Source organism: Dolichospermum sp. UHCC 0406, from assembly GCF_009712025.1.
Taxonomy (GTDB): Bacteria; Cyanobacteriota; Cyanobacteriia; order Cyanobacteriales; family Nostocaceae; genus Dolichospermum; species Dolichospermum lemmermannii.
The window spans coordinates 19,875-71,251 of record NZ_VILA01000004.1 but is presented as its reverse complement, the minus strand read 5'-3'; the positions used below and the strand labels follow the sequence as shown (position 1 = coordinate 71,251).

At 36.9% G+C, this 51,377-nt stretch carries 48 protein-coding genes and 1 pseudogene; 31 read left to right on the top strand and 18 right to left on the bottom strand.

The features are described 5' to 3' along the window. The 5 genes from ispF to FJR09_RS05125 form a co-directional block, all read left to right on the top strand. Positions 1 to 456: 2-C-methyl-D-erythritol 2,4-cyclodiphosphate synthase (ispF, locus tag FJR09_RS05145; RefSeq protein ID WP_256370241.1), on the top strand; the 456-nt coding region annotated here is incomplete at its 5' end. Between the two features lie 4 nt (positions 457 to 460). Next, positions 461 to 952: a type I restriction enzyme HsdR N-terminal domain-containing protein gene (locus tag FJR09_RS05140; RefSeq protein WP_015079842.1), complete on the top strand. Its 492-nt coding sequence runs from the start codon at positions 461 to 463 to the stop codon at positions 950 to 952. Further along, on the top strand, positions 933 to 1,553 hold the full coding sequence (locus tag FJR09_RS05135; RefSeq protein ID WP_015079841.1) for a PIN domain-containing protein: 621 nt from the start codon (positions 933 to 935) through the stop codon (positions 1,551 to 1,553). Before FJR09_RS05140 ends, FJR09_RS05135 begins: the two co-directional genes overlap by 20 nt. A gap of 27 nt (positions 1,554 to 1,580) precedes the next feature. Further along, entirely contained in the window at positions 1,581 to 3,365 is a 1,785-nt protein-coding gene (locus FJR09_RS05130) for an ABC transporter substrate-binding protein (protein WP_015079840.1), read from the top strand. Between the two features lie 98 nt (positions 3,366 to 3,463). Further along, on the top strand, positions 3,464 to 5,245 hold the full coding sequence (locus FJR09_RS05125) for an ABC transporter substrate-binding protein (protein ID WP_015079839.1): 1,782 nt from the start codon (positions 3,464 to 3,466) through the stop codon (positions 5,243 to 5,245). An 82-nt stretch (positions 5,246 to 5,327) separates the two neighbouring features. Here the strand turns inward: FJR09_RS05125 and FJR09_RS05120 are convergent, their stop codons facing one another. Both FJR09_RS05120 and FJR09_RS05115 read right to left on the bottom strand, forming a co-directional pair. Beyond that, positions 5,328 to 6,257, bottom strand: coding sequence for a mechanosensitive ion channel family protein (locus FJR09_RS05120; protein ID WP_015079838.1), 930 nt, complete (start codon positions 6,255 to 6,257; stop codon positions 5,328 to 5,330). A gap of 36 nt (positions 6,258 to 6,293) precedes the next feature. After that, positions 6,294 to 7,958, bottom strand: coding sequence for a mechanosensitive ion channel family protein (locus FJR09_RS05115; RefSeq protein WP_254433037.1), 1,665 nt, complete (start codon positions 7,956 to 7,958; stop codon positions 6,294 to 6,296). Between the two features lie 358 nt (positions 7,959 to 8,316). Between FJR09_RS05115 and larB the strand changes: the two genes are divergently transcribed. From larB to argH, 3 genes are all read left to right on the top strand, one after another. Further along, positions 8,317 to 9,105, top strand: coding sequence for a nickel pincer cofactor biosynthesis protein LarB (gene larB / locus FJR09_RS05110; RefSeq protein WP_015079836.1), 789 nt, complete (start codon positions 8,317 to 8,319; stop codon positions 9,103 to 9,105). Between the two features lie 3 nt (positions 9,106 to 9,108). Beyond that, positions 9,109 to 9,381, top strand: a complete 273-nt coding sequence (locus FJR09_RS05105; protein WP_015079835.1) for a hypothetical protein — start codon at positions 9,109 to 9,111, stop codon at positions 9,379 to 9,381. A gap of 442 nt (positions 9,382 to 9,823) precedes the next feature. After that, the gene (argH, locus tag FJR09_RS05100) at positions 9,824 to 11,212 is read left to right on the top strand and encodes an argininosuccinate lyase (RefSeq protein ID WP_168653407.1); all 1,389 of its coding nucleotides are present in this window, start codon (positions 9,824 to 9,826) and stop codon (positions 11,210 to 11,212) included. Here the strand turns inward: argH and FJR09_RS24985 are convergent. From FJR09_RS24985 to FJR09_RS05065, 9 genes are all read right to left on the bottom strand, one after another. Next, positions 11,199 to 11,345: a hypothetical protein gene (locus FJR09_RS24985; protein ID WP_168652175.1), complete on the bottom strand. Its 147-nt coding sequence runs from the start codon at positions 11,343 to 11,345 to the stop codon at positions 11,199 to 11,201. The two genes, argH and FJR09_RS24985, sit on opposite strands and share 14 nt — an antisense overlap. Further along, positions 11,335 to 11,493: a hypothetical protein gene (locus tag FJR09_RS24980; RefSeq protein WP_254433036.1), complete on the bottom strand. Its 159-nt coding sequence runs from the start codon at positions 11,491 to 11,493 to the stop codon at positions 11,335 to 11,337. Before FJR09_RS24980 ends, FJR09_RS24985 begins: the two co-directional genes overlap by 11 nt. Before the next feature lie 97 nt (positions 11,494 to 11,590). Further along, positions 11,591 to 11,761: a hypothetical protein gene (locus tag FJR09_RS24575; RefSeq protein WP_015079833.1), complete on the bottom strand. Its 171-nt coding sequence runs from the start codon at positions 11,759 to 11,761 to the stop codon at positions 11,591 to 11,593. 370 nt (positions 11,762 to 12,131) lie between these two features. Beyond that, positions 12,132 to 14,288, bottom strand: coding sequence for a polyribonucleotide nucleotidyltransferase (locus tag FJR09_RS05090; protein WP_015079832.1), 2,157 nt, complete (start codon positions 14,286 to 14,288; stop codon positions 12,132 to 12,134). 765 nt (positions 14,289 to 15,053) lie between these two features. Further along, positions 15,054 to 15,734: a Uma2 family endonuclease gene (locus FJR09_RS05085; protein ID WP_168652696.1), complete on the bottom strand. Its 681-nt coding sequence runs from the start codon at positions 15,732 to 15,734 to the stop codon at positions 15,054 to 15,056. Between the two features lie 215 nt (positions 15,735 to 15,949). After that, positions 15,950 to 16,213: a BrnA antitoxin family protein gene (locus tag FJR09_RS05080; protein WP_254433035.1), complete on the bottom strand. Its 264-nt coding sequence runs from the start codon at positions 16,211 to 16,213 to the stop codon at positions 15,950 to 15,952. Beyond that, a complete protein-coding gene (locus FJR09_RS05075) occupies positions 16,191 to 16,469 on the bottom strand; it encodes a BrnT family toxin (RefSeq protein ID WP_168652698.1) in 279 nt (92 codons plus the stop codon). Before FJR09_RS05075 ends, FJR09_RS05080 begins: the two co-directional genes overlap by 23 nt. Before the next feature lie 205 nt (positions 16,470 to 16,674). Next, positions 16,675 to 17,523 carry a WG repeat-containing protein gene (locus tag FJR09_RS05070; RefSeq protein WP_168652699.1) on the bottom strand — a complete coding sequence of 283 codons (849 nt, stop codon included), beginning with the start codon at positions 17,521 to 17,523 and terminating at the stop codon, positions 16,675 to 16,677. A gap of 56 nt (positions 17,524 to 17,579) precedes the next feature. Beyond that, the gene (locus tag FJR09_RS05065) at positions 17,580 to 19,478 is read right to left on the bottom strand and encodes a serine/threonine-protein kinase (protein ID WP_168652700.1); all 1,899 of its coding nucleotides are present in this window, start codon (positions 19,476 to 19,478) and stop codon (positions 17,580 to 17,582) included. Between the two features lie 367 nt (positions 19,479 to 19,845). On the opposite strand from FJR09_RS05065, the gene FJR09_RS05060 reads away from it, so the two are divergent. Genes FJR09_RS05060 through FJR09_RS05045 form a run of 4 tightly spaced genes read left to right on the top strand, consistent with a single transcriptional unit; the run spans position 19,846 to position 25,235 of the window. Further along, positions 19,846 to 23,037, top strand: a complete 3,192-nt coding sequence (locus FJR09_RS05060; RefSeq protein WP_168652701.1) for a DEAD/DEAH box helicase — start codon at positions 19,846 to 19,848, stop codon at positions 23,035 to 23,037. A 7-nt stretch (positions 23,038 to 23,044) separates the two neighbouring features. Then, positions 23,045 to 23,995: a DUF4351 domain-containing protein gene (locus FJR09_RS05055; RefSeq protein ID WP_015079827.1), complete on the top strand. Its 951-nt coding sequence runs from the start codon at positions 23,045 to 23,047 to the stop codon at positions 23,993 to 23,995. A gap of 3 nt (positions 23,996 to 23,998) precedes the next feature. After that, positions 23,999 to 24,832, top strand: a complete 834-nt coding sequence (locus FJR09_RS05050) for an SWIM zinc finger family protein (RefSeq protein WP_015079826.1) — start codon at positions 23,999 to 24,001, stop codon at positions 24,830 to 24,832. Continuing rightward, entirely contained in the window at positions 24,819 to 25,235 is a 417-nt protein-coding gene (locus FJR09_RS05045; RefSeq protein ID WP_015079825.1) for a type II toxin-antitoxin system VapC family toxin, read from the top strand. Before FJR09_RS05050 ends, FJR09_RS05045 begins: the two co-directional genes overlap by 14 nt. Before the next feature lie 2 nt (positions 25,236 to 25,237). Here the strand turns inward: FJR09_RS05045 and FJR09_RS05040 are convergent, their stop codons facing one another. Together FJR09_RS05040 and FJR09_RS05035 are read right to left on the bottom strand one after the other, a co-directional pair. Next, positions 25,238 to 25,915 (bottom strand): response regulator transcription factor, encoded by a 678-nt coding sequence (locus tag FJR09_RS05040; RefSeq protein WP_015079824.1) that lies wholly within the window; start codon positions 25,913 to 25,915, stop codon positions 25,238 to 25,240. A 10-nt stretch (positions 25,916 to 25,925) separates the two neighbouring features. Beyond that, positions 25,926 to 27,080 (bottom strand): sensor histidine kinase KdpD, encoded by a 1,155-nt coding sequence (locus tag FJR09_RS05035; protein ID WP_015079823.1) that lies wholly within the window; start codon positions 27,078 to 27,080, stop codon positions 25,926 to 25,928. A gap of 475 nt (positions 27,081 to 27,555) precedes the next feature. Here FJR09_RS05035 and kdpA point away from each other — a divergent pair, with 475 nt between their 5' ends. From kdpA to FJR09_RS24975, 13 genes and pseudogenes are all read left to right on the top strand, one after another. Further along, positions 27,556 to 29,250, top strand: coding sequence for a potassium-transporting ATPase subunit KdpA (gene kdpA, locus FJR09_RS05030; RefSeq protein ID WP_015079822.1), 1,695 nt, complete (start codon positions 27,556 to 27,558; stop codon positions 29,248 to 29,250). Between the two features lie 98 nt (positions 29,251 to 29,348). Continuing rightward, the gene (gene kdpB / locus FJR09_RS05025; protein ID WP_168652083.1) at positions 29,349 to 31,415 is read left to right on the top strand and encodes a potassium-transporting ATPase subunit KdpB; all 2,067 of its coding nucleotides are present in this window, start codon (positions 29,349 to 29,351) and stop codon (positions 31,413 to 31,415) included. A 3-nt stretch (positions 31,416 to 31,418) separates the two neighbouring features. Beyond that, positions 31,419 to 31,622 (top strand): K(+)-transporting ATPase subunit F, encoded by a 204-nt coding sequence (kdpF, locus tag FJR09_RS26080; RefSeq protein WP_015079820.1) that lies wholly within the window; start codon positions 31,419 to 31,421, stop codon positions 31,620 to 31,622. A 101-nt stretch (positions 31,623 to 31,723) separates the two neighbouring features. Next, on the top strand, positions 31,724 to 32,335 hold the full coding sequence (gene kdpC / locus FJR09_RS05015) for a K(+)-transporting ATPase subunit C (protein ID WP_015079819.1): 612 nt from the start codon (positions 31,724 to 31,726) through the stop codon (positions 32,333 to 32,335). A 14-nt stretch (positions 32,336 to 32,349) separates the two neighbouring features. After that, positions 32,350 to 33,471: a sensor protein KdpD gene (locus FJR09_RS05010; protein WP_015079818.1), complete on the top strand. Its 1,122-nt coding sequence runs from the start codon at positions 32,350 to 32,352 to the stop codon at positions 33,469 to 33,471. Positions 33,472 to 33,777: 306 nt separating this feature from the next. Then, a complete protein-coding gene (locus FJR09_RS05005) occupies positions 33,778 to 34,308 on the top strand; it encodes a universal stress protein (RefSeq protein ID WP_015079817.1) in 531 nt (176 codons plus the stop codon). A 188-nt stretch (positions 34,309 to 34,496) separates the two neighbouring features. Beyond that, on the top strand, positions 34,497 to 35,009 hold the full coding sequence (gene hoxE, locus FJR09_RS05000; protein ID WP_015079816.1) for a bidirectional hydrogenase complex protein HoxE: 513 nt from the start codon (positions 34,497 to 34,499) through the stop codon (positions 35,007 to 35,009). Continuing rightward, on the top strand, positions 34,996 to 36,600 hold the full coding sequence (locus FJR09_RS04995) for a NuoF family protein (RefSeq protein WP_015079815.1): 1,605 nt from the start codon (positions 34,996 to 34,998) through the stop codon (positions 36,598 to 36,600). Before hoxE ends, FJR09_RS04995 begins: the two co-directional genes overlap by 14 nt. 82 nt (positions 36,601 to 36,682) lie before the next feature. Continuing rightward, a complete protein-coding gene (gene hoxU, locus FJR09_RS04990; protein WP_015079814.1) occupies positions 36,683 to 37,399 on the top strand; it encodes a bidirectional hydrogenase complex protein HoxU in 717 nt (238 codons plus the stop codon). A gap of 70 nt (positions 37,400 to 37,469) precedes the next feature. Further along, positions 37,470 to 38,015 carry a hydrogenase subunit HoxY gene (locus FJR09_RS04985; protein WP_015079813.1) on the top strand — a complete coding sequence of 182 codons (546 nt, stop codon included), beginning with the start codon at positions 37,470 to 37,472 and terminating at the stop codon, positions 38,013 to 38,015. 83 nt (positions 38,016 to 38,098) lie between these two features. Next, entirely contained in the window at positions 38,099 to 38,713 is a 615-nt protein-coding gene (locus tag FJR09_RS04980) for a CP12 domain-containing protein (protein WP_015079812.1), read from the top strand. Positions 38,714 to 38,841: 128 nt separating this feature from the next. Then, positions 38,842 to 40,290 (top strand): Ni/Fe hydrogenase subunit alpha, encoded by a 1,449-nt coding sequence (locus FJR09_RS04975; RefSeq protein WP_168652702.1) that lies wholly within the window; start codon positions 38,842 to 38,844, stop codon positions 40,288 to 40,290. A 101-nt stretch (positions 40,291 to 40,391) separates the two neighbouring features. After that, positions 40,392 to 40,544, top strand: a pseudogene (locus FJR09_RS24975) (Uma2 family endonuclease); the annotation flags it as partial. A gap of 133 nt (positions 40,545 to 40,677) precedes the next feature. Here FJR09_RS24975 and FJR09_RS04965 read toward each other — a convergent pair. Next, positions 40,678 to 41,073 (bottom strand): pentapeptide repeat-containing protein, encoded by a 396-nt coding sequence (locus FJR09_RS04965; protein ID WP_015079810.1) that lies wholly within the window; start codon positions 41,071 to 41,073, stop codon positions 40,678 to 40,680. 72 nt (positions 41,074 to 41,145) lie between these two features. Here FJR09_RS04965 and FJR09_RS24570 point away from each other — a divergent pair, with 72 nt between their 5' ends. Then, positions 41,146 to 41,631: an SDR family oxidoreductase gene (locus tag FJR09_RS24570; protein ID WP_015079809.1), complete on the top strand. Its 486-nt coding sequence runs from the start codon at positions 41,146 to 41,148 to the stop codon at positions 41,629 to 41,631. A gap of 97 nt (positions 41,632 to 41,728) precedes the next feature. Beyond that, positions 41,729 to 42,175, top strand: a complete 447-nt coding sequence (locus FJR09_RS04955; RefSeq protein WP_015079808.1) for a hydrogenase maturation protease — start codon at positions 41,729 to 41,731, stop codon at positions 42,173 to 42,175. On the opposite strand, the gene FJR09_RS24565 is transcribed toward FJR09_RS04955, so the two are convergent. Beyond that, entirely contained in the window at positions 42,156 to 42,335 is a 180-nt protein-coding gene (locus FJR09_RS24565; protein WP_041457879.1) for a hypothetical protein, read from the bottom strand. The genes FJR09_RS04955 and FJR09_RS24565 overlap by 20 nt on opposite strands. 110 nt (positions 42,336 to 42,445) lie before the next feature. Between FJR09_RS24565 and FJR09_RS04950 the strand changes: the two genes are divergently transcribed. Both FJR09_RS04950 and FJR09_RS04945 read left to right on the top strand, forming a co-directional pair. Continuing rightward, positions 42,446 to 45,214: a bifunctional acetate--CoA ligase family protein/GNAT family N-acetyltransferase gene (locus tag FJR09_RS04950; RefSeq protein WP_168652703.1), complete on the top strand. Its 2,769-nt coding sequence runs from the start codon at positions 42,446 to 42,448 to the stop codon at positions 45,212 to 45,214. A 117-nt stretch (positions 45,215 to 45,331) separates the two neighbouring features. After that, the gene (locus tag FJR09_RS04945; protein ID WP_168652704.1) at positions 45,332 to 46,744 is read left to right on the top strand and encodes a glycosyltransferase family 2 protein; all 1,413 of its coding nucleotides are present in this window, start codon (positions 45,332 to 45,334) and stop codon (positions 46,742 to 46,744) included. Between the two features lie 85 nt (positions 46,745 to 46,829). Here FJR09_RS04945 and FJR09_RS04940 read toward each other — a convergent pair whose 3' ends face one another. Then, positions 46,830 to 47,591 (bottom strand): hypothetical protein, encoded by a 762-nt coding sequence (locus FJR09_RS04940; protein ID WP_168652705.1) that lies wholly within the window; start codon positions 47,589 to 47,591, stop codon positions 46,830 to 46,832. A gap of 2 nt (positions 47,592 to 47,593) precedes the next feature. Next, positions 47,594 to 50,005, bottom strand: a complete 2,412-nt coding sequence (locus FJR09_RS04935) for an N-6 DNA methylase (RefSeq protein ID WP_168652706.1) — start codon at positions 50,003 to 50,005, stop codon at positions 47,594 to 47,596. Between the two features lie 180 nt (positions 50,006 to 50,185). Between FJR09_RS04935 and FJR09_RS04930 the strand changes: the two genes are divergently transcribed. Then, entirely contained in the window at positions 50,186 to 50,410 is a 225-nt protein-coding gene (locus tag FJR09_RS04930) for an addiction module protein (protein WP_168652707.1), read from the top strand. Beyond that, on the top strand, positions 50,407 to 50,586 hold the full coding sequence (locus tag FJR09_RS24970) for a hypothetical protein (RefSeq protein WP_168652708.1): 180 nt from the start codon (positions 50,407 to 50,409) through the stop codon (positions 50,584 to 50,586). The genes FJR09_RS04930 and FJR09_RS24970 overlap by 4 nt, the downstream gene beginning before the upstream one ends. A 305-nt stretch (positions 50,587 to 50,891) precedes the next feature. Here FJR09_RS24970 and FJR09_RS04920 read toward each other — a convergent pair whose 3' ends face one another. Beyond that, positions 50,892 to 51,116, bottom strand: a complete 225-nt coding sequence (locus tag FJR09_RS04920) for a hypothetical protein (RefSeq protein ID WP_254433034.1) — start codon at positions 51,114 to 51,116, stop codon at positions 50,892 to 50,894. Between the last annotated feature and the right edge of the window lie 261 nt (positions 51,117 to 51,377).

Sequence of the window (51,377 nt, the reverse complement as noted above, 5' to 3'; positions counted from 1 at the left end):
ATACACAGATTGGTGAGCGATCGCAATTTAATTTTAGGCGGTATTCACATTCCCCATGAACTCGGCTTGTTAGGACACAGTGATGCTGATGTTCTTACCCATGCCATTATGGACGCGATGTTAGGAGCATTATCTTTAGGGGATATTGGTCATTATTTTCCCCCTACAGATCCAAAATGGAAAGGGGCTGATAGTCTTGTACTATTAGATCAAGTACATCAATTAATTCGTGACCAAGGTTGGAAAATTGGCAATATTGATTCTGTCGTTGTGGCTGAACGTCCCAAATTAAAACCCCATATTTCTAAAATGCGGGATAAATTAGCCGCAGTTTTAGAAGTAGAACCAAATCAAATTGGTGTCAAAGCTACAACTAATGAAAAACTTGGACCAACGGGAAGAGAAGAAGGGATTTGTGCTTATGCTGTAGTTTTGTTGGTGGCAGAGGACAATTAAAAATATGAACTTTATTAACTTTGCAGATCAGAAACAATATCGCCCTGATATTATGTTTACTAATAAAGATGATCAAATTATTTTATTAGTGGAAATCAAAGCTAAAAAACTAACAACAAGCTCGAAAGAAAATGCTATTTCTCAATTAAATAAATATTTACAGAATATCAGACTAGATATTTTGTTTGCTATGTTAGTTGATTTAGAAAAAATTAATATTTTTGCAGTTACAGATGATAAAAATATCCAAAATACACTTTTATCATTAAAAACTAATGACATACTAAGCAACTACGATCCAGAATTTAGCGAAAAAATGATCTTTGATTTTCATTTAGAAACACTTGTTAAATCTTGGCTGAGAGATTTATCATATCATTGGCATTCAGATACACCACCAGCATATAATCAATTAGCAAAAATTGGCTTATTACCATTATTAGAAGGTGGACATATTTATATTGAAGGAAATTTAGGTGCGGATACTTTATATTGAAACTAATTTTTTAATGGCAATTGCTAAAGGAAGAGACTTAGAAGCAGAAGAGTTACTGCGTAATCTACCATCGTCACTTCGTATAGCTATACCAGCTATTTGTTATCTCGAAGCTATTAATACATACAGAATAGATAAACAAAGTCAATTGAAATTCCGAGCAGAAATGGATAAACAGATTAATGAAGCAATGCGTGATAAAACTTCTAGTCATGCAAAAAATTTTTTATCACTTTTGGAAAAAGCATCTATTGAAAATACATACCTATTAAGTGATATACAAAATCGTTTATCCAAAACTATTAATTTATTAATTGCAAATTCAGAAACTATCAATTTTAATAACACCATAATTCAAGAAATTTCTGAACAGATTTTTATAGAAACAGAATCATTGCTAATCAAGAATGATCTCATGGATAACTTAATATTACAGTGTATTCTCAGTCATGCAAATCAGCATCCTACAGACGAGAAAATATTCATAAATGGTAACACTAAAGATTTTGGTAAACCAGAAGTAGAAAATATTTTAAATAATGCTGGAATAAAATACTTTAGTAATACTAAAAACTTTTTAGGTTGGCTACAGTCTCAATAATCATAAGTCCATTTTTGGTAATAAATTATGACATTAACAGAAAAATTATTCAATCTTACGAAACGCTTTTTCTTATTAATCACAATTATTGCTTTTACAGCAACAACAATTACCGCTTGTAACCCAATTCAATTAAAAACCAATGCGGCTCAAGTTTCGCAATTAGTCAGAAGTATTCTGAATGATCCAAAAACATTTAATGCGGCACTTGGTTCTGAATCACCAAATATTTTTGATCTTACTTATGAAGGATTATTAACGCAAAATCCTATTAACGGTAAAATAGAAGGAGCATTAGCTCAATCATGGGAAATATCACCTGATAAAACCAAAATTGCCTTTACCATGCGTGAGGGTTTAAAATGGTCAGACGGACAACCATTAACAGTTGATGATGTCGTATTTACCTACAATGATATTTATTTAAATGAAAAAATTCCCACAGATACTAGAGATGTTTTGAGAATTGGTAAAGATCGCAAATTACCAACTGTGAAAAAAATAGATAATAAAAGAGTAGAATTTAGTGTACCTGAACCATTTAGACCTTTTTTGCTAAATACAAGGGCATCTATTTTACCTGCTCATATTTTAGAAAAATCAGTGAAAACAAAAGATAAAGATAGTAAACTGGAATTTTTGAGTAAATGGAGTGTTGATACTCCCCCAGAAGAAATTATTGTTAATGGACCTTATAAAATTGAAAGATATGATACAAGTCAACGGATAATTTTTCGCCGTAATCCCTATTATTGGCGTAAAGATGCTCAAGGTAAATCACAACCTTATATTGAACGGATAATTTGGCAAATTGTGGAATCAACAGATGCTTCTTTACTCCAATTTCGTTCCGGTGATTTAGATTCTATTAGTGTTTCCCCTGATTATTTTTCGCTGTTAAAAGTTCAGGAAAAACAAGGAAATTTTACAATATATAATGGTGGTCAAAGTTCTAGCACTTTATTTCTTTCTTTCAACTTAAATAAAGGGAAAAGAAATAATAAACCATTAGTTGATCCTATTAAATCTCAATGGTTTAATAATGTCCAATTTCGCCAAGCGGTAGCTTATGCTATTGATAGACAAACCATGTTAAATAATACTTTTCGTGGTTTGGGTACTTTCCAAAATTCTTCTATTTCTGTTCTAAGTCCTTATTTTTTATCACCAGAAAAGGGACTAAAAGTTTATAAATATAATCCTGATAAAGCGAAGGAATTACTAATAAAAGCAGGATTCAAATATAATGACAAAAATCTTTTAGTGGATAATCAAGGTAACGAAGTCAGATTTAGTTTACTCACCAATGCTGGTAATAAAATTCGGGAATCAATGGGTTCGCAAATTAAACAAGATTTGAGTAAAATTGGCATTCAAGTTGATTTTACTCCCTTGGCATGGAATACTTTTATAGGTAAGATATCTAATACTTTAGATTGGGAGGCTGGTTTATTAGGTTTAATTGATGGATTAGAACCTAATGATGGTGCTAATGTTTGGTCACCTGACGGGGGATTACATATGTTTAATCAAAAACCCCAATCTGGACAAAAGCCCATAGAAGGGAGAGAAGTTGCACCTTGGGAAGTGAAAATTAATGAACTTTATATTCAGGGCGCACAGGAATTTGATGAGGTGAAAGTCAAGGAAATTTATGGGGAAAGTCAACAATTAACACAGGAGTATTTACCTTTTATTTATTTGGTAAATTCCTCTGCTATGTCAGCAATTAGAAATCGTTTTGAAGGTATCCAATTTTCTGTCCTTGGTGGTGCTTTTTGGAATATTCATGAAATTAAAGTTACGAAATAGGTAATAGTGAAGAAATTCTTACTAATTACCAATCACCAAAAACTTTCTAGGTTGGCTAGAGTCTAAATCATTCTCATATTAATATCTGGTAATAAACTATGACATTACAAAAAATACTCCATTCCACAAAACGCTTTTTCTTATTAATCACAATCATTGCTTTCACAGCAATGACAATTACCGCTTGTAACCCAACTAAATTAAAAACCAATGCGGCTCAAATACCCCAATTAGTAACGAGTATTCTCAGTGATCCAAAAACATTTAATGCTGCGCTAAGTTCCGAATCACCAAATATTTTCGGTTACACTTATGAAGGATTATTAACTCAAAATCCTATTGACGGAAAAATAGAAGGTGTGTTAGCCCAATCATGGGAAATATCACCAGATAAAACCAAAATTACCTTTACCATGCGCGAAGGTTTAAAATGGTCAGACGGACAACCATTAACAGTTGATGATGTTGTGTTTACCTATAATGATATTTATTTGAATGAAAATATCCCTACAGATACTAGAGATGTTTTAAGAGTCGGAAAAGATCGCAAATTACCAACTGTCAAAAAAATAGATAATAGAAGAGTAGAATTTAGTGTCCCTGAACCATTTAGACCTTTTTTACTAAATACAGGAGCATCTATTTTACCTGCTCATATTTTAGAAAAATCAGTTAAAACCAAAAATAAAGATGGGAAATTGGAATTTTTAAGTAAATGGGGTGTTGATACTCCTCCCCAAGAACTTATTGTTAATGGACCCTATAAACTGGAAAGATACGATACCAGTCAACGGGTAATTTTTCGCCGTAACCCCTATTATTGGCGTAAAGATGCTCAAGGTAAACCACAACCTTATATTGAACGGATAGTTTGGCAAATTGTGGAATCAACTGATACTTCTCTACTCCAATTTCGCTCTGGAGATTTAGATACTATTGGTGTTTCTCCTGATTATTTTTCTTTGTTAAAAGTCCAGGAAAAACAAGGTAATTTTAGAATATATAATGGTGGTCCGAGTTCTAGCACTTCCTTTATTTCCTTTAACTTAAATAAGGGAAAAAGGAAAAATCAACCATTAGTTGATCCTATTAAATCTAAATGGTTTAATAATGTGCAATTTCGCCAAGCGGTAGCCTATGCTATTGATAGACAAACCATGTTAAATAATACTTTTCGCGGTTTAGGTACACCTCAAAATTCTCCTATTTCTGTCCAAAGTCATTATTTTTTATCACCAGAACAGGGTTTAAAGGTTTATAAATACAATCCTGATAAAGCCAAAGAATTGCTACTAAAAGCGGGATTTAAATATAATGAAAAAAATCTCTTAGTAGATGATCAAGGTAATGAGGTGAGATTTGCATTGTTAACTAATGCTGGTAATAAAATTCGGGAGTCAATGGGTTCGCAAATTAAACAGGATTTAAGTAAAATTGGGATTCAAGTAGATTTTACACCATTGGCTTGGAATACCTTTATAGATAAACTTTCTAATACTTTAGATTGGGATGCTTGTTTAATAGGTTTAACAGGGGGTTTAGAACCAAATGATGGTGCAAATGTCTGGTCGCCTCAAGGGGGATTACATATGTTTAATCAAAAACCTCAAGCTGGACAAAAACCGATTGAAGGTTGGGAAGTTGCTGACTGGGAAAATAAAATTAATGAACTTTATATTCAAGGCGCACAGGAATTTGATGAGGTTAAATTAAAGGAAATTTATGGGGAAAGTCAACAATTAACGCAGGAGTATTTGCCTTTTATTTATTTGGTTAATTCCTATTCTCTCTCAGCAGTGCGAAATCGTTTTGAAGGTATTAAATTTTCTGCGCTTGGTGGTGCTTTTTGGAATATTCATGAAATTAAAATTACGAAGTAGGTAATTCGTCAGGCTTCGCCCCGCTTCGCTAACACGCAGAGGCGCAGAGGCTCAGAGAGTAAGAGTTTGAGCTATTGGTTTCTTATTGGGATATTTCATTTCTGTTGTCCACAAGTTTGACGTTAAATGCGGGTGTTTCTACTATATGAATGGTGGTGGACGCAATGCTTATACTTCCGTTTGTGTTGTCGAATTCGTCAAGAATCCGACTAAAGATGATATCTTTTTTGCCTCGACGTTGTTTGTAGTCCACTATATAACGCAGGGTAAATTCTAGCCAGTTGTCGTTAGCTGTTAGGGTGACAGCAGGTTCAATTTTGGCATCTTCAATTAAATATTTGTGTACCATGTGTTGCCATTGTGCCTTGGCTTGAGGCATATATTCCCCGACAACTTCGTTAGCTACCTGTTGCAGAATTTCTCTGGTTAAAGAGCGATCGCTCCCGTATTTTACTGGTACAGTAATTTCATCCCATACAAAGGGAAAATCTGCCGAATAATTAAATACGGGTTCTTTAAATACAAAACTATTAGCAATTCTCACAATACGACCATTATAAAGATCAGCTTTTACCCAAGCACCGCACTCCATTAAGGTAGTCCGCAAAATACTAATATCTATAACATCTCCCATTATCCCACCCAGTAATACTCTATCTCCTGGTTTGTAATATTGACCTAAGGAAATAGCTACCCAACCAGCAAAACTCCCAATTACTTCTTGTAATGCAAAGGCGACACCAGCACCAATTACCCCAAAAATTACTGTTAGTTTTCCCAGGCTATCACTAAATATCAAAACAATTAATAAAGCCATAATTGCATAGCCAATGAAGGTAATGGCTTTGCGGATATGATAGCGCAAATCACTGTCTTGAACTTGGCGCGGTAAAACTTGAGCTAAAATTCGGAAAACAATGGCAACTATAATAATTCCTGAAGTTACTTCAATCAATTTGACAACTATAGCATCCGCCAGTAAGTTTTGAATTGTCTTTGAAGCATTTTCCACAAGTTACTCCTTATTAAATAAAAAGTTAATTTACATTCATGAATCTGGTGTATTTTTACTGTTATCAGGGTTGAACAGATTATTTAAAGAAGATAGCCGAAATCCTGGTGATTTGTAATCTTGAGGCAAATAATTTTCTGGTATAGTCGTCTGATTACCGTCTCTGACAGCAGAGTAATGGGGAGACAGAATTTCAATTTCTGCTTCATTACATTTATCTTGAATGTTTTGGTGGAGTTCTGAATAAATACTTGCCATGAGTATAGGTTTATTGGTATAAGCATTTAATTCATAGCTGACATAAAAATCATCTAAACTGGTTTGGAATACAAAGGGAACAGGCTCGGCTAAAATATTATTTGTTGCTATTGCTGCATCAATTAAAACTTGATGAACTTTTCGCCAAGGCACATCATACCCCAGTGTGATTGTAGTATTTAATATTAGATAATAATTAGGGTCTTGTGATAGGGAACTATAGTTGATAATTTGGCTAGTTAATACAGTTCCATTAGGAATAGTAATGATCACATTTTTAATGGTACGAATGCGGGTAACTAGCAGGGTTTTTTCTACTATATCACCTATAGCGTCACCAATTTTAATGCGATCGCCCATTTGGAAAGCACGAGTATAAATAAGAATAGTTCCCGCGACAACGTTAGTAATAACAGCCGTTGAACCCAATGAAAATAAAACACCTAAGAATACTGATATACCCTGAAAAGCTGGTGAACCAAATCCTGGTAAATAAGGAAATGCTAAGACTAATGCTAGGGCGACTATAATTAAGAATACCAGTTTATAAGTTGGTTCTGCCCAGTCATTATAAAAGCCGGAAATGGATATATTTCCATTACCCAATTCTGTGAAAATATAGCGAATAAATTTAAGACTGTAGTGGGTAATGAAGAAAATTAATGCTAATGCAAATATATTAGGTAAATAATCGGCAAATGCTAACCAACTTTTATAAATTGCTCCTAGAAAATAACTAATAAGTCTAGAACTTATTTGTTTTGTCCAAGGAAAAAAACTTAAAACTAAAGAAATGTAGATATATAAAATACTAATTACTATAATTATGCAGATAATCTTAACTAGCCTAGTCACAATATTACTGACTCTAGCTGTGGGTAAAAGTTCTATATTTTGAATTCTTAACTCAGGAATTCTAATTCCTCTCCAATTTTGTAATTTAGTAATAATTCTGGGATAAACTTGATTAAACACTTTCAGGAACACGAATAAAATTACTGTTGAAATAAAAGTATAAAATAGCCCCTTCAAAATATTATATAAGCTACGTTCTTTTCTGTATTGATTGATGGCATTTCTAATTATTTCTATACATTTTTCTGCTAGTATTTGTCTTGTTTTATTTACAGCTTTAGCATCTTTGTCTGTGATGGTAAATAATGTTTTATCTCCTATCACAATATTAGTTGTATCTGAATCTTTTACAACTCGCAATTTATCCATAGATATTAATGGATCATTAGCAATTTTTTCTAGTCTATTGGTGACAGCTTGCGCTCGCTCTTGGTGAGAAAATGAACCGACATTTTTCTGAATTACAAATAGTGTTGTATTTCCTAATAACACAGGAGTTCCATCTATTTTATTCACAATTTCTGAATTTTGGGCAACAGGTATAGCTTTATCTTGAATAGTTACGGTTTTATCTTGAGAATAACCCATAGATATGTTGATTATAAAAATACAACATATCAGGCTAATCATGAATTTATTTAAAATATTTAGATACTTGTTTTTATTGGTGTATTTGTTCATGGTTTGATTAAATTTATGGACTTACTTAATCTACTTTTGATATGGTATCATTAAGGTTATAAACATAATCAACCTAAAAGCAAAGGCAATATTTTGAACAAATTTCGTACACAAGAAGCCGTGACAAGTAGGGGTTTAGCTTTTGCTTTACCCTTGCATAAATCAAACCGGATTCCTATAAAATAGATTTATAGTATAAATTGATGTTTGTGTATATCAAGCGCATATCAAGGATAATTATATTCACTTAAAATCTAAAATTGCTGTGACACAACCCGAAAATTTGCGATCGCTCTTAGAATCCGTCGCCAATGGTACAATTAGCCCAGAGATAGCCTTTGACTCCCTCAAAAACTTACAATATGAATCTGTAGGTGAGTTTGCTAAAATAGACAACCATCGTCAATTAAGAACAGGTTTCCCGGAAGTAATTTGGGGACCTGGTAAAACACCGGAACAAATTGCTCAAATTATGGAAGTCATGCGCCACCGCACTTCCGTAGTCATGGCTACCCGCATTGAGCCAAAAGTATATTCTGCATTGCAAAAAAAAGTTAGAGGTATCCAATATTACGAACAAGCCCGAATTTGTGCCATTGTTCCTCCGGTGATTGAAGTCAGATTTCCTGGACAAATCGGGATTCTCTCCGCTGGTACTGCTGATTTAGCCGTCGCCGAAGAAGCCGCTGTCACTGCGGAACTTTCGGGTTTTTCTGTACAGCGTCTTTGGGATGTGGGTGTAGCCGGAATTCACCGTTTATTAAGTAACCGTCACCTGCTAGAATCATCATCAGTATTAATTGTGGTAGCGGGCATGGAAGGGGCTTTACCCAGTGTGGTAGCAGGTTTGACGGATTGTCCAGTGATTGCTGTTCCTACCAGTATTGGTTATGGTGCAAGTTTTTCCGGTTTAGCACCTTTATTAACAATGCTCAATTCTTGCGCTGCTGGTATAGGTGTGGTCAATATAGATAATGGCTTTGGTGCAGCGGTTTTAGCGGGACAAATTTTAAGAACTTCAGAAAAATTACGCTTGGCAGCAGAAAAATATTAAAGTATGACCGTAAAAACTGCGTATAATTACGATATTTATCTCATGGAACACCTTAACGACTCACTATTTCTCATCTTGGGAAATTTGGACTTTCATATCAATTTTACTGTTAGTAATTACACAGACTACTTTATATATGGTCTTGTAAAAGAGACAGACATTTTGGGTCAAATCCAAGGTGCTTGGAATCACTTTGTCAAAACTGGGCAAATTTGGGCGATGGTTATTGGTTTTGTCATTGGCTATATGTTTAAAGGTTTAACCAGTTACAGTTAAATTTATGGTCAGGAACAAGGAATAGAGTTGAAAGTCTTTTGGTATCTGATTTTTTTTGATCAGTATCTGTTTTAAACTACTTGACAACTGCTATATTCTAGGTTTTAGATTTTGGATTAATCATGATTCAAAATCGGCGTTGCTGATTAAGAGTATGATTTTATTGGGCTTCGCCCCGCTTCGCTAACACGCAGAGGTGATCCAGTCTCAGAGAGTAAGAGTTTCATTTTTTTGATTTTTCAATTTCATACCTCAATTCAGCAACGCCCAAAATCAATACCTTGTCCATTTTCTGCTTTGTTGGGTTAAGCGACAGCGCAACCCAAGGCTCATGTTGGGTTTCATGTTTCAACCCAACCTACAAATCAAGGCTTTTTCCAATTTGGACAAGGTATTGAAAATCTAACATCTAAAAATAATTTCTGCCTCTCCCTTCAGATTTATGACCGAAAAACAAACTTGGAGTCAGCGGTTTGAGTCCGCGCTGCATCCGGCGATCGCTCGTTTCAATGCAAGTATCAGTTTTGACATTGAACTCATCGAATATGATATTACAGGTTCTCAAGCCCATGCCAAAATGTTGGCTCATACAGGGATAATTTCCTATACAGAAGGGGAAGCAGTGTTTAACGGTTTAGAACAAGTTCGTCAAGAATATCGTCAAGGGCAATTCCAACCCGGTGTTGATGCCGAAGATGTCCATTTTGCCGTAGAAAAGCGACTTACGGAAATTGTCGGAGATGTAGGTAAAAAACTTCACACCGCCCGTTCTCGCAATGACCAAGTAGGTACAGATACTCGATTATACCTCCGCGATCAAATTCAACAAATTCGCCAGCAATTACGGGACTTTCAGACAGTCTTAGTTGATATAGCCGAAAAAAATGTCGAAACTCTGATTCCTGGCTATACCCACCTACAACGCGCCCAACCAGTAAGTTTAGCGCACCATTTACTGGCATACTTCCAAATGGCACAACGGGATTGGGAACGCTTGGAAGACGTTTGTAAACGAGTGAATATCTCCCCCTTGGGTTGTGGTGCTTTAGCGGGAACAACTTTTCCTATTGACCGCCACTATACAGCCAATTTATTACATTTTGACAATGTTTATGCTAACAGCTTGGACGGAGTGAGCGATCGGGACTTTGCCATAGAATTCCTCTGTGCTGCTAGTATCATCATGGTTCACCTCAGCCGTCTTTCCGAAGAAATAATCCTGTGGGCATCAGAAGAATTTCGCTTCGTCACCCTCAAAGATAGCTGTGCCACAGGTTCTAGCATTATGCCCCAAAAGAAAAACCCCGACGTACCCGAATTAGTGCGCGGCAAAACCGGGCGAGTATTTGGTCATCTGCAAGCCATGTTAGTAATTATGAAGGGTTTACCCCTGGCTTATAACAAAGACCTCCAAGAAGACAAAGAAGGCATATTTGACAGCGTGAACACAGTCAAAGCCTGTTTAGAAGCAATGACAATTTTACTGCAAGAAGGTTTAGAATTTCGTTATCAGCGATTAGCAACAGCAGTTACAGAAGACTTTGCTAACGCTACCGATGTCGCAGATTATCTGGCAGCGCGGGGTGTACCCTTCCGCGAAGCTTATAACATTGTGGGCAAAGTCGTCAAAACCAGTATTGCCGCTGGTAAACTACTCAAAGATTTGCAGCTAGAAGAATGGCAACAAATCCATCCCGCATTTGCTGCTGATATTTATGAAGCCATAACCCCACGTCAAGTAGTTGCAGCCCGCAACAGCTACGGAGGCACAGGCTTTGTCCAAGTTAGACAAGCTCTTCTCAACGCCCGGACTCAACTCATTGTGAAATAATTTCTAAGTTAGGAAACAGGGAACAGGGAACAGGGGAGAAATTCAATTCTTTCTTCCAACTGACAACTGACAACTGTACGGGCGAAGCATTTGGAGAACTATTTTTGGCAATGACCGATAATTTATCTTCCAACTGACAACTGACAACTGTACGGGCGAAGCATTTGGAGAAGTATTTTTGGCAATGACCGATAATTTATCTTCCAACTGACAACTGACAACTGTACGGGCGAAGCATTTGGAGAACTATTTTTGGCAATGACCGATAATTTATCTTCCAAATGCTTCGCCCCTACTGACCACTGACAACAAATAAGGGTGTACTCGTGTACACCCTAAAAATTCAGAATATGAAAGAGTAAAATTTAACCAGACGTACTAATCAGCAGCGTCCATTGCTGCTGCGCCTGTGTCTTCCTCTTCACTCTTGGGCGGTCTTTGTTGGAATCTTCTGCCCATTCTACCTGTGGTGGTACGTTTACGAAACTTTCTGGCGTAGGCCTGGTTTCGTAGCGCCTTTTCTTTTTTCGGGTTACGGCGCTTTGCCATATTCACCTCATTAATAAACAACAAAAAATTGGCATCTAGGCATTACTTAGGCCATATTAGCTACCGATATTATTGATATACTTTTTTAGCCTAGTGCAGCAATCAATACACTTTAAATAGCATACCATTATATCGCACTAAAAAGTCTAATGTCAACCAGAATTTAGCGATCGCAAACTCCTAGGGGCGTAAGGACTGCGCCATCATATCATCAGGGTGAGGAGGAAAATTCTATTTTAACAACCCAATTAAATTTAATTTTTTATACTTAAATAATAAAGAATTCGACAGCGATGCCTACTAGCAAGGCATCGCGGATTTTAGATTTGCGATTCATCTGTAATCTAAAATCTAAAATCCAACCAGCGATTTAATGGTTTACGGCTGCTGCTTCCCGTGCTGCTGCTGCTTGATCTGGGTGAATACCCAAGCGTGTGAGGTTAATTCGTCCCTTATTGTCAATTTCTCGCACTTTGACAATCACCTCATCACCAACAGCTACTTCATCTTCAACCTTGCCAACGCGATAGTCAGCAAGCTGAGAAATGTGAATCATGCCTTCTTTACCGGGCAAGAACTCCACAAAAGCACCAATGGGTATAACTCGTGTCACACGACCGATGTAAACGTCCCCTTCATGGAGTTTACGAGTCATGCCTTGAACGATATTCCGCGCTCTCTTAGCTCGGTTTTCATCAACTGCGGAAATGGTGACAGTACCATCATCTTGGATGTCAATTTTTGCACCAGTTTCTTCAGTGATCCCCTTGATGGTTTTCCCTCCAGGTCCAATGACTAGACCAATCATGTCAGGATCAATCTTGATGGTCAACAGACGTGGGGCATAGGGTGAAGTTTCTTCCCTGTGTGTGTCAATAGTCTGGAGCATTTTTTCCAGAATATGTAACCGGGCAGGTTTGGCTTGGTTGACAGCTTGGGCAATTACCTCTAAAGGCAACCCAGATATTTTCATATCCATTTGCAAAGCGGTAATCCCAGTATCTGTACCGGCAACTTTGAAGTCCATATCACCTAAAAAGTCTTCAATGCCTTGAATGTCGGTAAGGATTCGCACTTCGTCCCCTTCCTTAATCAAGCCCATTGCCGCACCACTCACAGGTTTAGTAATTGGTACACCGGCATCCATGAGGGATAGGCTAGAACCACAAACTGAACCCATTGAAGTCGAACCATTGGAAGAAAGAACTTCTGATACTACGCGAATTACGTAGGGAAATTTTTCCTTGGATGGTAGTACAGGTAATAATGCCCGTTCTGCTAATGCACCATGTCCGATTTCTCGTCTCCCAGGGGCGCGTAATGGTTTGGTTTCGCCGACGGAGAAGGGAGGGAAGTTATAGTGATGCAGGTAACGTTTGGTTTGTTCTAGTTGCAAGTCATCGTTGAGGTTTTGGGCATCTCCGGGAGTCCCAAGGGTACACATTGATAGTACCTGAGTCAGTCCCCGATTGAATAAACCGCTACCATGAACTCGTTTGGGTATTATGCCAACTCGACAAGATATAGGGCGGACTTCATCAAGTTTGCGACCATCTACGCGGACATTATCTTCGACAATTTGACGGCGCATGAAGTATTTAGTAATACTTTTGAATGTATTGCCAAGAGCTTTAGAGTTTGCTGTAGCAGCAATGCGAATGGGGTCTTCTTCTGGTAAAGCTTTGATTTCATCAGCAATACTATCTTCAACTGCGTCCAAAGCAATATCACGATCAGTTTTAGTTAACTCAAATTGCGCTAAGATTTTTTTAATCTCATTACTAGCGCGATCGCGGATATAGTTTTCTAATGTCTGATCTGGTTCTGGTGGTGCTTCTTGCACCAGTTTTAGACCTAATTCATCCAGTAAATCTAACTGGGCCTGAATTAAATCCCGAACTGCTTCGTAGCCAAAATCAATCGCTTCAATAATATCTCGCTCTGGCAATTGATTTGCACCCGCTTCCACCATGATTACCCCATCTGGTGAACCGGCGACGACTAAATCCAAATCTCCCGCTGCAATTTCTGCATAGGTAGGGTTAATAATAAAATCATCCCCCACTAAGCCTACTCGCACTGCGGCCATGGGTCCATTAAAAGGAATTTGGGCAATGAGGGTAGCAATTGAAGCACCTGTTACTGCTAACACATCAGGAGGGACTTGCTCATCCATTGACATGGTTATTGCCATAACTTGCAAGTCATCCCGCAACCATGAAGGGAATAAAGGACGGAGTGGACGGTCAATCAGCCGACTGGTAAGAATTGACTTTTCCGGTGGACGACCTTCTCGGCGCATAATTCCCCCAGGAATTCTTCCCGCTGCGTACAATCTTTCTTCGTAATCTACGGTCAGTGGCAAAAAATCAATGCCTTCCCGCGCTGCTGACCTTGTAGCCGTTACTAAAACAGTTGTATCTCCTGATTGTATCAAAACCGACCCACCTGCTTGGGGGGCTAGTAGGCCAACCGTCAGTCGAATATCCCGTCCATCAAAGGATATTGACTTTTCAAATTCTGCCATTCAGTTTTTTTTCCTTCTCTTACGCGATTCTCACTCTGTGGCAATCCTAACATTTATGCAGTCTAGACGGCTTCTGTAATGAACAAACATCAAACAAAATTTTCTCTGTTAGCTGTACAATAGGCTTCATATCTGGGTTTGTTGTCTCAGTTCTATTTTTGCTGAACGATTTCATAATATTTTATCAATCAATTAAGATGTAATTAACTGTATGGTAATTTCCCCTGTCATTAAAAAGGAATTTTCGGAATTGAATAATTAAATATTTTTGTCAGAATCAGGATATCCAGGATTTAAGGATGTACAGGATTTTTGTTTGGATTTGGATTTTCGGAATTGAATAATTAAATATTTTTGTCTGAATCAGGATATCCAGGATTTAAGGATGTACAGGATCTTTGTTTGGATTTGGATTTTCGGAATTGAATAATTAAATATTTTTGTCTGAATCAGGATATCCAGGATTTAAGGATGTACAGGATTTTTGTTGGGATTTAGATTTTTATGATTGGCAGATTCGCAGAGTATGGAATTGCTGAATAAAATATTTGATGGTGAAAGTAATGTAATCCTATTCATGCTGATTCAGATATTTTTATCGTCATTCACAGAATTTTCATATCCACAGAATTTGGTGATTATCAAAAATATTTAATCTCTTCATCCTGACAATCCTTTAATCGGTGGATATCCTGATTCAGACATTTTCATCATTGGTTTATTAAAGCTGTTGTTGGGTTGCGCTGTCGCTTAACCCAACCTACATTAAATTGTATCAGGATCTATATTTAACTCCCGCAGTTTTGCTGCTAAACGTTCTGATTTTTTCGCTTCTTTTTCTGCGGTTTCTTCAGGTGTGGGAACTAGCTCTCCTGCTGGTGTAAAATACCGTAATAGTCCTTGATAAATTCCTAAATATAAACCTAGCTGACGACTCCACAAATGTCCTTGCTGATTTTGTTCTAAAGGTTGATATTCTCCGTCTACTAAATGAAAACCTGCAAATTCTAATGTATAAGGGTCGAACCAAAAATAATCTGGTGTGCGGAAGGTATTTTGATAAAGTTCTTTTTTATATTCTCTATCTGTATTAGCTGTAGTTGGTGAGAGAATTTCTAAAATGAAATTAGGATATTTACCATCTTCTTCCCACACCACCCAACTTTTGCGAGTTTTGCGTTCTGTTCCTAAGACGACAAAGAAATCTGGACCTCGGAAATATTCAGATTTTTTCTGATTAGGACTATAGTAAATGGTGAGATTTCCCGCAGCATAGAAATCATTTCTATCTTTCCATAACCATTCTAGACATTTGAAAAGTAGAATTATTTGTCTTAGATGTAGTTCTGTTTCCACGGTCGGTTCATCACTATATAAATCACTTGGGGGAAATATTACATCTTGGGAGATGTTTTCTTTACATTCTAATTCTTGAGTAATCATCATGATGTGATACCAAGTAGTTATTTGTTGATTATAGCATTATGTAGGTTGGGTTGAGAAAACCCAACATTATATTATTAGGACTTACGCAAGATTCATGGAATAACGAACCACAGAGGCACAGAGGTCACGGAGAAATGAGGATTTGAGAGATATTTTGCGTAGGTCCTGATTATTTTTTTGTTGGGTTGCGCTGTTGCTTAACCCAACCTACATGACTAAGCAGATTTTTGATTACTGCTACTTTCGATATGACGACGTAAAAGTTGATTAATAGCTGTTTGATAGTCTTTATTTTGGGTTTTAAACCAAGCTATGATATCAGGTTCTAATTGAATAATATTTTTGGCTTGTGCTGCGGGAATTTGCAAAGTTGCTTTTTCAAAAAACTCATCAGTTAATGGCGGAATATCAGAATAGTCAATGTCCTCATCTGACATTGAATTTAATGCTTGCCAATTAGTCCGTGAGATATTGTTCAAATTTTTTTCGTTCATAACGATTTGCCTTTCGTGCTGAAATAATTCTAATTACATTGCCTTGTTTTTCTGTCCAAACAACTACAGCGACTCCATTTCCTAAAAAACCAATACCAAACCATCTTTCCTCACCATAGTCAAAACGTTCATCTTCCTCAATCAACATTGGACTGTCAAAAATTTTATAAACATCTTGAAAGTCAATCTGATGTTTACGGATATTTTCTAAATTTTTCGCTTCGTCCCACTCAAACTGCATCTCTGATAGTTCAAATCATTTCTTAATTATAAGATATAGCTATCCTATTTAGCCAAAATCATTCATCCTGTAAATCCTTTAATACTGGATATCATCTCGACTTACTTCGGCAAGCTCAGTACAAGTCGCTCGATAACCACCTGATTCTGATATTTTTATTATATCTTTTGTTGGGTTGCGCTGTTGCTTAACCCAACCTACATTACTACTTTAAAGGATTCCGAATATAACCATACTTGCGTCCCATTTTGACTGGTTTTAATCCTTCTTTTAATCCTTCTTTTAAGGATTCTGCTTCTTTAAACTTGGCTTTACGCTCGTCAGACTTGGCTTCAAGCTCGTCTTTTGTCTCAAATTCTGGTGGAACAACAATTTTACCTGTTTTATCTATATAGCCCCATTTACCACCAATCTCAACACCTGCTAAACCTTCGTGAAAGTTCCCAACTTCATTAAATTGAAGTGGAATCACAATTTTACCTGTTTTATCTATATAGCCCCATTTATCATCAATGTTGACACTTGCTAAACCTTCGTGAAAGTTCCCAATATCTTTTTTATCATCATCATCATAATAACTATCAAATCGAGGTGGAATAACAATTTTACCTGTTTTATCTATATAGACTATTTTACCTATATAGATACCACTATAATCAGATTTATAAGGAATTTCAACCTTAGCTAACCCCTCATAAAATTCAGAAGCTTTTTCAAATTGGGGTGGAATAACAGTATTACCTGTTTTATCTACATAGCCATATTCAGCACCAACTTTAGCTGGTCTTAATTTAATAGAATCAGCTTCTTCATATTTGAATGGAACAACAACTTTACCAGTTTTGTCTATATAGCCATATTCATCACCAATTTTGACCTTAGCTAACCCTTTCTGAAAATAACCAGCTTCATCAAATTTCGGAGCAATCACTAAATAAGAATTGAGCGCAAAAATAATACTGGAAAATATAGACACAAAAGGAATGAATAATCCAATTCCTAGTCCAAACCGTACTAATTTAATGCTCTGTTGTTTTTGGCTTTGCAATAGCATAGATTCACCTTTTAATTTTCAATTAACGTAATTTAATACAAATTGAGCTTAATTTTTTATGGCTTAATTAAAGATTTCTCAGACTGGCGATATTTAGCAATTAATTGACGGTGGCTAATTGGTGAATAAAGTAACATAGCAAGTGTGGGTAAACTTGTTCCAGTTAGTGCTAACAAAATCAATGGATTTAGAAAGCCGACTATTATACCAATTCCTGCACTAGCCCCAAACCCCGTTACCAGTAGTAACAGTCTACCCATAACCGAATCTTCAGCTAAGTCTACAGCCACAAAATTCACAACCCGATATAAAACCCAATATACAACCCAACACACACCCCAAGTGACAACACCTGCTATAGCTAAAAGTATAGCCTCCTTGAAAACGAAATCGACAACCGGACCAACTAGATCAAAACCACTATGTTTAACTGTAAGGTCAAGTAGACCTTCAACCACAGTCCCAACCGCAAGCCCAACCGCAGCCCCACCTACAGATACGGCTATAGCCAAACTTACATATTCACCCACAACTTGACCCACAGTCTGACGTATATACGAAGGATACGAAGTTTCTTGTGTATTTACTACTTTAGTAAAACTCCAAATCACACCCAGAAGTGTAACAACACCCCACACCCCAAGCATAGAGAGTATCCCCTCATATCCCAAATTTTGTAATAACCAAATAGTAACTGGACTTGCAGCATAAGTAATAAACCAACTCATAGCCATAGCCACCGGCCCAGCTATTAAAAATACTTTAATTAATCCTAAATAAGGCAATTTTCTCTTCTCAATCGGTAAAGCCGCCGTTTGCACCTTCACAGTTAAAGTATGACTGGCTGGATAAGCATTACTATGAAGAATTAATTGACGTTTATACTGCTTATCCGCCATTAATTTACTCGTATCCACCTCAACCTGACAACGAATATTATTCCCGCTAAACTTACGAGGTTTAACTGAAATCCAAGCATGAGTATCCGGTGTATGGGGAGGGTCTTGAGGATGAGGTGCTACTTCCCATTTACCTTCTAATAAAGTATCTGGTATAGGATTTTTAATAGTAATAAGCCTACTTAATTTTTCCCCCAGCCTATTCGCTTCAAACTCTAAAACCGTCTCACTAAAATCAACTGCTGGTACACGAATAACATCAAGGGGTTTGAGTGATTCTAAAGCTAATTCTGCATTAGTAAATCGGTCTTTTTGTTTCGGTTGTACCATTTTTTCCAACCAACCGATAAACCGCAAACTTACCTGGGGTAAAAGATGACGAAATTTAATCAAATAAGGATCATCTTCATCTTGTAATTCATCTATTTTTGTTGACTTGATTCCTGTTAATAAACAGATTAAAGTTGCACCCAAAGCATACAAATCTGTAGCGTTTGTTGGCTTAAACATTTGCTCTGGGGGAATAAAACCAGGAGTTCCTTTAAAAACACTACTTCCAGCTACATCATGACTACCAATACGAGCAAAACCAAAGTCAATTAAATAGACATTGATTTGTTCATCTACTAAAATGTTTTCTGGTTTAATATCTCGATGAATTACCGACGGAATCCGATTTTGTAAATATACTAGAATTTCTAAAACCTTAACAGCAATTTGTTTAATTTCTTCTGGTGAAAAACTGCGAGGTTCTGCTAAAGTGGAAGCATTGATATATTGTTGAACTAGACAAAAACCATCATCTGTCGCAAAAGAATTCAAATAACTGGGAATACCAGGATGATCTAATCCTTTGAGTACCTGTATTTCTCGTTCGTGGGCTTCTGAACCAGACCAACTTGAACCCGCTTGAGCAAAACAAAACTGTTTAATTACTTCTGGTTGCCCTGTGTTAAGATTTGTTGCTAACCAAGTAATTCTACCACCTTCCCGGTTGCGTCCTAGTTCTCTAGTAACCTCATAGCCTTGTGCTTGGAAATCTGGGTAGCTGCTCATATTTCTAAGAGGGAATAAGTATAATAGTGCATTTTGATTTTACTATAAGTAGAGATTGTTGAAAATCAGACTGTAAAAGTTTTGTTTCAGTCCAACGTTTGTTACTATTTAAGAGGATGTTTGAAAAGTGGTATTCCGTAATTTTCATCACATTGCTACCCCCCTTTCCCCTTGTAAAGGGGGGAAACAATAAAAATCCAGTTCCCTCCCCTTTACAAGGGGAGGGTTAGGGTGGGGTAAAAAATATTTGATACATCACAACCATAACTTTTCAAACACCCTCTAAGGTGGAGGGACAGATTCAGTATCTTTCGCTCTTGCTCAAGATGCAACATAACAATTAAAAAAATAATTAGTATATTTGAACATGGCAACTTTACACGGAACTTGGATACTAAATAATCAAAATAGCTATTTCTTTATTTGGGGAGAAACTTGGCGTTCTTCACAGGTACAGACTGAAGTATCTGCTGAAATTCCTTTACATCCATTGGCTATGACATCAGGGGAATTAAATGAATGGTTAGAAGCATCTAATTTATCAATTGCTCATTTAATTCAACCATCTAATAATACTAAACAAAGAATTAAAAGTAAATCAGCAACAGAAATAAAATTACCTGTTCATTCTCAAATAATTTCTTTACCAACTTATTTTTTAGAAAATAAAAAATCAGAACCGACAACAATTTCCCCAGTTCATTCTGTCAGCGTAGATATAGATTCTCCATCTTCACAATATTTACATCCTTGGCAAATTGATGGTTTTTGTCTCACTCCGGCATTAGCAATTCAATTTCTCTCATCTTTACCTTTGAGTACAAATGATAGTAAATCAGCTTTATTAGGAGCAGATATTCATTTTTGGGTACATATTTATAGATGGCATTTAGACTTAATTTCTCGTTGTAAATTTTTACCAACTGTTGAAAAACAAGATAGTAATTTAATTGCCAAATGGCAGGTACTTTTAGATAGTGCTGTAGATGTCACTAGGTTAGAGAAATTCGCCTCACAAATGCCCTTAGCTTGTCGAACATATCAACAGACTACCGAAAATATAGCAATTGATTTACCATTAATACCTCAAGAAATTATATTATCATTTCTCAATAATATTACAGATAATCAATTGCGGTTAATGGTTGGTTCTCAATCTCCTCTTGAACCTAGAATCATGATGTCCTTACCTGCGGCATTACAGCAATGGTTACAAGGATTAATTAATGAAAATAATATAATTGATGCAGCAGGAGGAGAACGTTTAGAAACTACGTTAAAAGCTTGGACTTTACCATTACAATATCAACTTACAGGTAAAGCTTTATTTAGAACTTGTTTTCAATTGCTGCCTCCAGAAAATGAAGACCCAAATTGGACTTTAAAATATTTTCTCCAAGCAGCAGATAACCTGGAATTTTTAATAGACGCAGCGACAATTTGGCATCAATCTGTAGAAAAATTAGTTTATCAAAATCGCACAATCGCACAACCTCAAGAAACATTTTTGCGAGGTTTGGGTTTAGCTTCTCGATTGTATCCGATAATTACCCCTAGTTTAGAAACTGCATCTCCCGAATTTTGTCACCTTACCCCCATGGAAGCTTATGAATTTATCAAAGCTGTAACTTGGAAATTTGAAGATAGTGGTTTAGGCGTAATTTTACCTCCTAGTTTAGCAAATCGGGAAGGGTGGGCAAATCGTTTAGGGTTAAAAATTAGTGCCGAAACTCCTCAACAAAAATCAGGACGTTTGGGTTTACAAAGTTTATTAAATTTTCAATGGCATTTGGCAATTGGTGGACAAACAATCTCTAAAGTTCAGTTTGATAAACTGGTAAAATTAAATAGTCCTTTAGTCGAAATTAATGGTGAATGGGTAGAATTGCGTCCCCAAGATATTAAAACTGCCCAAACTTTTTTTAGTTCCCGTAAAGAACAAATGTCTCTTTCCTTAGAAGATGCTTTACGCATTAGTAAAGGAGATACTCAAGTAATTGAAAAATTACCTGTTGTCAGTTTTGAAGCTTCTGGTGCATTGGAAGAATTAATAGGGGCATTAACTAATAATCAAGAAATTCAACCTTTAACTACACCTAAAATTTTTCGAGGAGAATTACGTCCTTATCAAGAAAGAGGTGCGGGTTGGTTAGCATTCTTAGAACGTTGGGGTTTAGGTGCTTGTCTTGCAGACGATATGGGATTAGGAAAAACCGTCCAATTTATCGCTTTTCTACTTCATCTTAAAGAAGAAAATGTTCTAGAAAAACCAACTTTATTAGTTTGTCCTACTTCTGTTATGGGCAATTGGCAAAAAGAAGTCAAAAAATTTGCTCCTACTCTTAAAGTTTTAGAATATCACGGTGATAAACGCCCTAAAGGTAAAGCATTTACAGAAGCAGTTAATAAACACGATATAGTAATTACTAGCTATGCACTGATTCACCGCGATATTAAGTTATTGAAAGTAATTGAATGGCAAATAATTGTTTTAGACGAAGCCCAAAATATCAAGAATTCCGAAGCAAAACAATCACAAGCAGTTCGGCAATTAGAAACCACATTTCGGATTGCTTTAACAGGAACACCTGTAGAAAATAGATTACAAGAATTATGGTCTATTTTAGATTTTCTTAATCCTGGATATTTAGGGAATAAACAATTTTTCCAAAGACGGTTTGCTATGCCGATTGAAAAGTATGGTGATACTGCTTCTTTAAATCAATTACGTTCTTTAGTTCAACCTTTTATTCTGCGACGGTTAAAAAGTGATAAGGACATTATTCAAGACTTGCCAGATAAGCAAGAAATGACGGTTTTTTGTGGCTTAACTTCCGAACAAGCTACACTATATCAACAATTAGTAGATGAATCTTTAGTAGCAATTGAATCTGCGGAAGGTTTACAACGTCGGGGGATGATTTTAGGATTATTAGTGAAGCTAAAACAGATATGTAATCATCCTTCTCAATATTTAAAATTAGCAACTTTAGAAAAACATCATTCAGCTAAATTACAACGACTAGAGGAAATGTTAGATGAAGTTTTAGTAGAAGAAGACCGCGCTTTAATTTTCACACAATTTGCTGAATGGGGTAAATTGCTAAAACCTTATTTAGAAAAGAAATTAGGACGGGAAATATTCTTTTTATATGGTAGTACCAGCAAAAAACAAAGAGAAGAAATGATTGATAGATTCCAACATGACCCCCAAGGACCACCAATTATGATTTTATCGTTAAAAGCTGGTGGTGTGGGCTTAAATTTAACTAGGGCAAATCATGTATTTCACTTTGATAGATGGTGGAATCCCGCAGTGGAAAATCAAGCCACAGACAGAGTATTTAGAATTGGTCAAACTCGCAATGTCCAAGTTCATAAATTTGTCTGTACTGGGACTTTAGAAGAAAAAATTAATGATATGATAGAAAGTAAAAAACAACTCGCAGAACAAGTAGTAGGTGCAGGAGAAGATTGGTTAACGGAAATGGATACAGACCAACTTCGCAACTTATTAATATTAGATCGGAATGCAGTCATCGAAGAAGATGAAGTTTAAGGAAGATATGACAGAAAACATAGACCATGACCGGTTATTCAAAGAACTAATATCAACTTTTTTCATAGAATTTATAGAATTATTCTTTCCTCAAGTTCTCGAATATATAGACACTGAATCAATTATATTCTTAGACAAGGAAATATTTACTGATGTTACCGCAGGAGACAAATATGAAACCGACCTGATAGCCAAAGTTAAATTTTTAGGTCAACCTTCTTATTTTGTGATTCATATTGAAGCCGAATCAGGTGCAAGATCGAAATTTAATCAAAGAATGTTTCGTTATTTTGCCAGATTAGATGAAAAATTAGACTTACCAATATATCCCATAGTTATATTTTCCTACGACTCACCCAAAACCGTAGCCGTGAATAACTATCAAATCAACTTTCCTGATTTTCAAGTGCTAAAATTTAATTATCAAGTAGTGCAACTGAATCAACTCAACTGGCGAGACTTTTTAGCCCGTCAAAATCCGGTTGCATCAGCTTTGATGTCAAAAATGAGCATAGTGCCAGAAGATAGGCCAAAAGTCAAAGCAGAATGTTTAAGGTTATTAGTCACCTTAAAATTAAATCCAGCCAAAATGCAATTAATATCAGGTTTCATTGACACATATTTGAGATTGAATAAAATAGAAGAAGAGAAATTTCAAACAGAAATAGGTACATTAATCAAAGAAGAAAAGGAGGAAGTTATGCAAATTGTCACCAGTTGGATGGAAGAAGGAATTGAACGAGGAATTGAACGAGGAATTGAACGAGGAATTGAACGAGGAATTGAACGAGAAAAAAATTTAATTCTCCGTTTAATTAATAGGAAGTTTGGACAAATTGATCGAGAATTAGAAACTGAAATTAGAAGTTTAAATATAGAAATCATTGAGACTTTGGGAGAAGCAATATTTGATTTAGATACTGTGGAAGATTTGCAAAATTGGTTAGATAATCTTTAATATATGAGTAACGAAACCTTACAAGCAAGTCGGGAATGGTGGTCACAAAGATGGCTCGATTTACTGGATTCTTACCGATTTAAAAAGCGCTTAGAACGGGCAAGAAATTATTCTCGACAAGGAAATGTTTTGAGTATTAGATTTAAAGCTGCGAAAGTATTAGCTAGAGTCCAAGGTAGTGAAGCAGAACCTTATAAAGTTTCTTTATCTCTTGATGCTTTTAGTGAGGAAGAATGGGGTTATGTGGTGGAAACAATGTCTCAAAAGGCGATTTTTGCGGCTAAGTTATTAGCGGGGGAAATGCCACAAAATATTGAAGAAGTTTTTATCAGTAATGGTTTATCATTGTTTCCCTTTACTCTGACTGATGTTCACAGTAAATGTTCTTGTCCTGATAAAGCCGTTCCTTGTAAACATATAGGTGCAGTATATTATCAATTAGGCGATCGCTTTAGTGAAGATCCATTTGTATTATTTCAATTACGTGGACGCACCAAAGAGCAAATTATCAGCGATTTACGTCAATTACGCAGCACTAAAAATGTAGAAACAATTCAGGAAATATCGGCAATTCAACCAGAAGTTTCTGAACATCAATATCCCGTTAAAATAGATGATTTTTGGCAATATAATCAGCCGTTAGAATCGTCTTTAGTAGTTATTTCACCTGCTGTTAGTGAAACAGTATTAGATGTATTAGGGACAATTCCCTTAGCGAAAGATGAGGGAAATACAACTAATTTACCTGCTAGTGAATTGGTGATGAAATATTTAAAAGCCATTTATCAAGATGTGAGTCAAAAGGCATTTGTAGCAGCGATGAATGTGGGACAATAAGCAGGGGAAACGCACTAATATTATTGCAGCAATTTTCAGAAATAATCCAAAAATTATTATTAAATTAGACAAATTACGTACTCAAGGAGAAAAAGTTTTTATCAGTGGAATGACTTACTATGAAATTCAACGGGGATTTCTAGCTGTCAAAGCTACGAGAAAGTTAATCAACTTAGAAAATTTAGGCAATGAATACAAGGTATTACTATTAGATGATATGGCTATATTTCAAAAAGCTGCGGAAATCTATGCTGATTTGAAACAAAGAGGTTTACCAATTCAAGAAGCCGATATATTTATAGCAGCTACAGCTATTATCCACAATTTAATTTTAGTTTCCCATGATTCTGATTTATTAAGAATTAAAGAATTGCAATTAGAAGATTGGTTGCAAGAGGAATAAAATTAAATTAAATCATTTTTAATCAACCGTTTTTGTAAAGCCACAACAACAGCCTGAGAGCGATCGCTCACTTCTAGTTTATGTAAGATAGTATGGACGTGAACCCGCACTGTTCCCGGTGTAATATAAAGTGCCAGAGCAATTTCTTGATTAGTTTTTCCCGCTGCCAATAGTAATAAAATTTCTTGTTCTCTTTGTGTTAGTTTATGAGTAGGCTTTGAGCTATTTTCTGATTCAAAATGGTGATGATCTGATGCAAAGGTAGAACGAATTTCCCTAGTTGCAGTTTCATCCCACCAAGATGCCCCAGATGCGACGGAATACAGAGCCAATACCAATTTTTCAGCCGCAACACCTTTAAGACAATAACCTTGAGCGCCCACTTCAATTAACCGCGTAATCAGAGATTTTTGGGAATGGGAAGTGAGGACTAAAACTGGCAAATTAGGATATTTTTGTTTAATTTGATAACAGGCTTCAATCCCGCCAATTCCTGGTAATCCTACATCTAAAATAACGACATCAAGAGGGTGCTGGTTGACTAACTCAATGGCTGTTTCACCATCTTCCGCTTCCGCGATAATCTCCAAACCAGTTTCTTGCTGCAATCGCACACGCAAGCCCAAACGGAAAAGTTCATCATCCTCAACTAGGAGGATTTTTATGGGGGTAGAAGACATCTGATGTTATTTAAGATTGAAATGGCAAAACAGGGAGCTTGAAGGCAAAAATAGCGCCATTGGGAACTCTGTTTTCTGCCCATATTATACCGTTATGAGCTTCAATAATTTGCCGAGATAAATAAAGTCCTAATCCCGAACCTTTAGCTTGGCGTTGGCAAAGCTCACCGCGATAGCGTTCGCGGAGCGTCCCGGAGGGAACTAGCGCTCCGTAGGAATCGCTATTTCCTTGGTAAAATCGTTCAAATAAGTGGGAAAACTGTTCAGGTTGGATACCTGCACCTGTATCTAAAATTTTGACAACTTGATAGGAAGTTTGCGGTTCTAAGACAATTTCGACATGATCACCGCGTCGAGAATGGTTAATAGCATTAATCAGCAAATTGCTAAAAACTCGTTGCAGTTGCAAAGCATCACCGCGCACCCAAAGAGAGCGTTTCCAATCAGAATCACCATAGTTTAATGATAGATGAATGCGACGATTTGCTGCTAATTCAATTAAAGTAGCCGTTGCTGTTTCTGCTAAGATACTTAAATCCACAGGAGCTAAATCTAGTTTTAAGCCTTCTGTATCATTGCGATAAACATCTAACAAAGTTTCTAATAAATCAAGGGAAGTTTCATGGCTGCGTGCCATTGTTGCTAGAACTTTCTGTTGGGTTGGTAAAACTGCACCAAATTTTTCTTTTTGAAAGGCTTTAATAGTTTCAACTGCTCCTAAAAGTGGCGTTTTTAAATCGTGAGTAAGTGTGGAAGCAAAATCTTCTCTTAGTCTCACTAATTGGGCTTGGGATTCGAGTTTAGTTTGAGTGAGGGCAATGGCTTTTTGAGATTTTCGTAATCGCTGACTTAAAAATCCGGTGACTATCAAAGCTATTGCAGCAATTACTCGACTAGCAACAGTAGAAGCTCGAATTGATTCACCTCCAGGTATCCACGCATTTAACATAGTTAGAAAAACAGCAAGAAATGTTGCGCCTATTGTTGCCATTCCCCCAAACCAAGAATTGACTAATAAAATTGCTCCACTGTAGAGATATCCAAAAACATAATCATTGGGGGTGGAATATTCTAAAACTGCTAAAAAGATAAATATAGTGACAATTAGTAATATTTTACTAAGACGTAAGTTATTGTTTATTAATTTATTTTTTAAAGATGCCATTTACTAACTTACCTTTTCTCAACTTATATAACTATAACAATTATCAAGGCTCAGATCCCCGACTTCTTAAAGAAGTCAGAGATCTTGATGGGATCTTGTTTACTAGCGTTTAGATTTCCTCTAAACTTTACTAAACACTGATATATATCTTTGGGTAGACACATAAATAGAAAAATAAACGATTTTTATATCCTTGTACTCCTTGTTTTTATTGCCACAATAATTGATGATATAAATTAATCATCTCAAGATTACTATCTAAATCAGGATTTTTAGGATGAAATAATTAACAAAAATGATACTGAAAGTAAGCATTTAGCCGTCAGCTATTAGGAAGAATTGAATTGATAAGCATTCTGAATATTAATTACTGATGTCAGCCTCCCCCCACTTGAAAACCCGTAAAATCTGTTTTTAGCTGACTGCTTAATACTGAAAAGCCATAACAACTTTCTTTGAGGAGATTTTATAATTCATGTTACAAGGTTGGATACAAATTGCATTAACATTAATCATTGTCATTGCCACCACTCCTTTATTAGGGAGATATATCGCTTGCGTTTTTCTAGGAGAAAGCACACTGCTTGACTCTGTGTTAAATCCCATAGAAAGAATAATTTTTGTTTTAATTGGAGTTCGTCCTCAAGATGAAATGACAGGTTGGCAATATGCCAAAGCTGTACTTTACAGTAATATCGTTATGGGGATTTTGGTATTTACTATTTTGATAACTCAAGCATGGCTACCATTCAATCCGACAGGGTTAGGTACACCAACTTGGGATACAGCATTACACACGACTTTTTCTTTTCTGACTAATACAGATCAACAACATTATTCTGGAGAAACAACCTTGAGTTATGCCAGTCAAACATTCGCTTTGAGTTTTTTGATGTTCGTTTCATCAGCGACCGGTTTGTCGGTAGGAATTGCCTTTATTCGGGGCTTAACTGGCAGAACATTGGGTAACTTTTATATTGACATCACCAAGTCAATTACGCGGATTTTGTTGCCCATGTCAATCATTATGGGATTGTTATTGATCATGGCTGGTGTGCCTGAAACCCTTGCCGGAGTGGCAACAGCGACAACATTAGAAGGTGCTACTCAAGCGATCGCTCGCGGACCAGTTGCCCACATGGAAGCGATTAAACAAATTGGTGAGAACGGTGGTGGTTTTTTTGCTATTAACTCAGCACATCCCTTTGAAAATCCCAGTGGTTTTTCTAACTTATTGCAAACCTGGGGCATGATTTCTATCCCCACAGCACTAATTTACACCTATGGCGTATTTGCTAACAATCTCAAACAGGCATGGTTAGCATTTTGGATGGTATTTACTATCTTTACCATCTTGTGGATTGTGACTACAATTGGTGAGTATCAAGGAAATCCCTTAGTTAATTCTCTTTTAGGATCACAACAACCCAATTTAGAAGGAAAAGAAGTAAGATTTGGTTGGGCGCAAAGTTCATTATTTGCAACTATTACCACCGGGACAATGTGTGGTGCTGTTAACGCACTTCTCGACTCATTTATGCCCCCAGGTGGATTTGTATTTCTCTTTAATTTATTCTTGCAAATCGTTTGGGGAGGCCAAGGAACTGGGACAGCCTATTTATTTATCTACTATATTTTAGCAGTGTTTTTAACCGGCTTAATGGTAGGACGGACTCCAGAATTTTTAGGTCGCAAAATAGAGAAAAAAGAAATCGTTCTGTCCAGCGTTGTTTTATTAGTTCACCCCTTCGCCATTCTCATTCCTTGGGCAATAGTTTTTGCTTTTCCCGATGCACTTTCAGGTATTAGTAACCCAGGCTTTCATGGCGTTTCTCAAGTAGTTTATGAATATGCTTCCGCAGCCGCAAATAACGGTTCTGGCTTTGAAGGACTAGCTGATAGTCAACCAGCAGCAACAGGACTTTGGTGGAATCTCAGTGCTAGTTTCAGTATTCTCGCAGGACGTTATATTCCCATTATTGCCTTGTTGCTATTAGCAGATAGTATGTCCAACAAACAACCAGTTCCTATGACTGCCGGTACTCTCAGAACCGACACTGGTTTATTCACTGGAGTTACAGGAGGAGTAATTTTAATTCTTGGGGCGCTGACTTTCTTTCCTGTATTAGTTTTAGGTCCAATTGCAGAATGGTTTTTAATTTCCAAATAAACTTATGACTTACACAAAATATGTTTCAATCTTTTATTTCTCTGCGTCCTCTGTGCCTCTGTGGTTCGTCCCTGACATTTTTGAATAACTAAACATCCATGAAAACTACAAAAACTCGACAAGAACGAAAACATACTGCCAAAGTTAAAAATACTGGAATTTATACTAGAGCATTTAAACAAGCATTTGTCAAATTAGACCCACGCAATATGCTAAAAAATCCAGTTATGTTTTTGGTATGGGTGGGGACGATTGTTACAGCTTTAGTAACTATTGAACCAAATCTTTTTGGGATTACTCCTGATAATAATCCGCGACTTTTTAACGGTCTAATTACCATAATTCTGTTCTTGACTCTTATTTTTGCAAATTTCGCCGAAGCGGTAGCAGAAGGACGAGGAAAAGCGCAAGCTGACTCATTACGGGCGACAAAATCCGATGTTGTAGCCCGAAAACTTCTCCCTGACGGTTCTATTCAAGAAGTTAATTCTGCTACTTTGCGTCGTGGTGATCAAATTAAAGTTATCGCTGGTGATGTTATCCCCGCAGACGGAGAAGTAATTGCTGGTGTGGCTTCTGTAGATGAATCTGCTATTACTGGAGAATCTGCGCCAGTTTTAAAACAACCAGGAACTGATATTGCTAGTTCTGTAACGGGAGGAACGCGCATTAATTCTGATGAACTAACTATTAGGGTAACATCAGATCCAGGTCAAGGTTTTATTGATAGAATGATTGCTTTAGTAGAAGGGGCTTCTCGCACTAAAACCCCCAATGAAATTGCCTTAACTGTACTTTTGGCAGTGCTAACTCAAGTTTTTTTAGTGGTAATTGTCACGCTACCAACAGTGTCAGTTTATGTTAAATCACCTGTGAGTATTGCGGTATTAATTGCCTTATTAGTGGCGTTAATTCCTACTACAATTGGCGGATTATTGAGTGCAATTGGCATTGCCGGGATGGATAGAGTGGCTCAATTTAATGTCATAGCCACATCTGGAAGGGCTGTAGAAGCCTGTGGAGATATTAACACTTTGGTTTTAGACAAAACGGGAACAATTACATTAGGAAACCGCATGGCGGAAGAATTTATTCCTGTTAAAGGTCATTCTCTCAATGAAGTTGCCCAAATTTCCTTGGCATCCAGTATTTTTGATGAAACTCCCGAAGGAAAATCAATTGTTAAATTAGCCGAATCATTAGGAGCAAAATTGAGTTTTAATCCCACAACTGCGGCAGGAATTGAATTTTCAGCAAAAACGCGTATGAGTGGCATTGATTTACCGAATGGTATCGAAATTCGCAAAGGGGCTGTAGATGCAATTAAAGGATTTGTGCGTTCTCGTAATGGACAATTAACCGCAGAACTTAATACGGCTTATGAGCGAGTTTCTAAATTAGGGGGAACACCATTAGCAGTTTGTAAAAATGATGATATTTATGGTGTAATTTATCTTAAAGATATTATTAAACCGGGGATTAAAGAACGATTTGATCAAATGCGAAGAATGGGAATTAAAACTGTGATGCTGACAGGAGATAACCGTCTCACTGCTTCTGTAATTGCCGAAGAAGCTGGTGTAGATGACTTTATTGCTGAAGCAACTCCAGAGGACAAAATTGAAGTAATTCGCAGCGAACAAGCACAAGGAAAATTAGTCGCTATGACTGGAGATGGTACTAATGATGCCCCAGCTTTAGCACAAGCGAATGTTGGTGTAGCAATGAATTCTGGTACACAAGCTGCAAAGGAAGCTGCTAATATGGTAGATCTGGATTCTGACCCGACAAAATTAATTGATATTGTCACTATTGGTAAACAATTACTAATTACCCGTGGGGCTTTAACAACTTTTTCTCTCGCTAATGATGTCGCTAAATACTTCGCAATTATTCCAGCGATTTTCCCTGGGATTGGGGTAAATGGTTTAAATATTATGGGTTTGGCAAGTACCCAATCAGCAGTTTTATCAGCTTTGATTTACAACGCTTTGATTATTCCGGCTTTAATTCCCTTAGCATTAACTGGGGTGAAATTTCGTCCTCTCACTGCTAACCAACTTTTGCAACGGAACATCTTTATTTACGGATTAGGTGGCGTAATAGCTCCTTTTATTGCTATCAAAATTATTGACGTTTTCATTGTATCTATAGGATTAGCTTAATCAATGACAATTTCTAAAGGTCATCGTGTTCCTCTGGGTCTGTTTTTACTACTTTGCTTGAATTTATTATTAGCACCAGCAGTTCAAGCAGCGACTTCGGTAGCAGAATCGCGTTTTTCGGCTTATACGATTACTTTGTTGGGGCTTGTTACTCTGTGTCTTTGTGTTTATTTGTTTGTGGTGATTTTTCAGCCTGAGAGGTTTTAATATGAACCATATTTTTTATTTCGCGCAGAGACGCTAAGGAGCAAAGGCGCAAAGGAAGAAATATATTTTGTTGTGGTTTTTTAAATTAGGGAGGTTTGAATATGAGTCAGAGACATCAAGTTAGTAAGGCGATTCGTTCGACTTTGGTTTTGTGGGTGATAACGGCTTTTATTTATCCGTTATTTATGTTGATTTCGGGACAAGTTGTTTTTTCTGATCAGGCTAATGGTAGTTTAATTAAAAATTCTCAAGGTGTGATTATTGGTTCAGCTTTAATTGGTCAACCTTTTGCCAGTGAAAAGTATTTTTGGGGTCGTCCTAGCACTACTAATTACAGCACAGCAGACCCTAAAAAGGATGAAGTTGGTGTTTTGAAGACGGGGGTATCTGGTGCTAGTAATTTAGCTCCCAGTAATCCAGCATTACTAGAACGTATTAATGGGAATGAAGGTGAAATTCAGCGACTTAAAAAAGCGGGTATCCAACCTACTGCGGATTTAGTTTATACTTCTGGTTCGAGTCTTGATCCTCACATTACTCCTGAAAGTGCTAAGGTACAAATTGCCAGAGTAGCAAAAGCGCGAGGAGTTGAACCAAAGCAGTTGGAAACTTTAATTTCTCAAAACACTGATGGTCGTTTCTTGGGTATTTTTGGTGAACCGGGAGTAAATGTTTTAAAACTAAATCTAGCAGTGGATAAAATTAGTAAATAAGTAGGAATTTCTTCATGTTTAATCCCTCTACCCCTTCTCCTGACAGTTCTTATATTCGTCCTGCTCGACGCGGAAAGCATAAAATTTTCATTGGTATGGCTCCCGGTGTGGGGAAAACTTATAGAATGCTAGAGGAAGCACATCAACTTAAAAAAGATGGTATTGATGTTGTTATTGGCTTGTTAGAAACTCATGGACGCAAAGATACGGCGGTAAAAGCGATAGGATTGGAGGTAATTCCTAGAAAAGTCATTATTCACAAAAATATCAACCTTGAAGAAATGGACACAGAGGGAATTTTTAAACGCTCTCCCCAACTGGTTTTAGTTGATGAATTAGCGCATACAAATATCCCCGGTTCAGCTAGAGAAAAACGCTATCAAGATGTAGAATTAATTTTAGCAGAAGGTATAGATGTTTACTCTACTGTCAACATTCAACATCTAGAAAGTTTGAATGATTTGGTAGCTAGAATTACGGGTGTTGTGGTGAGAGAACGTATCCCTGATCTTCTCTTAGATGAAGCTGATGCTGTTGTTGTGATTGATGTGACTCCAGAAACTTTAGAAGAACGCTTACGGGAAGGTAAAATCTATACTCCTGATAAAATTGAGCAATCTTTAGAAAACTTTTTTCAACGTCGAAATCTGATTGCTTTGCGAGAATTAGCACTAAGAGAAGTCGCAGATACGGTTGAAGAAGAAGCAAATACTTCCATTTCTGCTGGGCAAATTTGTAATGTCCACGAACGAGTTTTAGTATGTGTATCTACTTATCCCAATTCGATTCAATTATTACGGCGTGGTGCGCGACTTGCTAATTATATGAATGCCAAACTTTATACTCTATTTATTGCAGATCCTGAACGTTTTCTCAGTAAGGAAGAAAGTTTACACATTGATACTTGTGAAAAACTATGTCTTGAATTCGCTGGTGAATTTCTCCATATTAAAAATCACAATGTTTCTCAAACAATTGCCCAAATTGCCGCAACTTATCATATCACTCAGATAGTTATTGGTGAAAGTCAGCAACCTCGATGGAAAAGATTTTTCAAACGCTCTTTTACACAACGCTTGCTGGAGTTAATCAGAAATCAAAACATAGATTTACATATTATCGCTACAGAGAAATAAATTTTAATATTTTTTAATCTATCTTCGATGAGATGCAATTTTTTTCTTTTTCGTCTAGTATAAATATCGAACATTAACTTAAATATCTATTCTCACCAGTTACCCAAATTCTTTGTGTATAGATGCAAGATATTGTAGTTATATGAAGTGTAAAATTTAATTACAAAACTATGCCATAAAAGGCTTTGACTCTTGACCCCTGTTGTATGATTGTTAGTGAATATTAAGGATGCTTTTACCAAATATTAACCTAAAAAGCCGAATATACTCATTATCATTAGTTAGCAAGCTAACATCGAGGTATATATGTTTAACAGAATTTTAGTCGCAGTAGATCGCTCAGAAATGAGCGTAAAAGTTTTTGAACAAGCTTTATCTTTAGCCAAGATCACATCTGCAAACTTAATGTTACTGCACGTTTTATCACAAGAAGAAGAAGGCAGTCCAGAGGCGCTGGTTTTCCCCAATATTGACTACTATCCCGGTTGGAATGAGCAAAGTTTTAAATTATACCAAGAGCATTGGGAAAAATTTAAAAATGAAGGCTTGCAAATGTTACAGTCATGGAGCGCTCAAGCTAATAAATCTGGTGTTAATACGGAATTTACACAAAATACTGGTAATCCAGGACGAATGATTTGTGAATTAGCCATTGACTGGAATGCTGACTTAATTATGATGGGACGACGGGGACGTTCTGGACTGACGGAATTTTTTCTCGGTAGTGTGAGTAATTATGTTTTACATCATGCACCCTGTTCAGTGCAGATTGTTCATGTTCCTATTAGTTCCCAAGCGGTAAATGTTACTTCAGCAGCTACTACATTTAGTAATTAATGCTAATTGAAGCTGCATAGAATCAGATTTCAAGAATTATTAACCGCAGATAAACGCAGATAAACACAGATAAAGAGGGATGAATATTTGTCGGGTGCGTCAGATATCAACAATCTGTTTATTTACAGGATTTATGCCTTCTGACGCACCCGACAACAGATTTTTAGTGTGACACTTGCGTGAAAAATATGAAAACATCAGTTCCACTTTCTTCAACTCATCCAAGTGGAGACAAGCGTTTAAAGATTTTAGACGCAACTATTAAGCGTAATCAATATCAACAAGATGCACTCATTGAAATTCTGCATCGGGCTTCTGAACTATTTGGTTATTTAGAACTGGATTTATTGCTTTACATTTCCCATAGTCTCAAGTTACCACCGAGTCGGGTTTATGGGGTAGCTACCTTCTATCATTTGTTTTCCCTAGCACCGAAAGGGGTTCATAATTGTGTGGTTTGTACGGGTACAGCTTGTTATGTTAAAGGCTCAACAGCGATCTTAACAAATGTGGAACAGTTTACGCAAATTCATGCAGGAGAAACTACTGCAAATGGTCAAATTTCTTTGATGACGGCTAGATGTTTGGGGGCTTGTGGAATTGCCCCTGCGGTAGTGTTTGATGGTGCTATTTTAGGTAATCAAACTCCAGAATCGGTTTGCGAAAAAGTGGGAGAATGGTGGCAAAATGGAACTAAATGAGTTATTAGAAATTGCCCAAACGGAACTTTCTCAACGGAAATCTGTGCAAGTTCGGTGTTGTACTGCTGCGGGTTGTCTCTCTTCTGATTCTCAAGCTGTGAAAGACAATCTCGAAGCATCTGTGAAAGCTGCGGGTTTACAAGATACTGTGCAAGTTTCTGGTGTGGGTTGTATGCGTCTGTGTTGTCACGGACCATTGGTACAGGTAGAAAACCAGGAAAATTCACTCATATCGAAGTTGTATCAAAAAGTTACCCCGGAAAATGCAGCCGAAATTATTGTGGGGGTAAATGGAAAAGTCACAAATTTACAACAGGGTGATTTAAATCAGCCATTTTTTAGCCGTCAATTGCCGATTGTTCTAGAAAACAGTGGTAAAATTGACCCGGAACGGATTCAAGCTTATATTGCGGCTGATGGTTATCAGGCCCTTTACCAAGTGCTACGGGAAATGAAACCTAGTCAGGTGGTAGAAACTATTACTAAAAGTGGTTTAAGGGGACGCGGTGGTGCTGGTTATCCCACTGGTTTAAAATGGGGAACAGTAGCAAAATCCGCCGGTGAGAGGAAGTTTGTAATTTGCAATGCTGATGAAGGTGATCCTGGTGCATTCATGGATAGGAGTGTATTGGAAAGTGATCCCCATCGAGTTTTGGAAGGGATGGCGATCGCTGCCTACTCTATCGGGGCAAATCAAGGCTATATTTATGTTAGGGCAGAATATCCTATTGCTATTCAACGGCTAGAAATTGCTATTCGTCAAGCCCAACACTTAGGGCTTTTGGGTTCACAAATCTTTGACTCTCCCTTTGATTTTAAAGTAGAAATTCGCATTGGTGCGGGTGCTTATGTCTGCGGTGAAGAAACGGCTTTAATGGCTTCCATTGAAGGTAAACGTGGTGTCCCTCATCCCCGGCCACCATACCCGGCTGAGTCCGGTTTATGGGGCTATCCGACGTTAATTAACAATGTGGAAACCTTTGCCAATATTGCGCCGATTATTCGTAAAGGTGCTGACTGGTTTGCTAATATCGGTATTGGTAAAAGCAAAGGCACAAAGGTATTTGCGTTAGCTGGAAACATCCGCAACACGGGTTTAATAGAAGTCCCAATGGGAACATCTTTACAAGAAATTGTCGAGGAAATGGGAGGAGGTGTTCCCGACAATGGTATTGCTAAAGCAGTACAAACCGGCGGTCCTTCAGGGGGATGTATTCCTGCGTCGGCTTTTGCTACACCTGTAGATTATGAATCCTTAACCGCCTTGGGTTCAATGATGGGTTCGGGGGGAATGATTGTCATGGATCAAACTACAAATATGGTAGATGTCGCTCGCTTTTTCATGGAATTTTGCATGGATGAATCTTGCGGTAAGTGCATTCCTTGTCGTGTAGGAACTGTGCAATTACACGGTTTATTAACAAAGATTAGTCAAGGAAAAGGTTCACTAGCTGATTTAGATTTATTGGAGGAACTTTGCGATATGGTAAAACACACAAGTTTATGTGGTTTAGGACAGTCTGCACCAAATCCAGTTTTTAGCACTTTGCGATATTTTCGAGATGAATATTTGGAATTAGTCAGTAGTTAGTGGTCAGTTGTCAGTCGTCAGTTGTCAGTTGTTACTGGTAAGAGTTATTTACCAATTACCAATTACCAATTACCAAATTATTATGACTGTAAAAACTTTAACAATAAATGGGGAATTGATTAGCGCTCGTGAGAATGAAACCTTACTAGAAGCAGCGCAGGAAGCGAGTATTCATATTCCTACATTGTGCCATTTAGAAGGTGTAGATGATATTGGTGCTTGTCGTTTATGTTTGGTGGAAATTGCGGGAAGTAATAAATTACAACCTGCTTGCGTGACAAAAGTGATAGAAGGAATGGAGGTAAATACAAATAGCGATCGCTTACAAAAATATCGGCGGACAATTGTAGAAATGTTATTTGCCGAAGGTAATCATGTTTGTTCCGTTTGTGTTGCTAATGGTAACTGTGAATTACAAGATTTAGCCATAGAAATGGGCATGGATCATCTCCGCTTAGAATATCAAAATCCTCAGCGAACTGTTGATACTTCTCATCATCTTTTTGGCATAGATCATAATCGTTGTGTGCTTTGCACTCGCTGTATTCGGGTCTGTGATGAAATCGAAGGCGCACATACTTGGGATATGGCAGGAAGAGGATCAAAATCTCACGTAATTACTGATTTAAATCAACCTTGGGGAACTTCCCAAACTTGTACTTCCTGCGGTAAATGTGTAAATGCCTGTCCCACAGGAGCGTTATTTGATAAGGGTTCAAGTGTTGGTGAAATGAAACATGATCGGGGCAAAATTGAATTTTTAGTAACTGCACGAGAGAAAAAACAATGGAATTTTTAATATCTAGTATCTCACGCAGAGGCGCAAAGGGAGAAATACATGAATTTTAAATATCTAAAAATCTAAAAAAATGACTAAAATTAAATTAGCAACAGTTTGGTTAGGTGGTTGTTCTGGCTGTCATATGTCCTTTCTTGATTTAGATGAATGGTTAATAGACTTAGCTGCACAAGTAGATCTAGTTTATAGTCCCATTGCTGATATTAAAGAATATCCCGAAGGTGTAGATATCGTATTAGTTGAAGGTGCTATAGCTAATGAAGAACATTTAGAATTAATTTACAAAATTAGAGAACGAACTAAAACAATAATTTCCTTTGGTGATTGTGCTGTTACTGGTAATGTCACCGCTTTGCGTAATCTTTCCGGTGGTGCTGAACCAGCCCTACAATTAGCTTATATTCAAGCAGCCGATATTAATCAACAAATTCCCAATTCACCAGGAATTGTTCCCCCTTTACTAGATACAGTTGTCCCTGTGCATAAGGTAGTACCTGTTGATATTTATTTACCAGGTTGTCCACCTTCTGCACCTCGCATTCGTGCCGCACTTGCACCACTATTAAAAGGAGAAAAGCCGGAAATTGTCGGCCGAGAAATGATTAAATTTGGTTAATTAGTGATCACGACCAAATAAATATCTTCTTTCTTCTTCTTTCTTCTTCTTTCTCCTGACCCCTATTTTTTCTGAGGTAAATTATGTTAACAGCAGCAGATGTGATGACTAAAGATGTGGCAATGATTCGCAGTTCAGCCACAGTCAAAGAAGCAGTTGATTTAATGAAAGCAAGAGATTGGAGAGCATTAATTGTAGATCGTCGTCATGAACAAGATGCTTATGGAATTATCACAGAAAGCGACATTGTTTATAAAGTCATTTCCTACAGCAAAGATCCAAATAAAATCCGTGTTTATGAAATTATGACTAAACCTTGTATTGTCGTCAATCCAGAATTAGGTTTAGAATATGTAGCCAGATTATTTGCTAACCACCATCTCCGCCGTGCGCCTGTAATTAGTGGTAAATTATTAGGAATAATTTCACTTACTGACATCTTAGCCAGAAGTAGTTGTTTAGAACAACCGCGCTCATTTTTGTTAGAACAAGAATTACAAGATGAAATTAAAAAAGCTCGAATTGTTTGTGCAGAAAAAGGCATTAATTCCACAGAATGTGCAGCCGCTTGGGATGTGGTAGAAGAAATTCAAGCAGAAATTGCTCACCAACTCTCTGAAAAACCTCTCAAAACTGCCTTTGAAGATTACTGTGATGAATATCCAGAATTAGCAGAATCTAGAATTTATGATTTGTAATTACTATCCGTAGGTTGGGTAGAACAAAGTGAAACCCAACAAAATCTTTGATAATGTTGCGGAAATGTTGGGTTTCCTTCCGTCAACCCAACCTACAATTTTATATAATTACTAATCACCGATTATTTATGAAAACAATCATTATTGACCCCGTTACTCGCATTGAAGGCCACGCGAAAATTAGCATTTATTTAGATGATGAAGGTCAAGTAAATGATGCTAGATTTCATGTCACTGAATTTCGCGGGTTTGAAAAATTTTGTGTCGGTCGTCCATTTCCAGAAATGCCAGGAATTACTGCGAGAATTTGCGGTATTTGTCCAGTCAGTCACTTATTAGCATCAGCCAAAACAGGCGATCGCATTTTAGCCGTCACAATCCCCAAAACAGCCACCCAATTACGCCGTTTGATGAATTTAGGGCAAATCATCCAATCCCATGCCCTCAGCTTCTTTCACCTCAGCGCACCAGACCTATTATTAGGTATGGATAGCGAACCCGAAAACCGCAATATTTTTGGTTTAATTGCTGCTGAACCAGAATTAGCCAGAGGTGGAATCCGTTTACGCCAATTTGGACAAGAAATCATTGAATTATTAGGAGGAAAAAAAATTCATCCTTCCTGGGCTGTTCCTGGTGGAGTTCGTGACCCTTTAACTGAAGAAAATCGCACTCATATTCAGCAACGGATTCCTGAAGCCAAAGCCACTGTAATTAATGCTATTGAGTTATTTAAAAACCTGTTAAAAACCTATCAAAAAGAAGCAAAAACCTTTGGTAATTTTCCGAGTTTATTTATGGGTTTAGTCAGTCCTGAAGGTTTATGGGAAACTTATGATGGACATATCCGATTTGTTGATAGTGGAGGAAACATCGTTGCTGATAATCTTGATGCTGCTAACTATCATGAATTTATCGGTGAAGCAGTCCAAGCAGACTCTTATTTAAAATCACCTTATTATCTTCCTTTAGGTTATCCTGATAGCAGTGATCATTGTCGTTTAGATAGTGGAATGTATCGCGTTGGACCTTTAGCAAGATTGAATATTTGTAGTCAAATTGGCACACCTTTAGCAGATACAGAATTAAAAGAATTTCGTAGTTATGGAACCGGAACTGTTAAATCATCATTTTTCTATCATTATGCCCGGTTAATTGAAATTTTAGCAGGAATTGAACATATCGAAATTATCCTTGATGCTCCCGATATTTTATCAACTCGTCTCTGTGCTGAAGCTGGTATTAATTGTCTGGAAGCTGTGGGTGTAAGTGAAGCCCCAAGGGGGACATTATTTCACCATTATCAAGTTGATGAAAATGGTTTAATGTTAAAGGCAAATTTGATTATTGCCACGGGTCAAAATAACTTAGCAATGAATCGTAGCGTTGCCCAAATTGCCCGCCATTTTATCCAAGGTGATAACATAAAAGAAGGAATGTTAAACCGTGTCGAAGCCGGAATTAGGGCTTTTGATCCTTGTTTGAGTTGTTCAACTCATGCCATGGGACAAATGCCTTTATTAATAGAAGTAGTAAATAACAATGGTGCTGTAGTTAATCAAATTTGCCGTAATTAAGTATTTAGATCCCCGACTTCTTGAAGAAGTCGGGGATCTGGGGATCTGGTATTTTTATGATATAATTTAAGCTAAACTCATATTACCCAAATTTTATCTATTATTTAGAATGCTACAGTGACCCATATCAAGATTTACAAGGTAAATTTGGCTATCGTCACAAATCAATTATCCTCCCTAATGAGTCTGTCAAATTGCCATCTTTCCCGGAATTAATCTTAGATTTAACTAAAGTATTTCCAGGGGAAAATTAAGTTATAAAATTAAAATTTGCAAAAATTGATAAAATATGCTATTCTAATTGTCAAGTGATATAATGGGATAACTATAACAAGTTACGATATTGTCAGTATAAATAATAAGCGGCTATAGCAGCCGCACCAGTATCTATGCTGAGTTTTCACTCATGTTTACACCTGCTACAATAGGGTCAAAATTTGTGGGAAACCGGGTATTATGATCACAATCTGCTTTTTCTAAATGCGTCCCCTGTAAATTAGCTGTACGTAAATTTGCAGAAAATAACATTGCTCCGCGCAAATCTGCATTTTCTAAATTAGCTTCACTTAAATCAGCAAAACTCAAATCACATCCTCGCAGATTTGCACCACTGAGATTAGCTGTACTCAAATCAGCATAACTGAAATCAGAGCCTTTCAAGTCAAAATTTTGTAGATTAGCTTCTCCTAATTCTGCTTTTTCAAAGTCTCTTTTTCCGACTGCATATTCTTCTACAATCGTAGCAGCACTATTAATTGACTGTTGAAAATTAACTTCAGGCATAGAGCAGCCTCACAATTTATCTAAATTTTTTACGGAATTCTCAATGCTATCTACATTCATATTATAACGGATATGCAAAAAAATACAGGCTATGTTTACATAAGTTTGTTTTCAGTGTTTTTGTGTCTTATCAGAAATTTCTCAAATCTTTATGCTAGTTTTAAAGCAAAGGATAAATCATCAGGAGAATACTCCCCTTTTTATCCTTCCACGGTCTTTCGCAAACAACTAGCTACAATAAATTCGGTTAATTTGTCAAATTTTCAGCCTTATACAGCTAGTAAACACGCGGTATTAGGCTTAACTCAAACAGTGGCTTTAGAAGTTGCCCAATCAAATATTCGTGTTAATGCAGTATGTCCGGGGGTGATTGATACAGATCTGGCTCGTCCTTTCTTTTCTATTCCTTTTTATCGAGAGTTTATTAACAAACATCCCATGGGTAGAGTCGGAAAAGAAGAAGAAGTTGCTAATGTAGTAGTTTTTCTTTGTTCAGATCAGGCTTCCTTTATTACGGAAGAATACCTTGTCATAGACGGAGGTTTTATGGCTCAGTAAATGACTTCAAAAATAACAATTTATTTGATGTTTCAAAAACATTTAGGAGGAAAATTAAAAATGCCGTGTTGTACTAGATCAAAAGAGTTGAAAAATAATGGTAACTGCAATGGTGATTGGTTATGGCAATGATTTACGTGGTGATGATGCTATTGGACAACAAGTGGCAAAAGCTATCAAAGATTGTTGTTTATCATCTGTGCAATCCATTGCAATTCATCAATTGACACCAGAATTAGCTGCACCTTTAGCAAATGTCAATTTAGCAATTTTTGTTGATGCTTGTATCAATTCCCAATCTGGTCAGGTGCAGGTGCAATCATTATTACCGTCTGAGTTGAATACTATTAATACCCATATTAGTAATCCGTCATCCCTACTTGCCCTTTCTCAAATCCTCTATGGTCATTGTCCCTCAGCGTGGTTAGTCTCAGTCCCAGGAGTGAATTTTGAACTGAGCGATCGCATTTCACCAACAGCAGAAAAAGGTATAGCGATCGCCATAGTTACAATTATGCAAATTCTTAATACAATTGAAAAATAGGGTTCTGTCCAGAAGCAGTGGTGTCAACTTCAGCTAAAAATAGTTTATTTATTGGCTTCCATACCCGCACTGAAATGATGGTGTAGCGTAAGCCATATTTCCGGGCTAATAGCCAAACTTTACTTAAGTAAACTGAGGATTTTTGAGAATTTTTAGTCATCTTTAGATGACTTTAGCTATGAGACTGGGAATTCATTCCCAGAGCGGCTTTTTCCATCAATATTGTACCTCATTCAATAGCATACCGCTATAACTGATTAAGGAGTAGTCATGGAAGCACCTATCAAACCAATCACCAACAAGCCTTACAATATCTTTTGTCCAGAGAAATTAAACCCATTAGATGCCATTTTTGCACCTAAAACTGTTGCTGTCATTGGTGCAAGTGAGAAACCCGGAAGTGTGGGACGGAATCTACTTTGGAACTTAATCACTAATCCCTTTGGAGGAACAGTTTTTCCCATTAATCCTCAGCATTCTAGTATATTAGGAATTAAAGCTTATTCTACTATATTTGATGTTCCTGAAAAAATAGATTTAGCTGTTATTGCCACTCCTGCATCTACAGTCCCAAAAATTATTGCTGATGGCGTTGAGTCCGGAATTAAAGGAGCAATTATTATTTCCGCTGGTTTTAAAGAAGCTGGAGAAAAAGGTATCGCTTTAGAACAGGAAATTATCCAACAAGCACAAAGAGGAAAAATTAGAATTATCGGTCCTAATTGTTTAGGAGTAATGAATCCAATTTCTGGTTTAAATGCTACCTTTGCCAGTAAAATGGCGCGTCCAGGAAATGTTGGTTTTATTAGTCAAAGTGGAGCTTTATGTACAGCAATTCTTGATTGGAGTTTACAGGAGAATGTTGGTTTTAGTGCCTTCATTTCCATTGGTTCAATGTTAGATATTGGTTGGGGAGATTTAATTTATTATCTCGGAGATGATCTCCATACTAAAAGTATTGTAATTTATATGGAATCCATTGGGAATGCGCGTTCCTTCCTATCAGCAGCGCGAGAAGTGGCATTAACAAAACCGATCATTGTCATTAAAGCCGGTCGTACTACAGCCGCAGCTAAAGCCGCAGCTTCTCACACGGGTGCATTAACAGGAAATGATGCCGTATTAGATGCAGCTTTTCGCCGTTGTGGGGTGTTACGAGTCAATAGTATTTCTGATTTATTTGATATGTCGGAAGTATTAGCAAAACAACCCCGTCCCCAAGGTTCACGATTAACGATTTTAACTAATGCTGGCGGTCCGGGAGTATTAGCAACAGATACATTAATTGAAAGTGGGGGAGAATTAGCAGCAATTTCTCCAGAAATAATGAGTTCTTTAAATGAAATTTTACCCCCGCAATGGAGTCATAATAATCCTATTGATATTTTAGGAGATGCTGATCCCCAACGTTATAAAAAAGCCTTAGAAATTATCACAAAAGATCCCAATAGTGATGGGTTATTAGTAATTTTAACGCCTCAAGCAATGACAGATCCTACCCAAATAGCCGAACAATTAAAACCTTATGTACAAATGTCTGGTAAACCAATTTTAGCCAGTTGGATGGGTGGTGCTGATGTAGCTGCGGGGCAACAAATTCTTAATAGTCAAGGTATTCCCACATACTCCTATCCCGATACAGCAGCGCGGGTATTTAGTTATATGTGGAAATCCAGTTATAACCTGCGCGGTATTTATGAAACTCCAGTTTTACCGACATTAACTTGTGATGCTAATACTCGTAATTGTGCTAAAGTGGAAAATATTATTCAAGCTGCAAAAACAGCAGGAAGAACAATTCTCACGGAATTTGAATCTAAGGAAATCTTAGCCGCTTACGGTATTCCTATAGTTGCAGGTTGCATTGCTGAAAGTGCAGATAAAGCAGTTGAATGTGCAGAAAATCTGGGTTATCCCGTTGTTTTAAAACTTTATTCTCAGACTATTACCCATAAAACTGATGTGGGTGGTGTGCAGTTAAATCTGCAAAATGCGGAATCGGTAAAACTTGCTTATCAAAATATTGAAACATCAGTAAAACAGAAAGCTAAAGCCGCAGATTTTCTCGGTGTAACTGTACAACCAATGATCAAAACAGATGGTTATGAATTGATTATTGGGAGTAGTTTAGATCCGCAATTTGGACCTGTATTATTATTTGGTGCTGGGGGACAATTGGTGGAAGTGTTTCAAGATAGTTCTATTGCCCTGCCGCCTCTTAATACTACCCTAGCCCGGCGAATGATGGAACAAACCAAAATTTACAAAGCCTTGCAAGGAGTCAGAGGACGGAAAAGTATTGATATTGCTGCTCTTGAACAATTAATGGTAGAATTTAGTCAATTAGTTGTGGAACAACCTGGGATTAAAGAAATTGATATTAATCCGTTGTTGGCTATTCCTCCCACTCCTATACATCCCGGAGGATTAATTGCCTTAGATGCGCGGGTAGTTTTACATTCTGCTGATGTGGAAAAGCATCAATTACCAAAATTAGCTATTCGTCCCTATCCTAGTCAATATATTAGTAATTGGAAATTGAACAATGGTACACCAATTACTATTCGTCCTATTCGTCCCGAAGACGAACCATTAATGGTAGAATTTCACAAAACCCTATCAGAAGAAAGTGTTTATTTCCGCTATTTCCACATGATTAAATTGAGTCAACGCATTACCCATGAACGACTCACCCGAATATGCTTTATTGACTATGATCGAGAAATGGCTTTAGTTGCAGAATACCAAAATCCCGAAACAGAAAAGCGGGAAATATTAGCAGTAGGAAGATTAACTAAATTACATGGTAGTAATGCGGCAGAATTTGCTATGCTAGTTAGCGACAAATTTCAAGATCAAGGCTTAGGGACAGAATTACTCCGCAGATTGCTAGAAGTTGGTAAAAACGAGAGAAGTTGCTGTATCTATGCTGATATTTTAGCTGATAATTCAGGTATGCAGCGAGTATGTGAAAAACTTGGATTCCAAATCACAAATACAAGTGATACAACAGTATTAAGGGCAGAAATTAAACTTTAAATGGGGTTGGCTGAAAAAATTTTTCAGCAAGTTATAATTAGGTGGACAGGAATCTGTTACAGTATTAGTCTGTAAATAAAAGCTACATAGCATAGATGTTTTTGAATTATGTAACCTATGCCGGCGAATTCCTGTCCTGAAAATGATGCTGATAACGGAAACTCTGATCCCCTTGACTCTATCTTTACTGACCTATCAGTAGATGAGGAATCAGAAGTAAGGATGGATTCCGCGTCTCTACCACCAAGCCGATTTAAAGGCCGTAGAGGCAAAGCTGCTCTAGTTTTAACTATAGTCTGGAGTGGTACTATTACCTTGCATTTAGTTTCCTGGGGTTCGATATTTGTCCTGGGACTAACAACAATGCTAGGTATTCATGCTTTGGGGATTATTTTCGCCAAACCCCGTCACCATTCCCAAGAGATAGAGGGAGATTTGCCTTTTGTTTCTGTGTTAGTGGCTGCTAAAAATGAGGAAGCGGTAATTGGCAGATTAGTTAAGAATCTGTGTAATCTGGAATACGGTAATGGTCAATATGAAGTCTGGATTATTGATGATAATAGTACGGACAATACACCCCAATTACTCGCCCAACTCAAGCAGGAATACCAACAACTTAATGTATTTAGGCGTGATCCTGACGCTAGTGGCGGCAAATCGGGGGCATTAAATCAAGTATTACCGCTGACAAAGGGAGACATTATTGCTGTATTTGATGCTGATGCCCAAGTTACACCGGATTTGCTATTACAAATAGTTCCGTTGTTTCAAAAAGAACGGGTAGGGGCGGTACAAATGCGTAAAGCGATCGCCAATGCTAAGGAAAATTTTTGGACTAAGGGACAAATGGCGGAAATGTTGTTGGATATTTGGTTTCAACAACAGCGCACTGCTATTGGTGGGATTGGTGAACTCCGCGGAAATGGTCAATTTGTCCGTCGTCAAGCTTTAGCAGGTTGTGGTGGTTGGAATGAGGAAACTATCACTGATGATCTGGATTTAACTATCCGTTTACATCTGGATAAATGGGATATTGAATGTGTTTTTTATCCTCCGGTGCAAGAAGAAGCAGTCACCAATGCTACAGCCCTTTGGCATCAACGTAACCGATGGGCAGAAGGTGGTTATCAACGTTATTTAGACTACTGGGATCTGATCCTCCAAAACCGCATGGGGACAAGGAAAACCTGGGATTTGTTGATCTTTATGGTGACAATGTATATTTTGCCAACAGCAGCAATACCAGATATTTTAATGGCGATCGCTCGTCATCGTCCCCCCATATTAAGTCCTGTCACTGGCTTATCTTTGGGAATGTCAGTAGTAGGAATGTTTGCCGGTTTAAAGCACGTCCGTTCCGATCAACAATTTAAACCATCTACCTATTTAATGGTACTTTTACAAACCCTGTGCGGCAGTTTATATATGTTGCATTGGTTAGTAGTTATGAGTAGCACAACGGCGCGAATGTCTTTCCGACCCAAACGCCTCAAATGGGTAAAAACTGTCCATACAGGTGTTGAGAAATAAGGAAATAAAAACCAGAAATTTTGCAGGGTGAAGGATGAATTTTTTATCCTTCATTTTTTTGTATTGGCAACCAAATGTTCAAAGTTTATTTGACACCGGAAACGTACCTTAGTTGTTCCTGGATGTACTGAATGCAGCCCTCTAGCCAACATAATAAACTATCTTTATCAATATCAAATCTATGTTTTCCTCCTTTTTCATGCCATTGAGATGCCATAGCAAAGTGAAATTTAGTTGAATCATCCCAGTCTTTTTGTTCTTTCAAATCAGCATTTTCATCTCCGAAATTATTTGGTTCTGTTGATGATCCAAAATCTTGTACTTCATTAGATTTAAGTAAAGACTCAAAGCTTAATTTTTCTGAAGTATCAAAATCTTTTGTTAGAAATGATTTATAAATATGCCAATGAGGTTGTGCATGGTTATTATCATCCTTTAATACATCCCATTCTGCACGAAATAATGGCTCTTTATCCTCAGTAGCTAATCCTTTAAAAACTCTTATACTGACACCTGAAAACTGGAAACTTTCGGGTTTAACATTTGACTTAGACTTATTAAGTATAGGCAAAAATGTTAAAGATATATTTATCCAGTAGGTATAAGACAGGATTTCTGGTAATAGACGAATTACATGATGTTGCTTGCCTCTATCATCAGTAGCAAATACAATATCCAATCTATTAGTAAGTGCATAAATATAACGCTTTGAGTCTTTTTGCAATTCTATAAATTCTAATTCTTTGACATTCAATACGGGCTTAATACGATTTTTACACCACTGAAGGACTGTCTTAGTATCAGGAACGCAAAATGGTACTGCCTGTTGTCGAGATTTTTTTCCCATCCTTAAAATTCTGAGAGTGAAATTGTACTATCCGGTAGTTGATATAAAGATAGAACTATTTTATTTAGCACTTGGCTATCAAAATCTTCTCCAGAACTAATCAATTTACCAATTTTGTATAAAGATTCGAGGGCATTCAAATCCAAATTTTTAGCCATCAAATCAGGAATTGGCATATTGCTAATATATTTTTTTGACAAATCCCATTGACCGCCACCAATATGATTAGAAATAGAAGCCAGTAAGTTATTTATCAGTGAACAGGAAAGTATTGCAAGGTAGGCTAATCCGATCTTTTTAGGTAGTATATTTCCTTCTTTGGGAAACCAAGCAAATCCCTTTATCACGACATAACTACCAGAATCATCCCATGCAAAAGAACCTGCTTCACCAAAATGTGTGGAAACTAATTTTGGTTGCCTTTCCACCTGCCAAGTTCCATGTCTGCGAAGCATCCACCAGTTACTATCAGTTTTTCCTGGCTTAGATAAAATTTTTGGTTTACTTTCACGTAAATATTTATCGTAATAAGTTCCTACATATTTTTTGAGTTCATCCTCTGATTGAATTTTTGGTATATCTTCCCCATAAGGATAAAAAACATAAAATGTATCAAAAAGTCTTCCTATATTGATAGAGTCATTGATAATTACAGGTTTAAAAAAATTTTTTTCTTTTTTAGGCAAGGCTTCAAAATCATTTTTTTTCAAAATAAAAACTGAGTTTAAACCTGTTGATCCGCCTTCTCTAATTTCAAAAATATCTTTTACTTTTGAGAAATTTTCCAGTTTCTTTAATAAATTAAAAGCCTTATAAGAACGAGGCGACCAACTAATGAGATTTGTACTTAAAGAGGGATTTTCATAAATACTAAATCCATCCTGATCTATAATGTCAAAGGAATTTCTGCCACAGTAGTTATATTTACGCAAAGCACGTAAAAGACCAGAAGATGACTGTAAGCGATGATCAGCCCATAGAGAAAGTGTTGATTCACTTGTTTTAGGAGATTTACCCACTAAAACAGCACTATCTATCTGGGCATTTGAGAAAAGATGATGACTTCCTAATTTTCCAACTAAATAAATATCTACATGAGATATAACTGCCTGTCTGATTTTGAAGTGCGATTCTGCATCCAAAATAGAAGCAGGTAATATGCAACCAATTACACCTTTTGAAGGTAGGCTTTGCACTCCTTTCCACAAGAAAACACTTGAAAGATCAGGAGTTTTCTGCATTAATTTATTTAAAGATTGTTTTACCAACTCTTTTTGTTGTTTATCCATATTATTCCAGGATAAAAATGGAGGGTTCATCAAAACAATATCTGCATCAGCACTCCACTGATTCTGATCATTTAAAGAATCTCGATGTTGTATTTCTATCTCTACTGAAAACTTACTGTTTAACTTGTCTTTTTCATATAGAAGAATAAAGGTTGCCATGTCAATAGCTGCTGGTGAAATATCCCAACCCTCAAGCTTTACTCTTCCTTGATAGTTTTTCAAAGATAATTGTCTTAATACTTCTTTTAGAAAAACTCCAGATCCACAAGCGGGATCGAAAACTTTCAAGTAGGGTGGTAAATCACCTATTGCATTTAATACTTCTTCAACTAAAGTTCTAGCTATTGAAGGTGGTGTGTAATGTATTCCAATAAAATTAGTTTCTTTTTTAACATTGACAGGCTCAGGCAAAAACCCTGGTAGCAAGAGTTGCTCTTGGCTCAATGTATAAGCTTCATAATGTGCTTCTTGAAAGAGCGTACCTGAAGCATGACGGAGTAGTAGAGAAATATCAGGTTTTAAACCATAAAAGCTAGTTCCATCTTTTAGGGTGTTTACCAAAGATTCCCAATCTAAGTTATTAATTGAATGAATAATTGTTTGAATATCAGGAGATAATCCCCACTTTTTTATGTTTAATTGATTGCGATCATCATTATCCGCTACACAAGCAAGTAGATAAAGAAAAGCTCTTAAGGATTGTTGTCCATCAATATGATACCCTAGTATACCCCTGAGAATTCTAAATGTTCGTATCGCAAAGGAAATAATGGATAAATCTCTTGATGGTTGGTCTTTTTGTAGGTATTCGTAGAATTTTTCTAAATTATTTTCAACGCTTTTTTTCGTATAGCGTTCTAGAGCGGAAGGTTTGTTATCCCATCTATGAACTTCAACAAAATCATTAGAGACCCTAACGTAGTGACCAACATCTGAAGACCATGCTAAAGTTCGAGGATCTTCAACATCTGATTCAAGCCCTAAATCTAGACAAAAGTTACCAACTTTACCATTTAGAAGGATAAATTTCCCGCTTTCATTCTGAAGACCAAACAAAGGTACTGGAAGCAACCCAAGTTCAAGCTTCCAGGATTCAAGTGATTTAATCTCCAAACTACGATCCATGCCAATACTTGTCCTATCATAATACTTTTATTCAGTGTATGCTAAATTGAACTATTAGTATGTAAATCTTTACAAAGTTTTTTTGCATCTTGAGTAAAACTGATCAGTCTTAGGTAGTGATGCGATCGCTTATCCTAGAAAATAGATAAATACCTTATCTTCTTATTGAGGTCAGTTAACATGGACATCAGTGTAACTTTAAATGAAATCAAAGCCCTGAGTATTGCCGATAGAATTCAGATTGTACAAGATATTTTGGAAAGTATAGCAGCAGAACAGGCTTATCCCGATTTAACAACAGCGCAAAAACGAGAACTTGATCGTCGGATTACTGATTACGAAGCCAATCCAGATGATGTCATGACATGGGAGGAAATTAAATCGTCAATTAGAGGACAACAATGAATTATGTCCTAGTTTTTCGTCCAGAAGTTCGTGAAGAACTGGATGATGCGTATAATTGGTATCAAAGTCAGCAAACAGGACTTGGTGACGAGTTTTTAGACTGCGTGGATAATATGCTAAATCGGATTTGTCAAATGCCAGAATCCTATGCAGTTGTGTATCTTGATGTTCGATGAACAGTGGTGCGACGTTTTCCCTACGCTATATACTACCGAATTGTGTCAAGTCGTGTGATTGTGACAGCAATTTTTCACAGTCGAAGAGATCCAAAATCATGGCAAACGCGAACCTAAAAGACAGAAGTTAATCGTAACAGCCTAATTATTAATTAACAGAGTGCGATTCTTAGGTCGCGCTTCGCTATCGCACCCTCAAATTAACTCAAAGCATGAAGCGATAGCGAAGCGCTCCGTAGGAATCGCCTTCCGTGGGGTTAAAGTCGGTAATGCGATCGCAAAGTCTATCAATTGGCATTATTCACTCAAATTCTTTGAATAGCTTCATAAGATAAGCCAGTTGATTCTGCAATAATTTCTATGGCTATATTTTGCTCTTTCAAAGCTTTAGCAACTTTCTCAATACCGGACTTCTCACCTTCTTCAAAGGCTGTATCAAATACATTTCTCACCTCTAAATACTGCACTAAACTCTTCTTATATTGTTCATAGCCAAAATCTGTATAAGGATTAAAGTATTTTGCAGCCATAACTACTCCTTCAAGATTATTTTAATGAAATACTCGCTGAATAACTATGTATTTAGAAAACTCTGTCTAATATTTCCTGTATAGCACAAAAAATGGGCGCAAGTCTATCAATTGGCCTGATTAACTCAAATTCTTTGAATAGCTTCATAAGATAAACCAGTTGATTCTGCAATAATTTCTATGGCTATATTTTGCTCTTTCAAAGCTTTAGCAACTTTCTCAATACCTTTCTCAATGCCCTTCTCAATACCTTTCTCAATA

Coding starts and splice junctions, on each gene's coding strand:
- FJR09_RS05070 (WP_168652699.1), bottom strand. CDS start 17,523: ATGCTATTGCAAAGCCAAAAACAACAGAGCATTAAATTAGTACGGTTT.
- FJR09_RS05085 (WP_168652696.1), bottom strand. CDS start 15,734: ATGATGATTACTCAAGAATTAGAATGTAAAGAAAACATCTCCCAAGAT.
- FJR09_RS04980 (WP_015079812.1), top strand. CDS start 38,099: ATGTTAACAGCAGCAGATGTGATGACTAAAGATGTGGCAATGATTCGC.
- FJR09_RS04975 (WP_168652702.1), top strand. CDS start 38,842: ATGAAAACAATCATTATTGACCCCGTTACTCGCATTGAAGGCCACGCG.
- kdpF (WP_015079820.1), top strand. CDS start 31,419: ATGACAATTTCTAAAGGTCATCGTGTTCCTCTGGGTCTGTTTTTACTA.
- FJR09_RS24565 (WP_041457879.1), bottom strand. CDS start 42,335: ATGACTAAAAATTCTCAAAAATCCTCAGTTTACTTAAGTAAAGTTTGG.
- kdpC (WP_015079819.1), top strand. CDS start 31,724: ATGAGTCAGAGACATCAAGTTAGTAAGGCGATTCGTTCGACTTTGGTT.
- hoxU (WP_015079814.1), top strand. CDS start 36,683: ATGACTGTAAAAACTTTAACAATAAATGGGGAATTGATTAGCGCTCGT.
- hoxE (WP_015079816.1), top strand. CDS start 34,497: ATGAAAACATCAGTTCCACTTTCTTCAACTCATCCAAGTGGAGACAAG.
- FJR09_RS05040 (WP_015079824.1), bottom strand. CDS start 25,915: ATGTCTTCTACCCCCATAAAAATCCTCCTAGTTGAGGATGATGAACTT.
- FJR09_RS05035 (WP_015079823.1), bottom strand. CDS start 27,080: ATGGCATCTTTAAAAAATAAATTAATAAACAATAACTTACGTCTTAGT.
- FJR09_RS24570 (WP_015079809.1), top strand. CDS start 41,146: ATGCAAAAAAATACAGGCTATGTTTACATAAGTTTGTTTTCAGTGTTT.
- FJR09_RS04930 (WP_168652707.1), top strand. CDS start 50,186: ATGGACATCAGTGTAACTTTAAATGAAATCAAAGCCCTGAGTATTGCC.
- FJR09_RS05010 (WP_015079818.1), top strand. CDS start 32,350: ATGTTTAATCCCTCTACCCCTTCTCCTGACAGTTCTTATATTCGTCCT.
- FJR09_RS05005 (WP_015079817.1), top strand. CDS start 33,778: ATGTTTAACAGAATTTTAGTCGCAGTAGATCGCTCAGAAATGAGCGTA.
- FJR09_RS04995 (WP_015079815.1), top strand. CDS start 34,996: ATGGAACTAAATGAGTTATTAGAAATTGCCCAAACGGAACTTTCTCAA.
- FJR09_RS05065 (WP_168652700.1), bottom strand. CDS start 19,478: ATGAGCAGCTACCCAGATTTCCAAGCACAAGGCTATGAGGTTACTAGA.
- FJR09_RS05090 (WP_015079832.1), bottom strand. CDS start 14,288: ATGGCAGAATTTGAAAAGTCAATATCCTTTGATGGACGGGATATTCGA.
- FJR09_RS05125 (WP_015079839.1), top strand. CDS start 3,464: ATGACATTACAAAAAATACTCCATTCCACAAAACGCTTTTTCTTATTA.
- argH (WP_168653407.1), top strand. CDS start 9,824: ATGACCGAAAAACAAACTTGGAGTCAGCGGTTTGAGTCCGCGCTGCAT.
- FJR09_RS05045 (WP_015079825.1), top strand. CDS start 24,819: ATGTGGGACAATAAGCAGGGGAAACGCACTAATATTATTGCAGCAATT.
- FJR09_RS04935 (WP_168652706.1), bottom strand. CDS start 50,005: ATGGATCGTAGTTTGGAGATTAAATCACTTGAATCCTGGAAGCTTGAA.
- FJR09_RS04920 (WP_254433034.1), bottom strand. CDS start 51,116: ATGGCTGCAAAATACTTTAATCCTTATACAGATTTTGGCTATGAACAA.
- FJR09_RS04985 (WP_015079813.1), top strand. CDS start 37,470: ATGACTAAAATTAAATTAGCAACAGTTTGGTTAGGTGGTTGTTCTGGC.
- FJR09_RS05050 (WP_015079826.1), top strand. CDS start 23,999: ATGAGTAACGAAACCTTACAAGCAAGTCGGGAATGGTGGTCACAAAGA.
- FJR09_RS04965 (WP_015079810.1), bottom strand. CDS start 41,073: ATGCCTGAAGTTAATTTTCAACAGTCAATTAATAGTGCTGCTACGATT.
- FJR09_RS05060 (WP_168652701.1), top strand. CDS start 19,846: ATGGCAACTTTACACGGAACTTGGATACTAAATAATCAAAATAGCTAT.
- kdpA (WP_015079822.1), top strand. CDS start 27,556: ATGTTACAAGGTTGGATACAAATTGCATTAACATTAATCATTGTCATT.
- FJR09_RS24575 (WP_015079833.1), bottom strand. CDS start 11,761: ATGGCAAAGCGCCGTAACCCGAAAAAAGAAAAGGCGCTACGAAACCAG.
- FJR09_RS04940 (WP_168652705.1), bottom strand. CDS start 47,591: ATGGGAAAAAAATCTCGACAACAGGCAGTACCATTTTGCGTTCCTGAT.
- kdpB (WP_168652083.1), top strand. CDS start 29,349: ATGAAAACTACAAAAACTCGACAAGAACGAAAACATACTGCCAAAGTT.
- FJR09_RS05055 (WP_015079827.1), top strand. CDS start 23,045: ATGACAGAAAACATAGACCATGACCGGTTATTCAAAGAACTAATATCA.
- FJR09_RS24970 (WP_168652708.1), top strand. CDS start 50,407: ATGAATTATGTCCTAGTTTTTCGTCCAGAAGTTCGTGAAGAACTGGAT.
- FJR09_RS05140 (WP_015079842.1), top strand. CDS start 461: ATGAACTTTATTAACTTTGCAGATCAGAAACAATATCGCCCTGATATT.
- FJR09_RS05130 (WP_015079840.1), top strand. CDS start 1,581: ATGACATTAACAGAAAAATTATTCAATCTTACGAAACGCTTTTTCTTA.
- FJR09_RS04945 (WP_168652704.1), top strand. CDS start 45,332: ATGCCGGCGAATTCCTGTCCTGAAAATGATGCTGATAACGGAAACTCT.
- FJR09_RS04950 (WP_168652703.1), top strand. CDS start 42,446: ATGGAAGCACCTATCAAACCAATCACCAACAAGCCTTACAATATCTTT.
- FJR09_RS05105 (WP_015079835.1), top strand. CDS start 9,109: ATGACCGTAAAAACTGCGTATAATTACGATATTTATCTCATGGAACAC.
- FJR09_RS05115 (WP_254433037.1), bottom strand. CDS start 7,958: ATGGGTTATTCTCAAGATAAAACCGTAACTATTCAAGATAAAGCTATA.
- FJR09_RS05075 (WP_168652698.1), bottom strand. CDS start 16,469: ATGCAGTTTGAGTGGGACGAAGCGAAAAATTTAGAAAATATCCGTAAA.
- FJR09_RS04955 (WP_015079808.1), top strand. CDS start 41,729: ATGGTAACTGCAATGGTGATTGGTTATGGCAATGATTTACGTGGTGAT.